The 54,836-nt window shown below is 64.2% G+C and carries 54 protein-coding genes, 1 tRNA gene and 1 pseudogene (1 of these 56 running past the window's edge); 31 read left to right on the forward strand and 25 right to left on the reverse strand.

The genetic code is table 11. The features are described from left to right. Positions 1-1,769, forward strand: a 1,769-nt coding sequence (locus ACYVHH_RS06595; protein WP_460564339.1) for a type I secretion C-terminal target domain-containing protein, incomplete at its 5' end; no start/stop codon positions are given. Between the two features lie 102 nt (positions 1,770-1,871). On the opposite strand, the gene ACYVHH_RS06600 is transcribed toward ACYVHH_RS06595, so the two are convergent. Further along, positions 1,872-3,788, reverse strand: coding sequence for a bifunctional diguanylate cyclase/phosphodiesterase (locus ACYVHH_RS06600; protein WP_460564340.1), 1,917 nt, complete (start codon positions 3,786-3,788; stop codon positions 1,872-1,874). A 36-nt stretch (positions 3,789-3,824) separates the two neighbouring features. Further along, a complete protein-coding gene (locus tag ACYVHH_RS06605) occupies positions 3,825-4,499 on the reverse strand; it encodes a transglutaminase-like cysteine peptidase (RefSeq protein WP_460564341.1) in 675 nt (224 codons plus the stop codon). A 271-nt stretch (positions 4,500-4,770) separates the two neighbouring features. Here ACYVHH_RS06605 and ACYVHH_RS06610 point away from each other — a divergent pair. Further along, positions 4,771-5,271 (forward strand): annotated as a pseudogene (locus ACYVHH_RS06610) (TolC family protein); the annotation flags it as partial. Between the two features lie 188 nt (positions 5,272-5,459). Further along, positions 5,460-6,530: an OmpA family protein gene (locus ACYVHH_RS06615; protein WP_460564342.1), complete on the forward strand. Its 1,071-nt coding sequence runs from the start codon at positions 5,460-5,462 to the stop codon at positions 6,528-6,530. Positions 6,531-6,611: 81 nt separating this feature from the next. On the opposite strand, the gene lipA is transcribed toward ACYVHH_RS06615, so the two are convergent. From lipA to ACYVHH_RS06630, 3 genes are read right to left on the reverse strand one after another with little or no spacing between them, the layout of a single operon-like run. Beyond that, on the reverse strand, positions 6,612-7,592 hold the full coding sequence (gene lipA, locus ACYVHH_RS06620; RefSeq protein ID WP_460564343.1) for a lipoyl synthase: 981 nt from the start codon (positions 7,590-7,592) through the stop codon (positions 6,612-6,614). A 51-nt stretch (positions 7,593-7,643) separates the two neighbouring features. Continuing rightward, positions 7,644-8,324 (reverse strand): lipoyl(octanoyl) transferase LipB, encoded by a 681-nt coding sequence (gene lipB, locus ACYVHH_RS06625; protein ID WP_460564344.1) that lies wholly within the window; start codon positions 8,322-8,324, stop codon positions 7,644-7,646. Further along, positions 8,321-8,605 carry an HP0495 family protein gene (locus tag ACYVHH_RS06630; RefSeq protein WP_460564407.1) on the reverse strand — a complete coding sequence of 95 codons (285 nt, stop codon included), beginning with the start codon at positions 8,603-8,605 and terminating at the stop codon, positions 8,321-8,323. The genes lipB and ACYVHH_RS06630 overlap by 4 nt, the downstream gene beginning before the upstream one ends. Before the next feature lie 198 nt (positions 8,606-8,803). On the opposite strand from ACYVHH_RS06630, the gene ACYVHH_RS06635 reads away from it, so the two are divergent. From ACYVHH_RS06635 to ACYVHH_RS06690, 12 genes are all read left to right on the forward strand, one after another. After that, positions 8,804-9,334 (forward strand): ATP synthase subunit I, encoded by a 531-nt coding sequence (locus ACYVHH_RS06635; RefSeq protein WP_460564345.1) that lies wholly within the window; start codon positions 8,804-8,806, stop codon positions 9,332-9,334. A gap of 36 nt (positions 9,335-9,370) precedes the next feature. Further along, a complete protein-coding gene (gene atpB / locus ACYVHH_RS06640; protein WP_460564346.1) occupies positions 9,371-10,240 on the forward strand; it encodes a F0F1 ATP synthase subunit A in 870 nt (289 codons plus the stop codon). Between the two features lie 77 nt (positions 10,241-10,317). After that, positions 10,318-10,566, forward strand: a complete 249-nt coding sequence (gene atpE / locus ACYVHH_RS06645; RefSeq protein WP_460564347.1) for a F0F1 ATP synthase subunit C — start codon at positions 10,318-10,320, stop codon at positions 10,564-10,566. A 102-nt stretch (positions 10,567-10,668) separates the two neighbouring features. Further along, positions 10,669-11,139 carry a F0F1 ATP synthase subunit B gene (locus tag ACYVHH_RS06650; protein ID WP_460564348.1) on the forward strand — a complete coding sequence of 157 codons (471 nt, stop codon included), beginning with the start codon at positions 10,669-10,671 and terminating at the stop codon, positions 11,137-11,139. Positions 11,140-11,160: 21 nt separating this feature from the next. Then, positions 11,161-11,691 carry a F0F1 ATP synthase subunit delta gene (locus ACYVHH_RS06655; protein ID WP_460564349.1) on the forward strand — a complete coding sequence of 177 codons (531 nt, stop codon included), beginning with the start codon at positions 11,161-11,163 and terminating at the stop codon, positions 11,689-11,691. 49 nt (positions 11,692-11,740) lie between these two features. After that, on the forward strand, positions 11,741-13,297 hold the full coding sequence (gene atpA / locus ACYVHH_RS06660; RefSeq protein ID WP_460564350.1) for a F0F1 ATP synthase subunit alpha: 1,557 nt from the start codon (positions 11,741-11,743) through the stop codon (positions 13,295-13,297). Between the two features lie 32 nt (positions 13,298-13,329). Beyond that, on the forward strand, positions 13,330-14,199 hold the full coding sequence (gene atpG / locus ACYVHH_RS06665; protein WP_460564351.1) for a F0F1 ATP synthase subunit gamma: 870 nt from the start codon (positions 13,330-13,332) through the stop codon (positions 14,197-14,199). Between the two features lie 43 nt (positions 14,200-14,242). Beyond that, a complete protein-coding gene (atpD, locus tag ACYVHH_RS06670; RefSeq protein WP_460564352.1) occupies positions 14,243-15,649 on the forward strand; it encodes a F0F1 ATP synthase subunit beta in 1,407 nt (468 codons plus the stop codon). A gap of 70 nt (positions 15,650-15,719) precedes the next feature. Then, positions 15,720-16,136 (forward strand): F0F1 ATP synthase subunit epsilon, encoded by a 417-nt coding sequence (locus tag ACYVHH_RS06675; protein ID WP_460564353.1) that lies wholly within the window; start codon positions 15,720-15,722, stop codon positions 16,134-16,136. A 97-nt stretch (positions 16,137-16,233) separates the two neighbouring features. Further along, the gene (locus ACYVHH_RS06680; protein WP_460564354.1) at positions 16,234-16,674 is read left to right on the forward strand and encodes a YybH family protein; all 441 of its coding nucleotides are present in this window, start codon (positions 16,234-16,236) and stop codon (positions 16,672-16,674) included. Between the two features lie 15 nt (positions 16,675-16,689). Further along, positions 16,690-17,775 (forward strand): YheT family hydrolase, encoded by a 1,086-nt coding sequence (locus tag ACYVHH_RS06685; protein ID WP_460564355.1) that lies wholly within the window; start codon positions 16,690-16,692, stop codon positions 17,773-17,775. Between the two features lie 3 nt (positions 17,776-17,778). Then, a complete protein-coding gene (locus ACYVHH_RS06690; protein ID WP_460564356.1) occupies positions 17,779-18,327 on the forward strand; it encodes a DUF2946 family protein in 549 nt (182 codons plus the stop codon). Positions 18,328-18,377: 50 nt separating this feature from the next. Here the strand turns inward: ACYVHH_RS06690 and ACYVHH_RS06695 are convergent, their stop codons facing one another. Then, positions 18,378-18,881 carry a c-type cytochrome gene (locus ACYVHH_RS06695; RefSeq protein ID WP_460564357.1) on the reverse strand — a complete coding sequence of 168 codons (504 nt, stop codon included), beginning with the start codon at positions 18,879-18,881 and terminating at the stop codon, positions 18,378-18,380. Between the two features lie 166 nt (positions 18,882-19,047). Here ACYVHH_RS06695 and ACYVHH_RS06700 point away from each other — a divergent pair. Beyond that, positions 19,048-19,123: transfer RNA gene (locus ACYVHH_RS06700), tRNA-Arg, on the forward strand. 50 nt (positions 19,124-19,173) lie between these two features. Here ACYVHH_RS06700 and ACYVHH_RS06705 read toward each other — a convergent pair. Beyond that, positions 19,174-20,109, reverse strand: coding sequence for a LysR family transcriptional regulator (locus ACYVHH_RS06705; protein WP_460564358.1), 936 nt, complete (start codon positions 20,107-20,109; stop codon positions 19,174-19,176). A gap of 154 nt (positions 20,110-20,263) precedes the next feature. Here ACYVHH_RS06705 and ACYVHH_RS06710 point away from each other — a divergent pair, with 154 nt between their 5' ends. Then, positions 20,264-20,866, forward strand: coding sequence for an FMN-dependent NADH-azoreductase (locus ACYVHH_RS06710; protein WP_460564359.1), 603 nt, complete (start codon positions 20,264-20,266; stop codon positions 20,864-20,866). 21 nt (positions 20,867-20,887) lie between these two features. Here ACYVHH_RS06710 and ACYVHH_RS06715 read toward each other — a convergent pair whose 3' ends face one another. The 6 genes from ACYVHH_RS06715 to ACYVHH_RS06740 all read right to left on the reverse strand — a co-directional run bounded on the left by ACYVHH_RS06715 (position 20,888) and on the right by ACYVHH_RS06740 (position 25,658). Beyond that, on the reverse strand, positions 20,888-21,772 hold the full coding sequence (locus tag ACYVHH_RS06715; RefSeq protein WP_460564360.1) for a ParB N-terminal domain-containing protein: 885 nt from the start codon (positions 21,770-21,772) through the stop codon (positions 20,888-20,890). A gap of 64 nt (positions 21,773-21,836) precedes the next feature. Further along, a complete protein-coding gene (locus ACYVHH_RS06720) occupies positions 21,837-23,096 on the reverse strand; it encodes an MFS transporter (RefSeq protein ID WP_460564361.1) in 1,260 nt (419 codons plus the stop codon). Between the two features lie 37 nt (positions 23,097-23,133). Next, positions 23,134-23,553, reverse strand: a complete 420-nt coding sequence (locus tag ACYVHH_RS06725) for a SirB2 family protein (protein WP_460564362.1) — start codon at positions 23,551-23,553, stop codon at positions 23,134-23,136. Further along, positions 23,553-24,092, reverse strand: coding sequence for a DUF924 family protein (locus tag ACYVHH_RS06730; protein ID WP_460564363.1), 540 nt, complete (start codon positions 24,090-24,092; stop codon positions 23,553-23,555). The genes ACYVHH_RS06725 and ACYVHH_RS06730 overlap by 1 nt, the downstream gene beginning before the upstream one ends. 78 nt (positions 24,093-24,170) lie before the next feature. Further along, positions 24,171-25,112, reverse strand: a complete 942-nt coding sequence (locus ACYVHH_RS06735; protein ID WP_460564364.1) for a pirin family protein — start codon at positions 25,110-25,112, stop codon at positions 24,171-24,173. A 69-nt stretch (positions 25,113-25,181) separates the two neighbouring features. Continuing rightward, positions 25,182-25,658 (reverse strand): DUF4148 domain-containing protein, encoded by a 477-nt coding sequence (locus ACYVHH_RS06740; RefSeq protein WP_460564365.1) that lies wholly within the window; start codon positions 25,656-25,658, stop codon positions 25,182-25,184. Positions 25,659-25,871: 213 nt separating this feature from the next. Here ACYVHH_RS06740 and ACYVHH_RS06745 point away from each other — a divergent pair, with 213 nt between their 5' ends. From ACYVHH_RS06745 to ACYVHH_RS06755, 3 genes are all read left to right on the forward strand, one after another. Further along, positions 25,872-26,816 carry a LysR family transcriptional regulator gene (locus ACYVHH_RS06745; protein ID WP_460564366.1) on the forward strand — a complete coding sequence of 315 codons (945 nt, stop codon included), beginning with the start codon at positions 25,872-25,874 and terminating at the stop codon, positions 26,814-26,816. A 113-nt stretch (positions 26,817-26,929) separates the two neighbouring features. Then, positions 26,930-27,334 (forward strand): hypothetical protein, encoded by a 405-nt coding sequence (locus ACYVHH_RS06750; RefSeq protein WP_460564367.1) that lies wholly within the window; start codon positions 26,930-26,932, stop codon positions 27,332-27,334. A gap of 152 nt (positions 27,335-27,486) precedes the next feature. After that, complete coding sequence (locus ACYVHH_RS06755; protein ID WP_460564368.1) at positions 27,487-28,566, forward strand: sensor domain-containing diguanylate cyclase; 1,080 nt, start codon at positions 27,487-27,489, stop codon at positions 28,564-28,566. 36 nt (positions 28,567-28,602) lie between these two features. Here ACYVHH_RS06755 and ACYVHH_RS06760 read toward each other — a convergent pair whose 3' ends face one another. The 3 genes from ACYVHH_RS06760 to ACYVHH_RS06770 all read right to left on the reverse strand — a co-directional run bounded on the left by ACYVHH_RS06760 (position 28,603) and on the right by ACYVHH_RS06770 (position 30,720). Further along, a complete protein-coding gene (locus ACYVHH_RS06760) occupies positions 28,603-29,130 on the reverse strand; it encodes a cyclic nucleotide-binding domain-containing protein (protein WP_460564369.1) in 528 nt (175 codons plus the stop codon). Between the two features lie 14 nt (positions 29,131-29,144). Then, on the reverse strand, positions 29,145-29,996 hold the full coding sequence (locus ACYVHH_RS06765; RefSeq protein ID WP_460564370.1) for a 3-hydroxybutyryl-CoA dehydrogenase: 852 nt from the start codon (positions 29,994-29,996) through the stop codon (positions 29,145-29,147). 172 nt (positions 29,997-30,168) lie between these two features. Beyond that, positions 30,169-30,720 carry a phasin family protein gene (locus ACYVHH_RS06770; RefSeq protein WP_460564371.1) on the reverse strand — a complete coding sequence of 184 codons (552 nt, stop codon included), beginning with the start codon at positions 30,718-30,720 and terminating at the stop codon, positions 30,169-30,171. Between the two features lie 261 nt (positions 30,721-30,981). Here ACYVHH_RS06770 and ACYVHH_RS06775 point away from each other — a divergent pair, with 261 nt between their 5' ends. Next, positions 30,982-31,449 carry a CopD family protein gene (locus ACYVHH_RS06775; protein WP_460564408.1) on the forward strand — a complete coding sequence of 156 codons (468 nt, stop codon included), beginning with the start codon at positions 30,982-30,984 and terminating at the stop codon, positions 31,447-31,449. On the opposite strand, the gene ACYVHH_RS06780 is transcribed toward ACYVHH_RS06775, so the two are convergent. Together ACYVHH_RS06780 and ACYVHH_RS06785 are read right to left on the reverse strand one after the other, a co-directional pair. Further along, positions 31,433-34,099, reverse strand: a complete 2,667-nt coding sequence (locus ACYVHH_RS06780) for a bifunctional acetate--CoA ligase family protein/GNAT family N-acetyltransferase (RefSeq protein ID WP_460564372.1) — start codon at positions 34,097-34,099, stop codon at positions 31,433-31,435. The genes ACYVHH_RS06775 and ACYVHH_RS06780 overlap by 17 nt on opposite strands. Next, positions 34,096-34,689 carry a DUF502 domain-containing protein gene (locus tag ACYVHH_RS06785; protein WP_460564373.1) on the reverse strand — a complete coding sequence of 198 codons (594 nt, stop codon included), beginning with the start codon at positions 34,687-34,689 and terminating at the stop codon, positions 34,096-34,098. Before ACYVHH_RS06785 ends, ACYVHH_RS06780 begins: the two co-directional genes overlap by 4 nt. 128 nt (positions 34,690-34,817) lie before the next feature. Here ACYVHH_RS06785 and ACYVHH_RS06790 point away from each other — a divergent pair, with 128 nt between their 5' ends. Beyond that, positions 34,818-35,177, forward strand: a complete 360-nt coding sequence (locus ACYVHH_RS06790; protein WP_460564374.1) for a hypothetical protein — start codon at positions 34,818-34,820, stop codon at positions 35,175-35,177. Between the two features lie 37 nt (positions 35,178-35,214). Here ACYVHH_RS06790 and rsmI read toward each other — a convergent pair whose 3' ends face one another. Next, positions 35,215-36,129, reverse strand: coding sequence for a 16S rRNA (cytidine(1402)-2'-O)-methyltransferase (gene rsmI / locus ACYVHH_RS06795; RefSeq protein WP_460564375.1), 915 nt, complete (start codon positions 36,127-36,129; stop codon positions 35,215-35,217). 7 nt (positions 36,130-36,136) lie between these two features. Here rsmI and ACYVHH_RS06800 point away from each other — a divergent pair, with 7 nt between their 5' ends. Genes ACYVHH_RS06800 through ACYVHH_RS06810 form a run of 3 tightly spaced genes read left to right on the forward strand, consistent with a single transcriptional unit; the run spans position 36,137 to position 37,868 of the window. Further along, positions 36,137-36,586 (forward strand): YraN family protein, encoded by a 450-nt coding sequence (locus tag ACYVHH_RS06800; RefSeq protein ID WP_460564409.1) that lies wholly within the window; start codon positions 36,137-36,139, stop codon positions 36,584-36,586. 41 nt (positions 36,587-36,627) lie between these two features. Further along, positions 36,628-37,236 (forward strand): SIS domain-containing protein, encoded by a 609-nt coding sequence (locus tag ACYVHH_RS06805; RefSeq protein WP_460564376.1) that lies wholly within the window; start codon positions 36,628-36,630, stop codon positions 37,234-37,236. Next, positions 37,233-37,868, forward strand: coding sequence for a BON domain-containing protein (locus ACYVHH_RS06810; protein ID WP_460564377.1), 636 nt, complete (start codon positions 37,233-37,235; stop codon positions 37,866-37,868). Before ACYVHH_RS06805 ends, ACYVHH_RS06810 begins: the two co-directional genes overlap by 4 nt. Before the next feature lie 39 nt (positions 37,869-37,907). Here ACYVHH_RS06810 and ACYVHH_RS06815 read toward each other — a convergent pair whose 3' ends face one another. Genes ACYVHH_RS06815 through ACYVHH_RS06825 form a run of 3 tightly spaced genes read right to left on the reverse strand, consistent with a single transcriptional unit; the run spans position 37,908 to position 41,027 of the window. Next, the gene (locus ACYVHH_RS06815; RefSeq protein WP_460564378.1) at positions 37,908-38,819 is read right to left on the reverse strand and encodes an NAD(P)-dependent oxidoreductase; all 912 of its coding nucleotides are present in this window, start codon (positions 38,817-38,819) and stop codon (positions 37,908-37,910) included. 10 nt (positions 38,820-38,829) lie between these two features. After that, positions 38,830-39,966 (reverse strand): PilT/PilU family type 4a pilus ATPase, encoded by a 1,137-nt coding sequence (locus ACYVHH_RS06820; RefSeq protein ID WP_460564379.1) that lies wholly within the window; start codon positions 39,964-39,966, stop codon positions 38,830-38,832. A gap of 17 nt (positions 39,967-39,983) precedes the next feature. After that, a complete protein-coding gene (locus ACYVHH_RS06825; protein ID WP_460564380.1) occupies positions 39,984-41,027 on the reverse strand; it encodes a type IV pilus twitching motility protein PilT in 1,044 nt (347 codons plus the stop codon). A 32-nt stretch (positions 41,028-41,059) separates the two neighbouring features. Here ACYVHH_RS06825 and ACYVHH_RS06830 point away from each other — a divergent pair, with 32 nt between their 5' ends. Next, entirely contained in the window at positions 41,060-41,764 is a 705-nt protein-coding gene (locus tag ACYVHH_RS06830; RefSeq protein WP_460564381.1) for a YggS family pyridoxal phosphate-dependent enzyme, read from the forward strand. A gap of 20 nt (positions 41,765-41,784) precedes the next feature. Here the strand turns inward: ACYVHH_RS06830 and ACYVHH_RS06835 are convergent, their stop codons facing one another. Beyond that, positions 41,785-42,924 carry an NAD(P)/FAD-dependent oxidoreductase gene (locus ACYVHH_RS06835; RefSeq protein WP_460564382.1) on the reverse strand — a complete coding sequence of 380 codons (1,140 nt, stop codon included), beginning with the start codon at positions 42,922-42,924 and terminating at the stop codon, positions 41,785-41,787. A gap of 49 nt (positions 42,925-42,973) precedes the next feature. Next, positions 42,974-46,759 (reverse strand): trifunctional transcriptional regulator/proline dehydrogenase/L-glutamate gamma-semialdehyde dehydrogenase, encoded by a 3,786-nt coding sequence (gene putA, locus ACYVHH_RS06840; protein WP_460564383.1) that lies wholly within the window; start codon positions 46,757-46,759, stop codon positions 42,974-42,976. 108 nt (positions 46,760-46,867) lie between these two features. Here putA and ACYVHH_RS06845 point away from each other — a divergent pair, with 108 nt between their 5' ends. Then, positions 46,868-47,335 carry an Lrp/AsnC ligand binding domain-containing protein gene (locus tag ACYVHH_RS06845; protein WP_460564384.1) on the forward strand — a complete coding sequence of 156 codons (468 nt, stop codon included), beginning with the start codon at positions 46,868-46,870 and terminating at the stop codon, positions 47,333-47,335. Here ACYVHH_RS06845 and ACYVHH_RS06850 read toward each other — a convergent pair. Further along, a complete protein-coding gene (locus ACYVHH_RS06850; RefSeq protein WP_460564385.1) occupies positions 47,309-49,009 on the reverse strand; it encodes a sensor histidine kinase in 1,701 nt (566 codons plus the stop codon). The two genes, ACYVHH_RS06845 and ACYVHH_RS06850, sit on opposite strands and share 27 nt — an antisense overlap. Before the next feature lie 291 nt (positions 49,010-49,300). Here ACYVHH_RS06850 and ACYVHH_RS06855 point away from each other — a divergent pair, with 291 nt between their 5' ends. The 4 genes from ACYVHH_RS06855 to ACYVHH_RS06870 all read left to right on the forward strand — a co-directional run. Then, positions 49,301-51,292, forward strand: coding sequence for a TonB-dependent receptor plug domain-containing protein (locus tag ACYVHH_RS06855; protein ID WP_460564386.1), 1,992 nt, complete (start codon positions 49,301-49,303; stop codon positions 51,290-51,292). Between the two features lie 200 nt (positions 51,293-51,492). Further along, the gene (locus tag ACYVHH_RS06860; RefSeq protein ID WP_460564387.1) at positions 51,493-53,436 is read left to right on the forward strand and encodes a TonB-dependent receptor plug domain-containing protein; all 1,944 of its coding nucleotides are present in this window, start codon (positions 51,493-51,495) and stop codon (positions 53,434-53,436) included. Then, entirely contained in the window at positions 53,433-54,005 is a 573-nt protein-coding gene (locus ACYVHH_RS06865; RefSeq protein ID WP_460564388.1) for a YfiR family protein, read from the forward strand. Before ACYVHH_RS06860 ends, ACYVHH_RS06865 begins: the two co-directional genes overlap by 4 nt. Then, on the forward strand, positions 54,002-54,836 hold the 5' end (the start) of the coding sequence (locus ACYVHH_RS06870) for a putative bifunctional diguanylate cyclase/phosphodiesterase (RefSeq protein ID WP_460564389.1). Its footprint extends 1,241 nt past the window's final position; the window shows 835 of its 2,076 coding nt (coding positions 1-835); the start codon lies at positions 54,002-54,004; its stop codon lies beyond the right edge, outside the window. Before ACYVHH_RS06865 ends, ACYVHH_RS06870 begins: the two co-directional genes overlap by 4 nt.

A 54,836-nucleotide genomic window follows, 5' to 3' on the forward strand; every position in this document is an offset into this window, starting at 1 on the left:
CCGGTGGTGCCGAGTTCGAGAACCTGGTGACGACCGACACGGCGACGGTGACGGTCAACGACACGATCGACAGCACGGTGGTGACGTTGGGCCAAGCTACCTATGTTGAAGGTACCGCTGGGGCGACGATCACTGCAACCATCAACAATGCCCCCAAAGATGCTCCGCTGGTGCTGACGCTGTCCAACGGTGCGACCATCACGTTCGCCGTGGGTGCGACTTCCGCGACTTCGACGGCGTTTGCCGTACCGGTCACCACACATGGCGCGCCGGGCAGCGCAACAGACGCGGCAATCACTCAGACGATTACCGCGACTGTCACCAGCGGTGGTGCTGAATTTGAGAGCCTGAGCGTTTCAAACGGCTCTCTGACGATCATCGATCAGACCCCCAGCATCACGGTGGCAAACGACGCCAACAGTGACGGCATGGTTACCGTTGCGGCCCCCAATACAGCGACGACCTACAACACCCAGCTCGTGGATTGGAAGATGGGCGCCGACGGATACGGCTCTTACAGTGTCTCCAACACCACCGGGGTTGTTGCTCTTAGCTCGCAATCCTCTGGCCAGGTGGTGATCGACCTGAAGTACCAAGACGCTGTTGTCGGTACGCTGACGCTGAACGCCGACGGCACCGATAGCATCCAGGTCTTCAACCGGCCGACGACGCTGGTCACTGACGAACTGCTGACTTCGGATGTGACGGCATCGGGGCCGTCGCTCACAAAGTACATCAACAGCTCCATCGGTGGTTTGAACATCACTGTCACTGGAAGCGACGGGAATAGCACGCCGAATCAGAGTTCGGATGAGGTCAACCCGAGTACCCAAGGTTGGGCTGTGAGCGACAACCAGATTGACAGAAACGAGGCTATCAAGTTCTCGTTCAATCAGTCTGTGGACCAGTTCAGCTTCCGTACCACGGGGTTCACGGGAAGCCCATCGAACAACCAGGTCGGCTTGAAGATCATCGTGACGTATGAGGGTGGGGTGAAGGAGACGTTCTATGTCAACTCGACCCAGAATGGCACGATCAAGGTGCAGGAGCTGACGGGTTTTGGTGAAATGATCAATGGCAACTACGTCACGAAGTTCGAGTCCGTTGAAGTGATCAGCAACACGGAGGCAGGAAAGGGTATCGACGTACAGGACCATAACGACGGTTTCCGCCTGAACAACGTTACGGTGGGCCAGTACCGCGAAATCGATCCTACCGATCTGAACTTCAAGTTCACCTTGAATGCCACGGACGCTGATGGGGATACCGTTTCCCAGAACTTCAATGTCACGTTGAACGGCAGTTCTTCTGGCTCGCTGGTGGTTGAGGCAACGGCTGGAACCGCCGGTGATGACACGTTGTCTGGCACTTCTGGCAACAACGTGCTGATCGGCGGTCCTGGCAACGACACCATGACCGGTGGTCTGGGCGCAGACGTCTTCAAGTGGACGCTGGGCGACCAAGGCACCTCGTCCACGCCGGCAGTGGATCACGTCACCGACTTCAGCAAGGTGCAAGGCGACTCCCTCGACCTGCGCGACCTGCTGCAGGGCGAAAGCGATGCAACCTTGTCGCAGTACCTCACCTTCGGTGAAGAGGGCGGCAAGGCTGTGCTCAACGTCAGCACCACCGCTGGTGGCGACGTGACGCAGAAGATCGTCTTCGACAACATGTCGCTGGCGCAGTTGCAGACCGCTTACGAGGCCGACAGCGCTGTGGATCTCATCGCCAAGATGCGTGCCGCAGGGGGCCTGAGCACCGACAACTGATAGCGCAGCAAGCTGCAAACTTGAAGGGGGCCAATGGCCCCCTTCTTTTTGGCAGTTGCCGTTGCGGTGCCGCCGTGTTGTCGGCTGGCACCGCTTTTGTGTTCAGTTGACCCCAGGCCCCGTGGCCCCATCGAACCCCAGCTGCGCCAGCAGTGGCAGGTCGTCCTTGCTTTCCACGCCCAGCGCAATCACCGTAATGCCCAGCGCATGCGCCATGTTGCACAGGCCCTTGAGGAATTCCTGGTTGCCTTCGTTGCTGCTGATGCCGCGCACGTAGCTGGGGTGCACCTTGATGTAATCCAGCCCCAGGCTGGCCAGCTTGTCGCTTTCGGCAAAGCGCTGGCCAAAGTACTCGATACCCACCCGGCACCCCAGCGTCTTGAGGCTGCGCGCCAGGTCGCGGAAGGCGTCGAACTGCCGGAACACCCCGTATTCAGGCACTTCGAACAGCAAGCGCGGGCACAGAGCCGGGTAACCCTGCAGCAGCTGGATCAGGCTGTTGCGGAAGCCAAAGTCTGCAATGGTCTCGGCCGACAGGTTGACCGCGACGTCGCCCGAACCTTTTTGCAGGTGTTCGATAGCCAGGCGCACCACGCCCAGGTCGATGGGGGCCGTGAGGTTGAGGTTGGCCGCCATGGGCATGAAGTCGCCCGCCGACAGCAGCTGCCCCGAGGCGTCCATCTGCAGGCGGATCACGCCCTCCTGGTGCATGGACTGGCTGGGGTCGCCACTCACCACCGGGAAGAACGCCAGGCTGAGCTGCCCGCCCTTGACGGCTTCGGTCAGCAGCGTGCGCCATTGTTCTGCGGGCAGGCTGATCTTCGAGGCGCCGCCGTCTTCCACGGCGTGCCAGCTGTTCGGGCCCTTGGCCTGTGCCTGCGCCAGGGCGGTGTCCATGCGCGTCAGCAGGTCGCCCATGCTCTGGCCGCGGTGGTAAGGCACGGCTGCCAGGTGGAAAAGGTCGGGCAGCTCCGCTTCCCAGTGTGCCAGCCAGTCGCGGCGCAGTCTTTCGTAGATGTCCTTGGCCGCTGCCGTGGGCGAATCGTAGGTTGGGCAGACCACGGCAAATTCGCCGCCCTTGACGCGGCCCGCGCGTTGACCGGGGTGTTCGTTGCCGCTGTTGTACAGCGCCTGGCCCAGCTCGCGCAGCAGCTGGTCGGCCCGCTGGCGGCCCAGTTGCGCGTTCAATTCGTTCAGGTGCGCCAGGCGAACCACCACCAGGCTGCCCACCGAGCCAAACTGCTCGCCACCCAGAATTTCGCGCAGGTGCGACAGGAAGTACTCCCGGTTCGCAATGCCGGTGACCGGGTCGCTGTTGACCTTTTTGCGCAGGCTTTCCAGGCGCGCCGCCTCTTCGGCGAACATCGTCTTCAGGCGCTCCACCATGTCATTCATCGCCCGTGTCACCGCGCGCAGTTCAGGCGTGCGGGGCTCGGTGATGGTAAGGAAGCGCCGTTCCGCGATGGATTTCGCCTGGGACACCACGTCGCCCAGCGGCCGGGTGATCACCCGGATGGCGAGGGTGCCCAGCAGCCCGGTGGCAATGCTGCCCAGAACGAACCACATGAGCAGTTCAACAGTTCCTTCCCACAGGCTCTTGTAGACGTACTGGTCGTGGCTGGCCAGTGTCAGGGTGCCGTATTGTTTCCAGCCGTCCTGGACAAGCGCCTGTCCTGGTTCTGCGTGGATGGGGATGAGGTTGGCAAACCACTGGGGTGCCCCCTCAAGCTGGCCCTGGTACACCTTCTCAACGATGGTTTCCCCGGTGGGGGACGTCACGCGGATGAAACGGTAGTGCCCCGCGTCGAACTGGGCGGAAACCTGCAGCTCCACCGTCACAGGGTCCTTGTCCAGCTGTGTGAGCGACAGTGCCAGAGATGTCGCGTTGTCGATGTTCTTCACCTGTAGCTGCTGCTCCAGGTAATGCCTGGCCGACAACACGCTGACGATCAGACTTCCGCCGAAGGCGGCCGTCATCACCAGCACGATGGCTATCCACAGTTGTTTGACGAGTGACATCTCAATACCCCTTGGGTTGTACGAGGCGGCTGCGCTTCACAGCCCCTCCTGTTTCATGCGATCGAGCACCTCGCGCCACTTGGACAGGCGCGCGGTCGGGTCGGCGGACGATGCTTGCTGTCCGGCCACCCACAATCCCTGGTTGTTGAAGCTGAAGATAGGTGTCAGGTCGCTGCGCCGTGAGGCGGGGCGTACGCTGGTGATAAGGTTGTCCAGAATCACGGGCTCGCCGAGCGGGTCGTCGTAGTAACCCAGCACCATGTGGGCCTCTGTCTTGGCGCCAGCGGTGCGTGCACGCACGTAGATCATGCGCAGCTTTTCGTTGGGCACGCCCAGCAGCAGCAGCGTCATGTATTTCGAGATGGAGTAGTCCTCGCAGTCGCCGGCTGCGCGCCCCATGAATTCCAGGGGCGTGGCCCAGTAATCGTTCTGCTGCCACACCACCGGGTCCAGTTCGTACAGGATGCGGCGGTTGAAGAAGTTGTTGACGTTGTTGAGTTTCTGGTCGATGGGCAGGTCCCGGGACTCTTCCATCATGCGCCGCCAGGAGGCGACCACTTCCGCTCCGCGCGCGCCGTACCGTTCCTGCGCCAGGGACTGCATCTTGTCCAGGTCTGGCGCAGCAATGGACAGCCCCAGGCCGAAAAGCGCGAGCAGACACGCCACCACCCAAAGCTCAACCCTGGCCATGCCACGCCGGACCAGCTTCATAGGATGGGCAGAACAAAATGAGGTGTCATTGCCACAGGTTATACCGAAAAAACCGCTACAGTGCTTGACGTTTCCGTGTGCGTGGAACAACAATAGTCGTGCAAACTGATGCGGATGATATGCCGCATCGTTTGCTATTGCGTGGCCGGAAGCCAGTCACGCCAACCTAAGAGGTAAAAAAATCATGAAGAAGAAAACAGTTACCGCGGTTTCCGCTGCGGTCATGCTCATGCTGGGGAGTGCAGCGACGGCGCAATCCTTGCCCGAGCCCATGCTGGAAGCGGTGCGCAAGGCGGTGGTGTCCAACCCCGAAGTCCAGGCGCGCTGGCACAACTTCACCGCTTCGGATGCCGAGCGCGACGTGGCCAAGGCCGGATGGCGCCCGCAGGTCGACCTGACGTATGGCGTGGGCCGCGAGTGGACCAAGGACCCTGGTCAGGCTGAAATCGAGTACACCCGCCAGAGCGGTGCCTTGACCCTGAACCAGATGCTGTTTGACGGCTTCTTCACCAAGAACGAGGTGAAGCGTCTGGGTTACGCCAAGCTGACCCGCTACTACGAGCTGGTCGAGGCGGCTGAAACCGTTGCACTGGAGGCCGTGCGTGCCTACGTCGACGTTTCCCGCTACTCTGCGCTGGTCGACGAGGCCAAGCAGAACTACGTCGAGCACAAGGTCACCAGCAAGCAGATTGAGGAGCGTTCCGATGCTGGCGTGAGCCGCCGCGTGGATCTGGAACAGGCGACCGGGCGCCTTGCGCTGGCCGAATCCAACCTGCTGACCGAAGTGTCCAACTTGCATGACGTCAGCGCTCGCTACCAACGCATCATGGGCAACCTGCCGCCCAAGCAGTTGCCGCCGCTGGCCGAAGGCCTGAAGCTGCAAGGCATCCCCGGCACCGCTGCCGAAACCATGAAGCTGGGTCTGGTAACAGCCCCACCATCAACGCAGCGTACGAGAACGTGCGTGCTTCCAAGGCCCAGGTGGAGTCCCGCAAGGCTGGGTACTGGCCGCGTGTCGATTTCCGCATCCGCCAGTCGTGGGGCCGCAACATCGACGGTGTCAGCGGCAACTCCCGTGACACGGTCGCAGAAGTCCTGCTGAACTACAACCTGTACCGTGGCGGCTCCGACATGGCCCGCGAGAAGCAGGCGGTGGAGCAGCAGTACCAGGCCCGCGACCTGCAGGAAAAGGCCTGCCGTGACGTGCGCCAGACGCTGGCGATTGCCTACAACGACGTCGTCCGTCTGAACGAGCAGCTGGGCTACCTTGACCAGCACCGCCTGTCCACGGAAAAGGCGCGCGAGGCCTACCGTCAGCAGTTCGACATCGGTCAGCGCACCCTGCTTGACCTGCTGGACACCCAGAACGAATATTTCGAAGCCAGCCGCGCCTACATCAATGCCCAGTACAACGAGTTCCAGGCCCAGGCCCAGGCCCGGACCTTGGCCAGCATGGGCAAGCTGATGGCAGCGCTGGGCGTTTCGCGCCCGGATCAGCCCACGCTGGAGCAGGTGGGCCAGGACCGTGGCGAGCTTCCGCCCGAGGAGCTGTGCCCGTTTGAGCAGCCTGAAGTGCTTGAAGTTGACAAGGCCAAGGCCGTGGCAGATGCCCCGCCGCGTGCACGTCCGACGGCCGGCCCCGCCGCTGCCGCTGCGCCCGCCGCACGGGCCGCCGCTCCGACCAAAGTCACCTATTCTTCCGACGCCCTGTTCGACTTCAACAAGTCGGTGCTCAAGGCTGAGGGCAAGAAAAACCTCGACGAACTCGTGACCAAGATCAAGGGTGTGAATCTGGATGTCGTGATCGCCGTGGGGCACACCGACAGCGTCGGTTCCGAGGCCTACAACCAGCGTCTGTCTGTGGCGCGCGCCGAATCGGTCAAGGCTTACCTGGTCAACCAGGGCATCCCGGCCGACCGTGTGCGCACCGAAGGGCGCGGCGAGAGCGAGCCCATCGCCAGCAACGACACTGCCGAAGGCCGTGCAAAGAACCGCCGCGTTGAAATCACGGTGAACGAGGCGGCAAAGTAAGTCTTTGCCCCCTGTGCAAGCAAAAAGGCCGCTGACTGCGGCCTTTTTGCTTTTGGTGTGCCCCGGGTTGGTGAACGCTGTTCAGACCCCGGCTGCGTGCGCCTGCTGGTCGGCGTGGTACGAACTGCGCACCATGGCGCCCACGGCCGCGTGGCTGAAGCCCATCTCATAGGCTTTCTCTTCGAACATCTTGAACGTGTCGGGGTGCACATAGCGGCGCACCGGCAGGTGGTGGCCGCTGGGTGCCAGGTACTGCCCAATCGTCAGCATGTCGATGTTGTGCGCTCGCATGTCGCGCATGACTTCCAGGATTTCGTCGTCGGTCTCGCCCAGGCCCACCATCAGGCCACTCTTGGTCGGGATGTCCGGGAACAGTGCCTTGAACTTCTTCAGCAGGTTGAGGCTGAACGCATAGTCGGAGCCAGGGCGGGCTTCCTTGTACAGGCGCGGCACCGTTTCCAGGTTGTGGTTCATCACGTCGGGCGGCGCCGCCTTCAGAATTTCCAGGGCGCGGTCGTCGCGCCCGCGGAAGTCGGGCACCAGCACTTCAATCTGGGTGGAGGGTGACAACTCACGAGTCTTCTCGATGCAAGCCACGAAGTGGCCCGCGCCACCGTCACGCAGGTCGTCGCGGTCCACGCTGGTGATCACCACGTACTTGAGCTTCAGTGCCGCGATGGTCTTGGCCAGGTTCTCGGGCTCGTTCGGGTCCAGCGGGTCGGGGCGGCCGTGGCCCACGTCGCAGAACGGGCAGCGGCGCGTGCACTTGTCGCCCATGATCATGAAGGTGGCCGTGCCCTTGCCAAAACACTCGCCAATGTTCGGGCAAGAGGCTTCTTCGCACACCGTCACCAGCTTGTTCTGCCGCAGGATGTCCTTGATCTCGTAGAAGCGTGTGCTGGGCGAGCCTGCCTTCACGCGAATCCACTCGGGTTTCTTCAGCACTTCGGCGGGCACCACCTTGATGGGGATGCGCGCTGTCTTGGCCTGGCTCTTCTGTTTGGCTGTGGGGTCGTAGTTCTCGGCGCTGGCGGCTTCGCGGACGACGGGCGGAGTGGTCATGTTGGGAATTCCGGTAAGAAACGGGGCAGGGGCCTGTGTGCTGGTGTTCCGTCAGGAGGCCAGCAGCGCTTCGAGCTTGTGGGCCAGTACTTCGGCCACCTCCGTCGGCTGGGCCTGGATGCCGATTGTAGAAAGATCCACCGTTTGCAGGCCCGCGTAGCCGCAGGGGTTGATGCGGGAAAAGGGTTCGAGGTCCATGGACACGTTCAGCGCCAGGCCATGGTATGTGCAGTGGCGGTGGACCTTGATGCCCAGCGCGCTGATCTTGCCCAGGCCTGCGAAGGGATCCGAGCCGGGGGCGGGGCCGGTCAGTGCCGAATGGTCGAAGGGGTTGGCCAGCCGGACGTAGATGCCAGGGGCGCTGGCCACCCGGTGTCCAGTGACTTGCCAGTGGGCCAGGGTGCGGATCACGGCCTCTTCGAGCCGGTAGACGTATTCCTTGACGAAATAGCCTTGGCGCTGCAGGTTGAGCAGCGGGTAGGCCACCACCTGGCCAGGGCCATGGTAGGTGACCTGGCCGCCCCGGTTGCTTTGCACCACTGGTATGCCCCCGGGGTTAAGCACGTGGTCGGCTTTGCCTGCGAGCCCTTGCGTGTAGGTGGGCGGGTGCTCGCACAGCCAAAGTTCGTCGGGGGCGTCAGGCCCGCGCTCGGCGGTGAAGCGCTGCATGGCCTCGAACGTGGGCAGGTAAGGCACCTGCCCAAGCTGGCGGACAACGAGCGGCGCCGTCACAGCACCACTTTCACCATCGGATGGGTCGTGAGCGTTCGGTAGAGTTCGTCCAGCTGTTCCCGGCTCGTCACTCGCACGGTGATGGTCAGGCCCAGGTAATTGCCGCCCTTGCTGGGGCGGTGCTCTATGGTCTGAGGGTCGAAGTCCGGGTCAAACTGCGTGGCCACGTGAGTGATCGCAGCGGCGAAACCCTCCACGTGCGCTCCCATCACCTTGATCGGGAAGTGGCACGGGTATTCGATGAGCGATTGCTCCGGGGGGATAGGGCGGGAGAAGTCCATGTCGTCAGTGGCGCGGCAGCGCTTGCCGCCTTTCGTCTGCAATAGTGAATTATCCCAAGGCACCAGTCCGGTGCCAACAGCTGCACCAGTCAGGGGTTATTGACTGATCCATGGGGTTTCTACGTATAATGAATGGCTTTGCCGAGCTTCGCAGTGCGGGCACGGCGTGTAACCTGTACGTAATTTCAAGGTCGGACAATGACGCACAAGCCATCGTCCCCCCCAGGCCCCAGGCCCCAGGAAAACACGCTGCATGACTGGGTAGATGAGGCGGGCGAAGAGGATTTCAAGCCCCTGACGCGCGAACAGGCGAAGCAGTGGCGAGCACGTCAGCCGGCAATGTCGGCCTGGCGTGTGGTGTGGTGGCAAGTGGTGCTGATGGCACTGGCCACGCTGGCGGGTGGGGTGTTCACGCAACGCCCCGAAGTCGCGTGGTCCGTGTTCTACGGCGGCTTGTGCATCACGCTGCCAACGGCACTCATGGCATACGGACTCACCTCGAGCGCCCTGTCCCGGGCGGTCGCCAGGATGTTTCCCGGTGTGGCCAAGGTGTCGCTGGCGGGAGTGTTGTTGTGGGAGGGAGTCAAGGTTCTGCTGGCACTGGCCCTGATGTGGTCTGCGCCGCGCCTGGTTCCCGATCTGAGCTGGCTTGGCCTGGTGGCCGGGCTGGTGGTGGTGCTCAAGGCCTATTGGCTTGCGTTCTGGTGGCAGAACCGCAGGCGGCCCTGAGACGGTGCAGTTTTGATATTTGATGGGCTGATAAACATGGCTACAGAAGGCGTAGGACCCACCCCGGGCGAGTACATTCGCCATCACCTCGTTCACCTGTCGAACAAGAAGCAGACGTCGATCATCGATTTCTCGGTGATCAACATTGACTCTGTCGTCATCAACATCCTGTTGGGCATGCTGGTCTGCTTCACCCTGTGGCTGGCCGCACGCAAGGCAACGTCTGGCGTTCCGGGCCGCTTCCAGGCCGCCGTCGAGATTCTGGTCGAGATGGTGGAGAACCAGGCCAAAGGGGTCATCCACAACGCCCAGAGCCGCAAGCTGATTGCTCCCATGGCGCTCACCGTGTTCTGCTGGATCTTCATGATGAACTTCATGGACCTGCTGCCGGTCGATCTGCTGCCCGCCATCTGGCACGTGGCCGGTCCTGCCATGGGTTACCCCGACTACCTCCGCGTCGTGCCGTCTGCCGACCTGTCCACTACCCTGGGCCTGTCCACTTCCGTTCTGGTCCTCTGCCTGGTTTACAACATCAAGATCAAGGGTCTGGGTGGCTGGGCTCACGAATTGGTCACCGCTCCGTTCGGTACCAGCAAGAACCCCATCGGGGCGCTGGTGCTGGGTGTGGTGAACTTCCTGATGCAAATGATCGAGTTCGTGGCGAAAACGGTTTCCCACGGCATGCGGTTGTTTGGCAACATGTTCGCGGGTGAACTGGTTTTCATGCTGATCGCGTTGCTGGGTGGTTACGCTGCCCTCTCGCTCGGCGGTGGCCTGTTCTTCGTCGGGCACCTGATAGCCGGCACCATCTGGGCTCTGTTCCACATCCTGGTGATCACGCTGCAGGCTTTCATCTTCATGACGCTGGCCTTGATCTATCTGGGTCAGGCGCATGATGCGCACTGAGTTCGCGTAACCCGCGCAGCACTGTGTTTCTTTTCTCTCTGTAACTTCAACCTTCCTCTCAAACCAAAGGAATCATCATGGAAAACATTCTGGGTCTCGTTGCTCTGGCTTGCGGCATCATCGTCGGTCTGGGTGCCATCGGCGCCTCTATCGGTATCGCCCTGATGGGTGGCAAGTTCCTCGAGTCGTCTGCTCGCCAGCCCGAGCTGATGAACGACCTGCAGACCAAGATGTTCATTCTGGCCGGCCTGATCGACGCTGCGTTCCTGATCGGCGTGGCTATCGCCCTGTTGTTCGCATTCGCCAACCCCTTCGTTCTGGCCTGATAGTCTTGCTGTGAGGAAGGGTGCGCCCCGGGCCTGGTGCCCGGGCGCATGTCTCCCGGCAAATGCGTTTCAACTCTTGTTAACACACAGAAAGGCGTTGCGATGAACATCAATGCAACCCTCTTTGCGCAAGCCATCGTCTTTGCGATTCTGGTGTGGTTCACGATGAAGTTCGTGTGGCCCCCCATCGCCAAGGCCCTGGATGAGCGCGCGCAGAAGATTTCCGAAGGTCTGGCTGCCTCCGAGAAGGCCAAGACCGAGCTGGCCGTGGCCAACAAGCGCGTCGAGGAAGAGTTGAGCAAGTCGCGCAACGAGTCCGCGACCCGTCTGGCTGACGCCGAGCGCCGTGCCCAGGCCCTCATCGAAGAGGCCAAGGCCCGCGCCAACGAAGAAGCCGCCAAGATCATCGAAGCTGCCAAGGCCGAGGCCGACCAGCAGATCGTCAAGGCACGTGAAGCCCTGCGCGAGCAAGTGGCTGGCCTGGCTGTCAAGGGCGCCGAGCAAATCCTCCAGCGCGAAGTCAACGCCGGCGTCCACGCCGAGCTGCTGAGCCGCCTGAAGACCGAACTCTGATCAGCGCACAAAGGTTGACCCATGGCCGAACTTGCCACCATTGCCCGACCCTACGCCGAAGCGCTGTTCAAGGCCGCCAAGGCTGATGCCGTTGCCGCAGCGCAGTGGCTCGAAGAGCTGGCCGCGATTGCCGGTAACGAGCAACTGCTGCAGTTTGCCGACAACCCCAAGGTCACTTCCGAACAAGTGTTCGACGTGATCACCGGTGTGGCCAAGCAGGCCCTGCCCGAGATGGCACGCAACTTCCTGCGCACCGTGATCGACAACGGCCGCGTTGCGGCCCTGCCCGAGATTGCCCAGCAGTACCGCGCGCTGATGACCGCGCAGCAGGGCACCTCGGATGCCGTGGTGTACAGCGCCTACGACATCGACAGCGCCGCCCTGGCGGATCTGGCCGGCGTTCTTGAAAAGCGTTTCGGACGCAAGCTCAACCTCAAGGTCGAGTTGCAGCCCGAACTCATCGGCGGCGTGCGCGTGGTGGTGGGTGACGAGGTGCTGGACACCTCCGTCAAAGCCCGTCTGGAACAAATGAGAGTGGCCCTGACGGCGTGAGCCGCGGTGTGTCCCGAAGCGTCACTATTTACGAAAGAAGGAAAGAGTCATGCAGCTCAATCCCGCAGAAATTTCTGAACTGATCAAGTCCCGCATCGAAGGCTTGGCTCCCGCTGGCGACGTGCGCAACCAGGGCACCGTGGTGTCCGTGACCGACGGTATCGTCCGCGTGCATGGCCTGAGCGACGTGATGCAGGGCGAGATGCTGGAATTCCCCGCAAACGCCGCCGGTCAGCCGACCTACGGCCTGGCGCTGAACCTGGAGCGCGACTCCGTGGGCGCCGTGGTGCTGGGTGAGTACGAGCACATCTCGGAAGGCGACACCGTCAAGTGCACGGGCCGCATTCTGGAAGTGCCCGTGGGTCCCGAGCTGGTTGGCCGCGTGGTCAACGCCCTGGGTCAGCCCATTGACGGCAAAGGTCCGGTCAACGCCAAGATGACCGACGTGATCGAAAAAGTGGCCCCCGGCGTGATCGCACGTCAGTCCGTGGACCAGCCGCTGCAGACCGGCCTGAAGTCCATTGACTCCATGGTGCCGATCGGCCGTGGTCAGCGCGAACTGATCATTGGCGACCGCCAGACCGGCAAGACCGCCGTGGCGATCGACGCGATCATCAACCAGAAGGGCCAGGGCGTGACGTGTATCTACGTCGCCATCGGCCAGAAGGCTTCTTCCATCAAGAACGTGGTGCGCGCGCTGGAGCAATCCGGTGCCATGGAGTACACCATCGTGGTGGCCGCTTCCGCTTCTGAATCCGCCGCCATGCAGTACCTGTCTGCCTACGCTGGCTGCACGATGGGCGAATACTTCCGCGACCGCGGTGAAGACGCACTGATCGTTTACGACGACCTGTCCAAGCAGGCCGTGGCCTACCGTCAGGTGTCCCTGCTGCTGCGCCGTCCCCCGGGCCGCGAAGCCTACCCTGGCGACGTGTTCTACCTGCACAGCCGCCTGCTGGAGCGTGCCGCTCGCGTGAACGCCGACTACGTCGAAGCCTTCACCAAGGGCGAAGTCAAGGGCAAGACCGGCTCGCTGACCGCACTGCCGATCATCGAAACCCAGGCTGGTGACGTGTCCGCCTTCGTGCCGACGAACGTGATTTCCATCACCGACGGCCAGATCTTCCTGGAAACCAGCCTGTTCAACGCCGGTATCCGCCCCGCCATCAACGCCGGTATCTCCGTGTCCCGCGTGGGTGGTGCAGCGCAGACCAAGCTGATCAAGAGCCTGTCCGGTGGTATCCGTACCGACCTGGCCCAGTACCGTGAACTGGCTGCGTTCGCGCAGTTCGCTTCCGACCTGGATGCCGCCACCCGCAAGCAGCTGGACCGCGGTGCCCGCGTGACCGAACTGCTGAAGCAGGCCCAGTACTCGCCCCAGTCCATCAGCCTGATGGGTGCAACCCTGTTCGCCGTGAACAAGGGCTTCCTGGACGACGTGGACGTGAAGAAGGTGCTGGCTTTCGAATCCGGCATGCACGCCTACCTGAAGGACAAGTACGCTGCCCTGCTGACCAAGCTGGAAAGCAACAAGGCCATGGACAAGGATGCCGAAGCTGAACTGAACGCGGCCATCGCCGAGTTCAAGAAGACCGGCACCTACTAAGCGGCGCGTTCGCGACCGATTAAGGAGCATCAATGGCAGCAGGCAAGGAAATACGCGGCAAGATCAAATCGGTGGAAAACACCAAGAAGATCACCAAAGCCATGGAAATGGTGGCCGCCTCCAAGATGCGCAAGGCGCAGGACCGCATGCGCATGGCCAGGCCCTACAGCGAGAAGGTGCGCCAGATCGCTTCCAACCTGAGCCAGGCGAACCCCGAGTACACCCACCCCTTCATGCAGTCCAACGACGACGCGAAGGTGGCGGGCATGATCGTGGTGACCACGGACAAGGGTCTGTGCGGTGGCCTGAACACCAACGTCCTGCGTGCGGCAACCAACCAGCTCAAGGCGGCGCAGGCCGAAGGCAGCTCCACCGAGGTGGTGGCCATCGGCAACAAGGGCCTGGGTTTCATGAACCGCATCGGCGCCAAGGTGGTGTCGCATGTCACCGGTCTGGGTGACACGCCCCACCTGGAAAAGCTGATCGGCCCGGTCAAGGTGCTGCTGGATGCTTACACCGAAGGTCGCATCAGTGCCGTGTACCTGTGCTACACCAAGTTCATCAACACGATGAAGCAGGAAGCCGTGGTGCAGCAGCTGCTGCCCCTGACGGCTGAGACGCTGCACAACGGGCAGCGTGGCCACGACTGGGATTACATCTATGAACCGGATGCCGCAACCGTCATCGACGAGCTGCTGGTCCGCTACATCGAATCCCAGGTGTACCAGGCGGTGGCCGAGAACATGGCGTCCGAGCAATCGGCCCGCATGGTGGCCATGAAGGCCGCGACCGACAACGCCGGCAACGTGATCAACGAGCTCAAGCTGGTCTACAACAAGACCCGTCAGGCCGGCATCACCAAAGAGCTGTCGGAAATTGTGGCAGGCGCCGCGGCCGTGTGAGGTCGAGGTCTCAAGAATCTAGAGAAATTTAAAGGTATCAATCATGGCTCAAGCTCAAGGCAAGATTGTTCAGTGTATCGGCGCCGTGGTGGACGTGGAGTTCCCGCGCGACCAGATGCCCCGCGTGTACGACGCGCTGAAAATGGAAGGTTCCGCACTGACCCTGGAAGTGCAGCAACAGCTGGGTGACGGCGTGGTGCGCACGATTGCGCTGGGTTCGTCCGACGGTCTGCGTCGCGGCATGGTCGTGTCCAACACCAACGCGCCCATCACCGTGCCCGTGGGCAAGGCGACCCTGGGCCGCATCATGGACGTGCTGGGCAACCCCATCGACGAGCGCGGCCCCGTGGACCAGGCGCTGACCGCCTCCATCCACCGCAAGGCTCCCGCTTACGACGAGCTGTCCCCCTCTCAGGAACTGCTGGAAACCGGCATCAAGGTGATCGACCTGGTGTGCCCGTTCGCCAAAGGCGGTAAAGTGGGTCTGTTCGGTGGCGCCGGCGTGGGCAAGACCGTGAACATGATGGAGCTCATCAACAACATCGCCAAGGCGCACTCCGGTCTGTCCGTGTTCGCTGGCGTGGGTGAGCGTACCCGTGAAGGTAACGACTTCTACCACGAGATGGCCGACTCCGGCGTGGTGAACCTGGAGAACCTGGGCGAGTCCAAGGTGTCCATGGTTTACGGCCAGATGAACGAGCCGCCGGGCAACCGTCTGCGCGTGGCCCTGACCGGCCTGACCATCGCCGAGTCCTTCCGTGACGAAGGCCGTGACGTGCTGTTCTTCGTGGACAACATCTACCGTTACACCCTGGCCGGTACCGAAGTGTCCGCTCTGCTGGGCCGTATGCCTTCCGCCGTGGGTTACCAGCCTACGCTGGCCGAGGAAATGGGCCGTCTGCAGGAGCGCATCACCTCCACCAAGGTGGGCTCGATCACTTCCATCCAGGCCGTGTACGTGCCTGCTGACGACTTGACCGACCCGTCGCCTGCCACCACCTTCGCCCACCTGGACTCCACCGTGGTGTTGTCGCGTGACATCGCTGCGCTGGGTATCTACCCCGCCGTGGACCCGCTGGACTCCACCAGCCGCCAGCTGGACCCGCTGGTCGTGGGCCAGGACCACTACGAAACCGCCCGTGCCGTGCAGGGTACCCTGCAGCGCTACAAGGAACTGCGCGACATCATCGCCATTCTGGGCATGGACGAACTGGCACCTGAGGACAAGCTGGCCGTGGCCCGCGCCCGTAAGATCCAGCGTTTCCTGTCCCAGCCGTTCCACGTGGCCGAAGTGTTCACCGGCGCGCCTGGCAAGTACGTGCCGCTGGCCGAGACGATCCGTGGCTTCAAGATGATCGTTGCCGGTGAGTGCGATCACCTGCCCGAGCAGGCCTTCTACATGGTCGGCACCATCGACGAAGCCTTCGAGAAGGCGAAGAAGCTGGCCTGATGCGTGTGGCCGGTGCCTGTCACCGGCCCCGTTGTGCCAACTTTTTGCCAACTTTTGACGAGGAAAAGCAATGAGCACCATTCAAGTCGAGGTGGTGAGCGCGGAAGAGTCGATCTTCAGCGGTCCGGCCAAGTTCGTGGCGCTGCCCGGTGAGGCCGGTGAGCTGGGCATTCTGCCCGGTCACGTGCCGCTGATCACCCGCATCAAGCCCGGCGCGGTGCGCATCGAGAAGGCCGATGGCGGCGAAGAGTTCGTCTTCGTGGCCGGTGGCATTCTGGAAGTGCAGCCCAAGGTCATCACCGTGTTGAGCGACACGGCCATCCGTGGCAAGGACCTGGACGAAGCCAAGGCCAACGACGCGCGCAAGGCCGCCGAGGAAGCCCTGAAGAACGCCAAGAGCGACGTGGACCTGGCCAAGGCCCAGTCGGAACTGGCCGTCATGGCAGCCCAGATCGCCGCTCTGCGCAAGTACCGCCAGAAGAAGTGAAGGCCTGCCGTTTGGCATGCATTCCGCAGAAACCGCCTTCGGGCGGTTTTTTGTTGCCTGGATACCCCGGGTGGCGCCATCGGGGCACAATCGTGGCATGCGCAGACGACTTCTTCCACCCGACACAAGTGTGAACGACCTGGAGCAGGCCTTTTATGACGCGTTGCAGCGGGCGGACGTGGAGGCGGTGATGGCGTGTTGGGCAGACGAGGACGACCCGGTTTGCGTGCACCCCGGCGGGGGTAGGGCCGTGGGCCTGTTGGCAATCCGCGAATCCTTCTCAAGGTTGCTGGCCGCGGGCGCCATACGGGTACAGCCTACCCACGTGAAGCAAACCATGGTTGGGCGCTGCTGTGTGCACAGTGTCCTGGAACAGGTGGATGGGGTCACGAACGACGGATCGCGCCGCGCCTATGTCACGGCAACGAACGTGTACGTGAAGACGGCACAGGGATGGCGGATGTTGGCGCACCACGCGAGCCCCGGGCATGCCGGAGAGGTGGCTGACCCGCTTGCCGAAGCCAAGGTCCTGCATTGAGCGCGGAGCATCGCGGTGGCCGATTTCTCATTCAATTCAACGCCCTGGTGGTTGCCCGGGGGCAATGCGCAGACGATCTGGCCAGCGCTGTTTGGCCTCCGTTTCGAAGGGCGGGCACCCGGCTTCCAGCGTGAGCGCTGGACAACGCCTGACGGCGACTTCATCGACGTGGACCATCTGGCGGGCGCGCATAACCCGTATGCGCCGAGGCTGATTCTGTTTCACGGGCTGGAGGGGAGTTCTGGCAGCCATTACGCGCAGGCGTTTGCAGCGCTTGCCGCACAGCGGGGCTGGGCATTCAGCGTGCCCCATTTCCGTGGCTGCTCCGGTGAGATCAACCTGGCCCCACGCGCGTACCACTCGGGGGACCATGCCGAGATCGATTGGTTGCTGCGGCGCCTTCACGCGCAGGCGCCTGGCCGCCCGCTGGTGGCGGTGGGGGTTTCCTTGGGGGGCAATGCGCTTTTGCGTTGGGCCGAAGAGTGGGGCACGGCGGCGGCCAGCTGGGTGAAGGCTGTGGCGGCGATTTCAGCGCCGGTCGACCTTGCCGCAGCCGGACGGGCGATTGACCGAGGTTTCAACCGTCTGATCTACGCGCGCATGTTCCTGCGCACGATGGTGCGCAAGGCAGAGCAGAAGTGGCAGCAGTTTCCGGGGCTTTTTGATCTGGAGAAAGTCCGGCGTGCGCGTACCCTCTACGAGTTTGATGACCTCTTCACGGCGCCATTGCATGGTTTTGCCGGTACTGAAGATTACTGGCTTCGCGCGGCGGCCAAACCCCGTCTGGCAGATATCCGTGTGCCAACGCTGGTGCTGAACGCACGTAACGACCCGTTTGTGCCCGGGAGCAGCCTGCCTGTTCAGCAGGATGTGGGTTCGTGGGTGACGCTGATGCAGCCCCGGCGTGGCGGCCATGTCGGTTTTCCCCGGCGACTGCAGGGTCAGCCTTGGGCCGTTGATGTGCAGGAGATGCCTGACCAGGTGATGGATTGGCTGGTGGACGTTGCCGGGCTGAGAGGGTGCAAAGATAGCCAGCCGTCAGCCGGGTTACCCGCACCGGTCTTGAATGGCGCGCTTTGCCAACCTGCGGAGAAAGGGTGAAGCATGGATGACATCGTCAAGGCCGCAATGGCGAAGTGGCCCAATGTGCCAGATTGCTATGGCTGGCTGGGGTTGGACGCCAGGGGCCGGTGGTGGATGCGCGACGACGCCGCGCAGCAGGCCGGTCCATTCTCTGGCCCAGGATCGAGCTTGCCAAGCAAAGGATCGATGCTCACGCACGACAAGCTGATTGCATTCATTGCGCGAAACTACGCGGCAGATGAGTCCGGTCAGTGGTTCTTTCAGAACGGGCCGCAGCGGGTCTATGTCGAACTGGAGGTGGCGCCCTGGGTGTGGCGCATCGATGGTGGCGGGCAGGTGATCAGCCACACCGGGCTGCCTGCATCGGTGCGTTCAACCTGGCTGGACGAGCACGGAAGGCTGTTCATCGAGACCGATCTGGGCATGGGTCTGGTGCACAGCCAGGACATGCTGCTGGCGGTGGCCTCGGTGGAGGCAGGTGTTTGGCGCCCCGAATCCTGCAGCTTTTCCGAGATGCCAAGCCGGTTCCACTTTGTTGTGAGCCCGCAGCGGCGCCATCAGCAGGCATGAAAAAGCCGGCCATAGGCCGGCTTGCATCAACGCCGCTCAAGCGGCATCTATCACTTGGCTTCTTCGGCTGCAGCAGGCGCCTTGGGCTCGGGCAGCGAGCCGCCAGCGCTGTTGGTCATGTACACCACGGCGCGGCCGATTTCCAGATCTTCAAATGCACCGCCACCCTGGGCACCCATGGCGCCTTTGCCTTTGAGGGCGGCTGTCAGCAGGGCATCGTAGCCTTGACCCAGGCGAGGCCCCCAGGCGCCAGCATCGCCAAACTTGGGTGCGCCAACCAGACCGGTCGCATGGCAGGCTGCGCACTGGGCGTTGTAGACGGCTTCGCCGGTCTGCAGCGGACGGTTAGCGTCGCGCAGTTCCACAGAACCCACGCGTTGGATGCGCTGCGCCAAAGCCAGTTCGGGGTTCACAGCACCTGCGGCGGGTTTTTCGTCCTTGGTCACGTAGTAGACGAGACCGATGATGAGGAATACCGGCAGTATGAACGCGAACATCGAAGTCCAGAACAGCTGTTTCGGCGTTTTGATGGGGCCGGTGTGGTTGTCGCTCATGTTTTCCTCGGTAGGGCGGGGCTGCAAAGGTCCGGCACGGTATGGGCAAGACCGGAGACAGTCTTAAATTATAGCCAACGGCCCCGGTGTCCTTCGTGTAAGCGGCACCCGTCGCGGGCTCAGGGTGAGCCGCACTGCTAGAATCGGGGCTGTTGATACAGGCAATGCGGCTGTAGCTCAGTGGATAGAGTATCGGCCTCCGAAGCCGAGGGTCGTGGGTTCGATCCCCGCCAGCCGCGCCACCCCGGGTAAGTCATGAGGCCGAGTCCATGGCCGCGCAGAGCACCGGGAATCAATCACAGCCATTGCAGGCAGCCAAGGCACGGTTCGTTTGCTGCCTGGCTTCTTCCACCAGATAGTCCAGAAACATGCGGGTACGCTGGGGGATGAACTTGCGGCTCGGCAGGGCCGCGTACATGGCCAGCCGACCGGTGATCCAAGGAGGCAGAACCCGGACCAGATCGCCGCGCGTGAGGTAGGGAGCCACCAAGTCCACCGACACCGAAGTGATGCCCGCGCCGTCCAGCGTGGCGCGCAGCAGCGTGTCGGTGTGGTTGGCCAGCAAGACAGGCTGGATGGCGATTTCCACCGGATGGTTCGGCTCCTGGGGTTGCCACATGCGCCAGATGCGTGCGCGCCCATCGGGCTTCTTCAGCCGCAGGCATTCGTGCTGGGCAAGGTCCTGCGGCGCGGCTGGCGCCCCTTTGCGGGCCAGGTACCCAGGGGATGCGACCAGGATGGCCTCCGACTCCACTATCTTGCGGGCGACGACGTCTGCGTCAAAGGTGTGGTCGGTGCCCATGAGGGTGATGTCGAAGTCTTCGATCGGCGCCTCTCGGGCGGATTCGACTTCGATGTCGATGTAGATCTTCGGGTGTCTGCGTCTGAACTCGGCAAGCAGTGGCGCAATCACGTAGCTGGCCAGCACCGGCGGCGCGTGCAGGCGCAGCAGGCCCGCCAACTCGGTGGTGTGAGCCGTTGCCACGGCGTCGGCTTCGTCAATGTCCTGCAGGATGTTGCGCACGCGGTTCAGGTAGAGCTGCCCGGCTTCGGTGAGCGATAGCCGCCGTGTGGTTCTTTGCAGCAGCCGTGTGCCCAGGTGTTCCTCAAGGTCGGCCACCAGCCGGGTCACGACTGGAGCAGACATCTCAAGGGCGCGGGCCGCTGCGGCAAAGCCCCCTTCGTCCACCACCCGCTCGAATACGCGCATTGAAAGCAATCGGTCCATGGTCGTTGTTGGAGTGCAAATACCGGCCTGAATTGTTTCTGTTTTAGAAATGTATTGTGACCGTTGTGGCTATTTATTCATATGAAGGGAAATTTTAAAGTTCTCCCATCGATTTCGGTCGTTGCAGACCGCCACACAACGAAAGGTCGTCATCATGAAGATTCTGCAGATCAATGCCAGCGCCCGCCGCGAAGGCGCAAACTCCACCAAGCTGGCCAACACCGTGGTCGAGCGCCTGCAGGCCGCGCATCCCGCTGCTGCCGTCACCTTGCGGGACCTGGGCGCAACGCCGGTGACCGTGCTGGACGAAGTGGCGCTGGGTGCGCTGTTCACACCTGTTGAGCAGCGCAGTGCCGGGCAGTCCGCCGTGGTGGCTGAATACGATGCCCTCATCGCGGAAGTGCAGGCGCACGACGTGATCGTGCTGGGCGTGCCGATGTACAACTTCGGCGTGCCGGTGCAACTGAAGGCTTGGATCGACGCGATCGCACGTGCCGGCGTCACCTTCCGCTACACAGAGAATGGCCCCGAAGGGCTGGTCAAGGGCAAGACGGTGTACGTGGCGCTGGCCCGTGGCGGCCTGTACCGCGACACGCCGAACGACAGCCAGGTGCCCTACCTGAAGACGGTGCTGGGCTTCCTGGGGCTGACGGATATCCGCTTCGTCTATGCCGAAGGCCTGAACATGGGGCCGGAAGCGGCCGCCAAAGGCTTCGCGCAAGCGGAGGCGGACATCGAGGCCGCCCTGACCGCCTGAGGCCCCCGGGCAACCGGAGGCTTACTCCGATGCCGCGCTGAAATGCGCAGGCAACTGTTTCGCCAGCAGGTTCGCCACCTGCTGACGAAGCTGCTGGTTTTCCGCTGTCAGCTGCGCCACTTGCTTGCGCAGCCGTGCCAGTTCGTCATCCGTTGCGCCTTCGATGGCCGTGGTGGTGTCGCCTTGTTCGGGGCCAGCCTGGTCCACCGCTGCACGCTGTTTGCGTTTGGCATCGCGCACCCGGCGGGCGGCCTGCTTCAGTTCGCCCAGGCCGCCACTGGCCGCAGCTTTTTGTTCCTCGGCCGGCAAGGTCGCGACCGCCGCCGCTGCATTGATGGACAGCGTTCCCGTCTTGACCGCGGCGATCACCTCCGGCTCGGCCTGTTTGTGAATCTTTTCGATCATCACCACCTGGTTGCTTGAGAGGCGTGCCGCCTTGGCGATGTCTTCGCGGCTTTTCAGGGGTTTGATCAGTGCCGCGATGGCGGGGGTGGCTTCACCTTCCCATGGGGCAGCTTCTGTCTCCGCCTGGGCATCGTCGTGCGGTGCTTTGGCGGCGGCTTCGGCCAGGAAGGCAGCCCGGCGCTTGTCGACGATCTCGCGTTTGCGAAGGGCCAGCACGCCCCGCTGGAAGTCGGAAACGCTGCGGCGGCCGAGATGCTGCTCGATCATCCACAGGTGCACGTCTTCGATGCTGTCGAAAAGTTTGCTCTGGGTTGTCTGGAACGGCAGGCCGTGTTTCTGGCAGATCTCGTAGCGGTTGTGCCCGTCCACCAGCAGGTCGCCCCACAGCACCAGCGCGTCACGGCAGCCCTCGGCCAGGAGGCTGCGTTCAAGGGCTTCGTATTCGTCGGGCGTGAGCGGATCGATGTAGGCTTTGAGCTCGGGGTCGACGACGATGTTCATTTATGGCTACCGGAATGTGCGAAGGGGCTGCATTGTATGAAGACAATGCGCCCGCCCGCCGCACTCAGGTGCGGGTTTCGGCCGCGTGCAGCGCGTTCGCACTGCCATGCGTGCGGATGCGCCAGTACAGCCAGCCTGCAATGGTGAGGTTGAGCAGGTTCCAGCCGATGCCGTTGAGGAACGCGGCGCGGTAACTGCCCGTCAGGTCGAACACCCAGCCGGACATCCAGCCCCCCAGCGCCATGCCCAGCAGCGTGGCCATGATGACTGCGCCGACGCGCACGCCCGCCTCTTGCACGGGAAAGTGTTCCCGCACGATGATGGCGTAGGAGGGCACGATGCCGCCCTGAAACAGGCCGAACATCGCGGAGATGACGTAAAGCGGAACCAGGCCGTCGAAGGGGAGGAACATCAGTAACGCCACCCCTTGCAGGGCAGAGCCAAGCAGCAGGGTGCGTATGCCGCCGATGCGGTCGCAGATGAAGCCTGAAACGAGGCGGCTCACGATGCCACAGGCCAGCATGAGCGAGAGCATTTCGGCCCCGCGCGCGGCGCCAAAACCCAGGTCTGTGCAATAAGCCACGATGTGGACTTGTGGCATGGACATGGCCACACAGCAGGCCACGCCCGCCACGCACAAGAGGAACTGCGCGTGGGCCGGTGGCAGCCCGAAGGGGCGGGTGCGGTCAACCACCGGTGCATTCGCGCTCGACAGGGGCATGACGGCCACCGGGGGCCTTTGCCGCATGCGCGTGGCGAGCAGCAACATGCCGGTGCCGCAGACGACGCCCAGCAGCACGTAGGTGTGGCGCCAGCCTATGGTTTCGATGCCGTGCTGCACCAGGGGCGGCCAGATGGCCCCTGCTATGTAGTTGCCGCTGGCGCAGATGGCCACGGCAATGCCTCGTCTGCGGTTCCACCACAGCGCGGTGTCGGCCAGAAGCGGCGCGAAGGTGGACGAGCTTCCGATGAGCCCCAGGAGGCCATGCGCCAGACCGAAGGTCCAGATGCTGTTCGAAGAGGCTGCCCAGACGAAGCCGCCACACACGGCCAGCGCGCCCATCCAGAGCACGGGCGCCAGACCATGTCTGTCAGCGAGCCGGCCGGTCCAGAGGCCCCCCAGGCCGAAGCAAACCATCATCAGCGTGTACGGCAGGGAGGCGTCGGCCCGGCCGACGGCAAATTCCTCCTGCACGGTCGGGAGCACCACCGAAACCACGTACATGCCGCTGTTGCCCAGGACCACCAGGCCAAGGGTGAAGAGCAGGCGCCATGCTGCGTGTCTCGAGTCGATGAGGGCCGGGTCTGTGGGGGCGTGCTGCATGGACGGGCGTGGGATGGTGGTGGCAGTGTCGTTCGGGTCAACCTAGCCAGGGACTGAGCCAACCCCAGGGGCTGCGTGTGAGCGCGATGGACACCATGGTGAGGGCGCAGGCCAGTGCCAGCACGAAGCAGACGAGCCTTTGCCGTTGAGTGGGGGCGCGGCCCAGCGCCAGGATCCCCAGGCCGATGTAGACCAGGAGCAGGGCCAGCTTGGCGCTCAGCCAGGGCTCCCGCAGGGGGTTGTGCGACACCAGGTGCCAAAGGCCTGCACCCGCCAGAAGCAACGTCGTGTCGATGACGACGCTGGCCCGCCGCCACGTCCGCCGTCTGGGCCAGGCATGGTGCAGCAGTACGCCGAACCCCCGAATGGTGAAAACGAGGAGGCTGGCGGTCACCGCCGTGCGGTGCAGATGCAGCAACGCCGCATAGAGCCAGGGGTAGGTTTCGAGCAACCCCATCAGAACGACGACCCCGGGGTCTTGAGAAAGGCCAACTCCTCGTCGGTGGACGGGCGACCAAGCACTGCGTTGCGGTGTGGGTAGCGGCCAAAGCGGTCGATGATCGCCTTGTGACGGATCTCGGCCGCGAGGTTGGATTCCAGTCCCGGTTCGCTGAACAGGACCATGGCCCGTTCATGTACCGCAGGCGATTCGCTGTGCATGAAGGGCAGGTACATGAACGCGCGTTGCTCTGGCGGCAACTGGGGCGGGTGTCCGGCAGCCACAGCCTGTTCTGCCAGCAGCAGGGCCATCGCGTCGTTGGCGAACGCCGCCGGCGTGCCACGGTGAACGTTTCGGGAAAACTGGTCGAGCACAATGATCTCGGCCAAGGCGCCATTCGCGGTGCCGCGCCAATGGGGCAGAGCCTCACGGCTGGCCGCTGCCAACAGGTCGCCAAAGCGCAGGCGGACGAGCGCGTCAAACCCGGCATCGGCTTTCCACCAGAGCTTGGGGCTGGTTTCTTCGAACCAGAAGGTGAGGACGTCGTCGGGTTCCATGGGGCGCTTCTTGGGAAGGACGGGGTTGAGCGTACCACCGCTGCCGCGCTGGCACATGCCTTGTGCCCCAGTTCGGTATCACCCGATGGGGCGCCCAGCTCCCGTGGCCGGATGTGACGCGTAACCGGCGGGCAGGGCCGGTGCCGCCAGACGCCTGCCCTCGCCGCCATCAACCGAGCCAAACCTGCTGGACCCAGATTCCCAGTCGGCCTGGGCCTGCGCCACGTGCGCCCGGGTCGGGCCAATGAAGTTCCACCACATGTTCATGGGTGACTGGAACGGTTCGCCGCCCAGAAGCAGGACGCGGCTGTTCGCCGCCAGTGTCAGTTCAAGTTCGGGCTCACCCATGCCCAAGTAGGCGAAGTGATCGGCGTCAAAGAGTTCTCCGGACACCAGGGCATTCCCGCTCAACACCAGCAGGCCGTACTCGAAATCAGGCTCCAGGGGCAGGGATATACGGGCACCGTCACCGCTGGCGATGTCGAGCCCGAGCAACCGGGAATACAGGCGAGCAGGGGCAACATGCTCACGCCACTGCCCCGCCAACAGGGTGAACTGTGCGCCGTCAGACTGCCAGCCAGGCAGGATGGGGTGGTGTTCGAAAGCAGGGGGGATGTCGGCGTGCTCGGCGGGAAGGGCAATCCACAGCTGGGCCGCATGCAGGTGTGTTTCACCTGGCAGCGAGTCCTCCGTGTGCGAGATGCCGTGGCCAGCGGTCATCAGGTTGACCTGACCGGGGCGGATCACCTGTTGCGTTCCCAGGCTGTCCTTGTGCAGGATCTGGCCTTCAATCATCCATGTGAAGGTCTGCAGACAGGTATGCGGGTGTGCACCCACGTGCATCCCGCCGGTGCCGTCCAGGCTGGCCGGGCCGATATGGTCAAGGAAGCACCACGCCCCCACCATCCGCCGTTCCCGCGTGGGCAGCGCCCGGCGGATGGCGAAATGCCCGCCCAGCTCGGCATGACGGACCTCAATCCGTTGGGGTGCGGGGGTGTCGGGTGTCTCCGGTGTATTCATCGCGAGCCCTCCAGCAGATGGCGTGATCTTCTCACAACGGGGCTCCGCGATGAATACCGGGGGCACCTGTCAGTTGACGCGGGGATACTGGTTCGGGAAGAGTTCGTTCAGCTTCACGCCGCGATCGCCGCCAGCAACGATGTCACCAGTGCGGATGGCCTCTGTCAGTTCGGCCTTGACCTGCTCGCGGGTCTTGCCTGCGACGGCGGTCTTGGCAGGGTACTGGCTGGGGTAGAGCTCGTTGAGCTTCTGGCCGTTGTCGTTGCCGATGATGTCGCCGGTGCGGATGGCCTCGGCCAGTTCGGCCTTGACCTGCTCCCGGGTCTTGCCTGCAACTGCTGCCTTGGCGGGGTACTGGCTGGGGAAGAGTTCGTTGAGCTTCTGACCGTTGTCATTGCCGACGATGTCACCGGTGCGGATGGCCTCGGCCAGCTCGGCCTTGACCTGTTCGCGTGTCTTGGCGGCGGCCGGATCGGCGGCCAAGGCATGGCCGGAGGTGAAGGCAGCGACGGTGAGAGCGACGATGGAAGCGTATGCGCGGTTCATGTTTGAGTCCTTTTCTTGCGGTATGGATAACAGTGACAACCGGGACAGCCTGTGATGGAACTGTTCCCTGTCGGCGAGGAGTGCATCGTTGACGTCCCGCCGATGGATGAACTTTAAAATTCCTTTTGAAATAGATAAATGGCTCAATTCGTCATGATTAATTCCTTTAAGTGAAATAATCTGGGTCAACAGGTGTCAGGAGGCCAAGCGACCATGGACAGATTGCTTTCGATGCGGGTGTTTGAACGGGTGGTGCAGGAGGGTGGGTTTGCTGCGGCGGCCCGGGCCCTCGACATGTCGGCCCCTGCGGTGACCCGTCTGGTGGCGGATCTGGAGCAGCACCTGGGCACGCGCCTGTTGCAGCGCACCACCCGCCGCCTCTCACTCACAGAGGCGGGGCAGACCTACCTGAGCCGGGTGCGCAACATCCTGCAGGACATTGACGAGGCGCATGCGGTGACCAGCGCCCACACGCGCGAGCTTTCCGGAACGTTGCGACTGCATGCGCCCCCGGTGCTGGCCAGCTACGTTGTGGCTCCGCTGCTGGCGGGTTTTCGCGAGTTGTACCCGTGTATCCAGATCGACATCGACGTGGGTGCGCCAGAGGACCCCGCGATTGAGGATTACGACATCAGCCTTCTGGCGACCGACGACCGTTTCGACGCCGACATCGTGGCACGCAAGGTGATCGAGTCGGCAGCGGTATTGGTGGCTTCACCGGACTACATACGCAGGAAAGGGGCGCCGAACAAGCCGGAGCAGCTCGCCGGGCATGACTGTCTGCGGCTGAAGAGGCTTCACGGCAACCCGAGGCTCTGGCGGATGTGGTGCCCCCACGGTCCGGATCAAGAGGTGGACGTGGCCGTGAACCCGGTCTTGTCGGCCAACCACACCGACACGCTGCTTCGTGCGGCCCTGGACGGCGCAGGCATTGTTTCCGTGGCTGTCGACGTGGTTGCGCCCTACTTGAACCGGGGGGAGCTGGTCCGGGTTCTCGACCCGTGGATCACCGGTAAGCTGGCCATGTACGCGGCACTGCCCAGCCGCAAGTTCATCCCTGAACGCACCAGGGTATTTCTCGATTACCTCATCGCGCAAACCCGGGAGCAGGCCAGCAAGGCGCTGGAGGCGTGCCTGGCCGCCAAGGGGCAGGGCTGAGGCGACGGTGTGACGGGCTAGCTCAGGTCCCGGAGGGCGTGGGGCTGTTCAACCACGCCCAGTCGGCCTACACTTTTCCCTCCGCAATGTCACAGGGGGTTTTCATGAAACACATGACCCAAGCAGCAGGCGCCGCCTTGACGGTGGTGTTGTCGATCTGGGCAACGGCGGCGTTGGCCCAGTCCAAGGTGCCCGCCGAGCGCAACGTTGCCGCCTCCCAGAAGTTCACGACCGACATTGCCCGTGCCGAGTTGTCCAAGGCTGGCACGACCGAGCCGACAGCCGAACAGCTTGCGGCTTCCTCGTCCAACGTCCAGGCCATGCGCGATGGTGGCATGGGGTGGGGGGCCATTGCCAATGCCCTGGGGTTGCGGTTCGGGGAGGTCGTGAGTGCGACCAACCGAGAGCGGCACAACGAAGTGGAGTCGACCAAGGCCCGTGGCGGTCAACGTGCAGGCGGCAAGGGCAATGGTGGCGGCCGAGGGGGTGGTGGTGGCAACGGCGGAGGGCGCCGCTGACCGTTGTGCCGGACGGGGGTGTCGCTGACATGGCTGTGCGCGGAGGCGGGCGGATGGTTCCTGGGTGACAATTGGCCATGCGTTGATCAAAGTCACCCATGCCGTCACCTTTGCCGCCCCCGTCGACACACGCCGTTCACTGGACGGTGCGGATGAACCACAAGAACCGCACGTTCGCGTTTGTCCTGCTGTTCTCGGTGCTGGGCGCACACATGTTTGAGCGCGGCGCGGGCGCTCTGGCCTGGGGCCTGCTGGCGCTACAGTTTCTGGTTTACCCGCAGCTGGCCTATCTGTTTGCCCGGCGCGCGCCCAACCAGTTGGCGGCCGAGATGTCGAACATGCGCATCGACGCCCTGTGCTTCGGCGCCTGGGCCGCAGCTCTGCACTTCCCAGTCTGGATCGCGTTCATCCTGTTCACTGGCGCCACGCAGAACCTGATGGCTTTCCGTGGCTCAAAAGGCGTTGGGCAGGCGGTGGCGCTGATCCTGGCTGGGGCGCTGCCTGTCGCGTGGGCCTCTGGGTGGGCGTTCGAGCCCGCTACCGGCCCCCTCGTCACGGCCTTGGCCATTCTCACCATCACACTCTATCTGGGCATCGTTGCCCTGGATGGCCACAGACGGTCGATGCGCCTGCATGAGGCCCGCTTGCAGGTCCGGTCCAGTGAGCAGGCCTTGCAACGCCAGTTGACGGAAATCCAGTCGTTGCACGGCATGCTGAGGGAACAGGCAAATCGCGATGGGCTCACCGGGCTTTACAACCGCCGTTACCTCGACACCACCATCGAGCGCGAGTTGGCCCGTTGTGTCCGCGAGGGGCAGCCCGCGGCCTTGCTGCTGATCGATATTGACCACTTCAAGCAGATAAACGACGTGCATGGCCACCAAGTGGGGGACGACATCTTGCGCCATACGGCGGGCTTGCTCAACGAACGGCTCCGATCCAGTGACATCGTGTGCCGTTACGGTGGAGAGGAGTTTCTCCTCTGGCTGCCGAATGCCGGCATGGCCACCGCCTGGGAGATTGCCGAAGAGCTTCGCCAGCGTTACGCCTCAAGCCCTTGGCTGGTTGACGGGCAGCCCGTGGCCGCGACGCTGTCCATCGGCGTGGCCGCCTACCCCGACCATGCCCAGCAGGCGGATCGGCTCATTGCCATGGCCGACCGCGCGCTTTACCAGGCCAAGCGCGAGGGCCGGAACCGGGTGTGTGCCGCGCCTGCTTCCGTGGTGGCGTGAGCGGACTGGCGGCGCAGCTCATCCCCCAAGGCGCGTTCAGGGCGAGGTGTCGCTGCCCTTGGTGTAGTTGGCCAGTTCCTCGCTGAGGACCTTGTTCATCTGCGAAAACAGCATGAGCTTGCGTGTGGAGTCACGCAGATGGTCTGCCATGCGCTTGGCGATGGCGAGCAGCAACCGGGCGCCTACCCGGGGCTCGTCGTCGAGCAGCCGCAGGAAGTCGCGCCGGTGCAGGACGGCGGCCTGGATGTCGGTGTCTGCCACGCAACTGGCCGACCGCGGCGCGCCATCCAGCAGCCCCAGCTCGCCGATCAGGCTGCCTGGCCCCATGATCCGCACCACGAGCTGGTTCTCGTCGTTGGGCATGGGGTGGTGCTCGACCGACAGGTCGCCATCCAGGACGAGCAGCATGTGATCGCTGTCCGTATCGTCCCCCTCGCGCATGAAAACGGTGCCCGCCGGTATGGTCTTGTGGTGCATGTAGTTCACCACCTTGGCGGCATCTTCCAGGCTGAGTTCCTGCAAGGCCGATGGGGTGATCAGCAATTGAGCGGCGAGCGAGCGCATGGGCGGGTGATGGATCAGTAGCGGTACACGCCGCGTCCGGTCTTGCGGCCCAGGTAGCCTGCAGCCACCATTTCCTTGAGCAGCGGGCAGGGGCGGTACTTGCTGTCGTTGAACTCGGCGAAGTACACGTTCATCACGGCCAGGCACACGTCCAGTCCGATCATGTCGGCCAGCGCCAGCGGCCCGATGGGGTGGTTGCAACCCAGCTTCATGCCCGCGTCAATGTCCTCGGGGGTGGCCAGGCCTTCGGCCAGCACAAAGAAGGCTTCGTTGATCATGGGCACCAGGATGCGGTTGACCACGAAGCCCGGCGCGTTCTTCACCGTGATCGGGGTCTTGCCCAGCGCCAGCGCCAGATTGCGTACCGCGTCGTGGGTCGCGTCGCTGGTCTGCAGGCCGCGGATGATTTCCACCAGCGCCATCATGGGCACGGGGTTGAAGAAATGCATGCCGATGAAGCGCTCGGCCCGCGACGTCACCGCCGCCAGCTGGGTGATGCTGATGGAGCTGGTGTTGGTGGCCACCAGGGTGTCGGCGGGCAGCAGGCCGTCGAGCTGGCGCAGGATCTTGATCTTGAGTTCCAGGTTTTCGGTGGCAGCCTCGATCACCAGCTGGGCGGCCTTCAGGTCGTCGTAGCTGGTGGAGCCCTTGATGCGCGCCAGCGCGGCGTCCTTGTCGGCCTGGGTGATCTTCTCTTTCTTGATCAGGCGGTCCAGGCTGCCGGCCACGGTGGCCAGGCCTTTTTGCACGGCGGCGTCGCTGATGTCCACCATCACCACGTTGATGCCGCTGACCGCGCAGGCCTGCGCGATGCCGTTGCCCATGGTGCCTGCGCCCACGATGCCGATGGTCTGGATGCTGTTCATGTCTCTGTCCTCTTGGGGGTTGTGTCGTTCAACGGAAATTATGCGACGTACCGTATCAAAGCCTTGTCGCCTGCCTCACAGCCGGGCTGAAACGGCAGCATCTGCACCGCTGCGGACACAAAAAAAGCCCCGAGGCGTTGCCACGGGGCTTTCAGTCACTTCAGCGGTTTGCTCAGGCAGCGGTCTTGGTTGCCTTGGCAGGCTTGGCTGCGCTCAGTGCGGACGAGGTGACAGCGTTGAAGTTGGCTTCGGCCAGGTCAGAGGCTTGCTTGACAGCCTTTTGCACCGACTCGATGGCGGCGGTGGCGGTGGACATGGCGTTCTTGACGGCGGCCACGGCAGACTCAGAGCCCTGGGGGGCGTTCTTCACAGCGGTGTCCACTGCGGCCACGAACTGCTTCTGTGCGTCGGCGGCCTGGGCTTCGGCAACCTTGCTGATCTCGGTGCCCATGCCAGTGGCGATGTCGTACAGGTGGCGGCTGTAGGAAGCGGCTTTTTCGGCCAGGGGCTGCAGCACGCCGCTTTGCAGGGCCGTCAGCTCTTGCACGTCCTTGACGCTCAGCAGGGCCTGGGCGTGGTTGGCGCCTTCGGTCAGGGATGCCTTGGAGGCTTGCAGGTTCAGTTCGGCCAGCTTCTCGACGCTGGACAGGGCTTTGCTGCTCAGGTCGAACAGGGTGGCGACTTGGGCTTTCTGGGCGGCAATGATTTGCTCGATGGTCAACATGGCGGTACTCCTTGAAGAGAGGTTGAAAACAGGTTCCAGATGGAACTGTGAAGCGCCGATGCGACAAAACCGTGTCAGTCCCTTCGGCTAATGCTGCACTGCAACATGACTCGAAGTATAGGGGTAATCCCGAGGATTGCAAGCACTTTTTTGCTGCGGTGCAACAAAAAAGTGACAGACGGTTACGGGAAACTGGCGCCACCAGGGCTGGTGGCTGGGCAAAAGCTGCTATGGTGCGGCTTTTTCCGCAAGGGGTTGTCCGTGCTGTATGCCGCGCTCAAAATGGTCCATGTGCTCGCCATCCTGATCTGGGTGGGGGGCATGGTGTTCGCCCACTTCTTCCTGCGCCCGGCCGTGGCCGTGCTGGAGCCGCCCGTGCGCCTGCGCCTGATGCACGAGGTGCTGCGCCGGTTCTTCACCGTGGTGCTGGTCGCTTCGCTGGTGGCGCTGTTCAGCGGCAGCTGGATGATCGGCCGTGTCGCCAAGGAAGTGGTGCAGTCCGGTGGTCAGTTCCACATGCCGCTGGACTGGATGGTGATGTCTGGCCTGGGCACGTTCATGGTCCTGATCTTCGGCCACATCCGTTTTGCGCTGTTCAAGCGGCTGCAACGTGGCGTGGCGGCTTCCGACTGGCCGGCCGCTGGCGCTGCGATGAACAGCATCCGCCAATGGGTGGCCGTGAACCTGGCGCTGGGCCTGTTCATCGTCGTTTTCACCCTGCTGGTCTGAGCGGCAGCTCCACTTCCCGCAGTTCCGGGTCTTCCGGGTGGGGTTGGACCGCGAAGCCCAGCTCGGCGGCCAGCACAAGCATGCCCTTGTTCTCGCGCAGGATGGTGCCCACCACACGCCGTGTACCGCGTGAGCGCAGGTAGGCGATGAGTTTGTCCATGAGCAGCCGGCCCAGGCCGTGGCCTTTCATGTCGGAGCGCACCATCACGCCGAACTCGGCGCTGTCGTTGTCAGGGTCGCAAATGCCGCGCACCACGCCCACCGTCTCTTCGCCGTCTGCGCCGGGCAAGGTGGCAACGAAGGCCATCTCGCGCTCGTAATCGATCTGTGTCAGCCGCGCCAGTTCGCTGTGCTCGATGCTGCGGCGGCTGTAGAAGATGCGCAGGCGGATGTCCTCCGGGTCCATGCGCTCCAGAAACGCCAGGTGCTGGGGCTCGTCCTCAGGGCGGATGGGGCGCACCGTGAGGGTGGCGCGTCCGTTGTCCCAGGGGTGGGTGTCGATCAGTTCCTGCGGATAGGGCCGGATGGCAAAGCGGTCTGCGCCGCTGGGCCGGCTGCGGCTCACCCGCACCCGGGCGTCCAGCGCCACGGCTTCCTGGTCGTTGACCAGCAGCGGGTTGATGTCCAGCTCAGCGATTTCGGGCACGTCGGCCAGCAGTTGTGAAATGGCTACCAGCGTGCCGGTGATGGCTTCCATGCGGGCGGGAGGCACGTCGCGGTAGCCGCGCAGAAGCTTGGCGATGCGGGTGCGTTCCACCAGCGCCTCGGCCAGCGAGGTGTTCAAGGGGGGCAGGGCGAGCGCGCGGTCGGCCACCACCTCGACCGAGGTGCCGCCTTGCCCGAACAGGATCACCGGACCGAACAGCGGGTCCACGCTGGCGCCGACGATCAGCTCGTGGGCGTTCTTCAGCCGCACCATGGGCTGTACGGTGAAGCCGTCGATCCGCGCGTGCGGCATGCGCTCGGCTACCCGGTCCAGCATGGCCTGGGCCGCCTGCTCGACCTCGGCGGCGTTGTGCAGGTTCAGGCGCACCCCGCCCACGTCGGACTTGTGGCTGATGTCGTGCGACAGGATCTTGATGACCACGGGGTAGCCCAGTGTCTCGGCGGCGTAGACCACTGCGGGCGGTTCGGGGGGCACCACACGTGTGGGGGTGACAGGCACGCCCGCCAGGCGCAGCAGTTCCTTGGCCTCGGGTTCGGTCAGGATCTCGCGGCCGTCAGCCAGCACGAACTGCACCAGCTCACGGATGGCCGGCAGGTCCACGTTGCCGTTGAGCGTATTGGCAGCGGGCGTCTCCATCAGCTCGGCCTGATGGCGGTGGTACTGGCGCAGGAAGGAAAAGGCGCGCACCGCTTCCTCGGGGGTGTCGTAGTCGGGTACACCCCCTGCGCGGAAGATGGCGCGGGCTTCGGCAACGGCGCTGTGGCCCAGCCAGCTGCCCAGCACGCGCGGCGGCTTTTCGTTCGCCAGTGGCAGCAGTGCCTGGGCGATATCGGTGCTGGGCACGATGGCCGTGGGTGCCTGCACGAAGAGGATGGCGCTGTCGCGGTCCTGGCGCAGCACCTTCAGTGCGTCCACATAGCGTTGTGCCGGGGCGTCGCCAATGATGTCCACCGGGTTGCCGCGCGACCAGTTGCCGGGCAGCACGGCATCGAGCTGTGCCACCAGGTCGGGGGCGAGTGTGGCCAGTTCCACGCCAGCGAACGCAGCGGCATCGGCGGCCATCACCCCTGCGCCGCCGCCGTTGGTCAGCACGATGAGTTTTTCGCTGCGGTTGTCGCGGAAGCGGGCCAGCAGCTCGGCGGCGATGAACAGGTGCTGCAGCGTGAACACGCGCAGCATGCCCGCGCGGGAGATGGCAGCGTCGAACACCTCGTCCGACCCGGCCAGCGCTCCGGTGTGCGACGCAGCCGCCTTTTGTCCCTGCGCGGACCGCCCGGCCTTGACCACGATCACCGGCTTGTTGCGCGCCGCCGCACGCGCTGCCGACATGAACTTGCGCGGCGATTCGATCGACTCGATGTACAGCAGGATGGCGCGGGTGCGGGGGTCGCTGCCCAGGAAGTCCAGCATGTCGCCAAAGTCCACGTCGGCATGTTCGCCCAGCGACACGAAGTGCGAAAAACCGATGCTGCGGGAGTTGGCCCAGTCGAGCATGGCCGTGACCAGTGCACCCGACTGCGAGACGAAGGCCAGTTGGCCCGGGGCCGCGTTGGCATGGGCGAAGCTGGCGTTCAGCCCAAGGTGTGGCACCAGCATGCCGATGCAGTTGGGCCCCAGGATGCGCAGCGTGTGGCGCCGGGCGGCGTCCAGCATGGCCTGCTTCTGGTGCCTGTCCAGTCCGGCCGTCACCACCACGGCTGCTTTCGTTCCCCGCTCGCCCAGTTCGGCAATCAGGCCGGGCACCGTTGACGGCGGCGTGCAGATCACCGCCAGCTGTGGCGCCTGGGGCAGCGCCGCAACACTTGGGAAAACCGTGTGTTCACCCAGGTGCCTGAGGCGCGGGTTGACCGGGTACAGCGTGCCCTTGAAACCCGCCGCCAGGTTGCGCCAGACCGTTCCCCCCACACTCGCGGGGCGGTCGGACGCCCCGAAAACCGCCACGCTGGCTGGTGCGAACAGGGATTCCAGGTTGCGTATGCTCATGTGGGTTTTCTTCCTGCCATCCAGGCGATGAGGGAAGAGCGCATGGCTTCTTCCACGGACATGTCGATGGGGGTGACCCACCCGCGCGGGACGAAGACGGTGTAGCCGCCGATCATGTAACCCATGGGCAGGTAGACGGCCACGCGGTCGCCGGGCAGGAAGCCCTCGGGCAGGCCTTCCATGTGGTTGCGTGTCACCAGCCCCACCACCTCGAGTTCATGGCCAGGCATGCGCAGCACCACCACCTGCTGTGCCGTCTCGTCCTTGTGGTGCGGTGAAAAGTAATCGGCGAAGCTTTTGAGCGACGAATAGATGCTCTTGACCACAGGAATGTTGGTGAAGGGCAGCTCGACCCACGAAAGCATCCGGGCCGTCACCTTCTGCGATATCAGCATGCCCAGCAGGACGATGCCCGCCGCTGTCAGCACCAGGCCCAGCCCCGGAATGTAGAAATCGCCCACCACCGGCCGGATCAAGCTCATGGCCACGGTTTCGGACCAGGCCACCAGGGCGTAGAACAGGTACACCGTCAACCCCAGTGGCAGGATCGTGATGAGACCCCGGAGAAAGTATTGCGACAGGCGTTTCATATGAGGACGGGAAGGACGCGTTGGTGCACACTAAGCAAGAAGCGTGAAAGTCGTGTGTATGGCACGATTGTGCTTGATCGTGCGCATGGCGCGCCGGAACTCACAGCCTTTGCCGGGCTCGACAACAGATGTCTGAAATTTTGCGGTTTTTCTCGGGCTTGCTGGCCGCCGTGCTGCGCGTATTCCTGTGGTTGGTGACGGCCGTGCTGGCCCTGGGCCTGCTGGCGTTGGCGCTGGTGTTGCTGCTGGCAGGCGTCATCTGGGCGCTCGTTCGAGGCCGCCGCCCTGAGGCCCCCGTTTTCGTCGGCCGGTTTCGTCAGTTCACCAGCGAGCGTGTCTGGCCTGGCGGGGCGCCCTGGCACACCCGGGGGCAGGGCGACGCCAGCGAGGTGGTTGACGTGGAGGTGAGGGAGGTGCCCCCGGAAGCCGGGCAGCGCGAGCCAGCCCCGCGTGCCACGCAAGTGCTGGACGACCAGCGCCGGGACTGATTTCAGCTACCAGCTGGTGCGTGGGCTGGAAGGTGTGTCACACCGCTTTCATGTCCAGGGCGGCCTGGTAAAGGCGGTTCTTCGCTTCGCCGGTGATGTCGGCGCAGAGCTTGGCAGCCGTTTTCACGGGCAGTTCTGCCAGTAGCAGCCCCAGCACCCGCAGCGCCTCGGGTGCAATGCCGTCCTGCCCATCATCACCACGGGTGGGCAAAGGGTGCAAGACCAGCGCAAACTCGCCTTTGACGCGGTGCGCGTCTGCCGCCAGCCAGGCGCCCAGGGCGTCGCACCGCAGCGTCACGATGTCTTCGAATTGCTTGGTGAGTTCACGCCCCAGTGTGACCTGGCGTTCGCCCAGGGCCGCCAGGTCTTGCGCCAGCGCGGTGATGCGGTGCGGCGCTTCGAGCAGCACACATGCCTGGTCTTGCTGCGCCAACCGGCGCAGGGCGAGGTTCCGTTCGCCGCCCTTGGATGGCAGAAAGCCGGTGAACTCAAAGGCCACGCCGTCGGACGGCGGCAGTCCCGCAACGCTGATCAAGGCGGTGATGCTGCTGGCGCCCGGCAAGGGAACGCAGCGCAGGCCGGCGGCGGTCACGGCCGCGCACAGGCGTGCACCAGGGTCGCTGATGCCTGGCGTGCCCGCGTCGCTCACGTAGGCCACGCGCTCGCCCTGCCGCAGCCGCTGCAGCACGCCTGAAGCCGCTTCGGCCTCGTTGTGCTGGTGCACCGCGATCAGCGGTTTCTGCAAGCCGTAGGCCTGCAGAAGGCTGGCCGTGTGGCGCGTGTCCTCGCAGGCCACGGTGTCGGCCAGCCCCAGCACGTGGAGTGCACGCAATGTGATGTCTGCCAGATTGCCGATGGGCGTTGCCACCACGTAGAGCGCCCCGGCCGGATAATGTTGCGGGCCGGCAGCCTCATGTGCCGCCGCCAGTGCCGTTTGAAAAGAAGGGTTCACGGTGACCATCCAGAAACAGGGAGCGCCCGCGAGGGCAAGGCCTGCCCCAGTCCGGGCAGATGCCGCGCGCATCACCACCAAGCAGCAGGGCGACGCCGCTGAGCAGGCCGCGCTGGAGCATCTGCAAGGCAGGGGCTTGCGCCTGTTGCAGCGCAACTTTCGCACACCCGGGCGCGGCGGCGGAGAGATAGACCTGATTATGCGGGACGCCGACGGCACACTGGTGTTTGTGGAGGTGCGCCAGCGCAGCGGGGCAGCGTATGGCGGTGCCGCAGGCAGCATCGGCGCGGTGAAGCAGCGCCGCATCGTGTTTGCCGCGCGCCACTTCCTGGCGCGCCTGCCCGTGACGCCGCCGTGCCGGTTCGACGTGGTGCTGGTGCAGGGGCGCGTTGGCGGCGCGTCCCCCGCGGCGATCGACTGGTTGCGCGGCGCTTTTGATGCATCTGGCTGGGCCTGAATGGCTGAATACGCCGCAGCGCGAAGGTATGATTTCGGCCCATGCTCCTGCAACGCATTCAACAGCATTTCATTGACAGCGCCGACCTCAAATACCAGTGCGCGCAAAGCGTCGCGCCTGCGGTGGAGTCCGCCGTTGGCGCGGTGTTGACATCGCTGACCAGCGGTGGCCGCATCCTGGCCTGCGGTGGCGGGGCGTCGGCCGGTCTGGTGCAGGCCTTCGTGGCGTACTTCGTCGGGCGTTTCGAGCGCGACCGGCCCGAGCTCGCCGCCTTTGCGCTGGGCTCCAACATGGCGGCGCTCACCGGGCTCTACAACACCTTCGAGGCGCGCGCCGTCTTTGGCCGCCAGGTGCGTGCACTGGGTCAGCCGGGCGACGTGTTACTCGTCGTTACAACGCAGCCCCAGTCGCCTGAGATACTGGGTGCCGTTGAAGCCGCGCATGAGCGTGAAATGGTGGTGGTCGCATTGTGCGGGGCCAAACCCGGACCGCTGGGCCAGATGGTCAAGGACACCGATGTCCTGATCAGCGTGCCCAGCGAACGGGCTCCGCTCGTCCAGGAGATCCACCAGTTGGCGCTGCATTGCATTTGTGACGGGGTTGACGTCCAGCTGCTGGGCGAAGATTCCGAACCGGAGATCGAACCATGAAATTCCAATTGCCGTCTTTTTCCCGCCCTGTCGCCGTGTTGATGGGCGCTGTGTGCCTTGCTGGTGCCTTGAGTGCCTGCGCGCCACTGGTGGTGGGAACAGCGATGGGCACGGGGGTGCTGGTGGCCACGGACCGGCGCACATCGGGCGCCCAGCTGGAGGACCAGGGTATCGAACTGCGTGCGGGATCGCGCCTGCGCGACCAGTTCGGCGACCGCGCGCGCGTGGTGGTCACCAGCTTCAACCGCCGCGTTCTGCTGACGGGCGAGGTGCCCAGCGAGGCCGACCGTGCTGCGGCCGTGCGCATCGTTGGCGGTGTGGAAAACGTGCGCGAGATCGTTGACGAACTCGCCGTCATGACTTCGCCTTCCTTCACGGCACGCTCGTCCGATGCGCTGGTCACCGCGCGTGTGAAGGCCGCCATGGTCGACGCGAGCGATCTGCAAGCCACCGCCGTGAAGGTGTTGACCGAGCGCGGCACCACCTACCTGATGGGCCGTGTCACCCAGCGCGAGGCCGACCGGGCCACCGAGATCACCCGCAGCATTCCGGGCGTGCAGGGCGTGGTCCGGGTGTTCGAGATCATCACCGACGACGAACTGCGGCGCCTGCAGGCCGCACCTGCCAAGTGAGTGTTTCCTTGGCCGCGTCCCTGTTCGGGGGCGCGCAGGTCAGCGCAGCCGCTTGATCAGGCTGGACGTGTCCCAGCGGCCGCCTTCCATGCGCTGCACGTCGGCGTAGAACTGGTCCACCAATGCGGTGACGGGCAGGCGCGAACCGTTGCGCTTGGCCTCGTCCAGCACCAGCCCCAGGTCCTTGCGCATCCAGTCCACGGCAAAGCCAAAGTTGAACTGGTCGGCCACCATGGTCTTGCCGCGGTTGTCCAGTTGCCAGCTCTGCGCCGCGCCTTTGCCGATCACATCCAGCACCAGGTTCATGTCCAGCCCGGCGTTCTGGCCGAAGGCGATGGCCTCGCTCAGGCCCTGCACGAGCCCGGCAATGCAAATCTGGTTGACCATCTTGGCGAGTTGGCCGGCACCAGCTTCGCCAATGTGGGTGAAGGCGCGCGAGAACGCCATGGCGGCGGGGCGCACGCGTTCGAAGATGGGGGCGTCACCACCGCACATGACAGTGAGCATGCCGTTTTGTGCGCCGGCCTGGCCGCCTGAGACGGGCGCATCGATGAAATGCAGGCCGTGTGCCCGGGCCTTGGCATACAGCTCGCGTGCCACGTTCGCCGACGCCGTGGTGTGGTCCACGAAAACCGTGTCGGGCCGCATGCCTGCAAAGGCGCCTTCGTCACCCAGCACCACGGAGCGAAGGTCTTCGTCGTTGCCCACGCAGCAGAACACGATGTCGGCGCTGGCGGCGGCCTGGCGTGGCGTAGCGGCCATGTCGACCGCGTGCTGGGCGAATTCCTGGGTGAAGGCCTGCGCCTTGCTGGCGCTGCGGTTGTAGACCGTGACCTGATGGCCTGCCAGCGCCAGGTGACCTGCCATGGGGTAACCCATGACGCCCAGGCCCAGGAAAGCGACGCGAATGGAGGGGGTGGCTTCGTATGTCTTCGGGTTCAGGCTGCTCATGCGTCGGTGTTCAGATGATGGTCAGGTGTTCGGTGCCGGCTGCCAGGTCGGTGGTGCGGGCGCGCTGGCTGTTGAGTTTGATGTTGAGCTTGAGGTCGTTCTGCGAGTCTGCGTTGCGGATGGCTTCCTCGTAGGAGACGAGGTTGGCCTCGAAAGCGTCGAAGAGCGCCTGGTCGAAGGTCTGCATGCCGACCTCGCGGCTGCGCTTCATCACTTCCTTGATCTCGTTGATCTCGCCCTTCATGATGAGGTCGGCGATCAGCCCGCTGTTGAGCAGAATCTCGACCACCGCGTAACGGCCCTTGCCGTCCTGCCGTGGCAGCAGGCGCTGCGCAACCATGCCGCGCAGGTTCAGCGACACGTCCTTGAGCAGCTGCGCGTGGCGCTCCTCGGGGAAGAAGTTGATGATGCGCTCCATGGCCTGGTTGGCGCTGTTGGCGTGCAGCGTGGCCAGGCAAAGGTGGCCGGTCTCCGAGAAGGAGATGGCGTGCTCCATGGTTTCGCGGTCGCGGATCTCGCCCATCAGAATGACGTTGGGGGCCTGACGCAGGGAGTTTTTCAGCGCGTTTTCCCAGTTGTCGGTGTCCAGGCCCACTTCCCGTTGGGTGATGATGCAGTTCTTGTGCTGGTGCACGAACTCCACCGGGTCTTCCACGGTGACGATGTGGTCGTGGGTGTTCTCGTTGCGCCAGTCCACCATGGCGGCCAGCGAGGTGGACTTGCCCGAACCCGTTCCCCCCACCAGCAGGCAGATGCCGCGCTTGGCCAGGGCGAGGTTCTTGAGCTGCTGTGGCAGCCCCAGTTCGTCCACCGTGGGGATCTTGGCCGGAATGGTCCGCATCACCAGGCCGACCTTGCCCATCTGCACGAAGGCGTTCACGCGGAAGCGCCCGATGCCCGCCGGCGCGATGGCGAAGTTGCACTCGCGCGTGCGCTCGAACTCCGCAGCCTGCTTGTCGTTCATGATGGCTCGCGCCAGGGCCTGGGTGTGCTGGCCCGTCAGGGGTTGCGGCGAAACCTTGTTGATCTTGCCGTCCACCTTGATGGCGGGCGGAAACTCGGCCGTGAGGAACAGGTCACTGCCATTGCGGCTGACCATGAGTTTGAGCAGGTCGTTGACGAAATTGCTCGCTTGATCGCGTTCCATCTGCGCTCTCCTTGCGTTCAGCCAGGGAAGTTGTCGGGGATCTTGGCCTTGGCGCGGGCCTCGGCGGGCGTGATGATGTTGCGGCGGACCAGTTCGATGAGGCTCTGGTCGAGCGTCTGCATGCCGAAGCTGTTGCCCGTCTGGATCGCCGAATACATCTGCGCGACCTTGTTTTCGCGGATGAGGTTGCGGATGGCGGGTGTGCCGATCATGATCTCGTGCGCGGCGACGCGGCCGTTGCCGTCGGCGGTCTTGAGCAGTGTCTGCGAGATCACCGCTACCAGCGACTCGGACAGCATGGCGCGCACCATCTCTTTTTCCTCGGGGGGGAATACGTCCACGATACGGTCGATGGTCTTGGCCGCGCTGGAGGTGTGCAGCGTGCCGAAGACCAGGTGGCCGGTTTCGGCGGCGGTCATGGCCAGGCGGATGGTTTCCAGGTCGCGCATCTCGCCCACCAGCACCGCGTCCGGGTCTTCGCGCAGGGCCGAGCGCAGGGCGTTGGCGAAGCTGTGCGTCATCGGCCCCACTTCACGCTGGTTGACCAGGCACTTCTTGGAGTCGTGCACGAATTCGATCGGGTCCTCGATGGTGAGGATGTGGCCGTATTCGTTTTCGTTGAGGTGGTTGACCATGGCCGCCAAGGTGGTGGACTTGCCGGAGCCGGTGGGGCCCGTGACCAGCACCAGGCCGCGCGGCTTGAGCGCCAGCTCGGCGAAGATCTTGGGGCAGTTGAGCTGGTCCAGCGTCATGATCTTGGACGGAATCGTCCGGAACACGGCGGCGGCGCCCCGGTTCTGGTTGAAGGCGTTCACACGGAAGCGCGCCAGGCCTTCGATCTCGAACGAGAAGTCCACCTCCAGGTGTTCTTCGTAGGCCTTGCGCTGGGCGTCGTTCATGATGTCATACACCATGGCGTGGACCTGTTTGTGGTCCAGCGGCTCCACGTTGATGCGTCGCACGTCGCCATGCACCCGTATCATCGGCGGCAGGCCCGCAGAGAGGTGAAGGTCCGAAGCCTTGTTCTTCGTGCTGAAGGCCAACAGTTGAGTGATATCCATCCCGATTCCCGTAAGGCGTGGTTTCTCCCATTATGGCAACGATTTCAGACAATCTCCAGCGAGTTCGCGAGCGCATCACACAGGCTTGCGAGCGCGCCGGCCGCGACCCCGCCACGGTGCGCCTGCTGGCGGTATCCAAGACGTTCGACGCGGATGCCGTGGCCGAGGCCCTGGCGGCGGGCCAGCAAGCGTTCGGTGAAAACTATGTACAGGAGGGGGTAGACAAGATCCTCCGGCTGCGCGAGCAGGGCGCGGACGGGCTGGAGTGGCATTGCATCGGGCCGCTGCAGAGCAACAAGACGCGACCGGTGGCGGAGCATTTCGGCTGGGTGCAGTCGGTGGACCGCCTGAAGATCGCGCAGCGGCTGAGCGAGCAGCGGCCGCCCGGGCTTCCTCCCTTGCAGGTGTGCGTGCAGGTGAACGTGGATGGCGGACCGACCAAGGCGGGCGTCACGCCGGAGGAGGCGCTGGCGCTGGCGCGCGCGGTGGCAGCCTTGCCTCGCCTGCGGCTGCGCGGCCTGATGTGCATTCCCGAGCCCGCGCCCGACTTTGCTTCGGCCTGTGCTGTGTTTGCCCGTGCGAGGGCCTTGTTTGACGCCCTGAACGCCGAGGGTTTGGGGTTGGATACCCTGTCCATGGGCATGAGCGATGACCTGGAGGCCGCCGTGGCCAGCGGCAGCACGATGGTGCGCGTGGGCAGTGCGATCTTCGGGCGGCGGTCGTACGCCCAGGTTTGAGGCTGGGTGTCCGCAGGCTTTCAGCCCAGGCGCCGGGGGCTGAGGGCGTCGGCGCTGAGTCCAAAGTCCGTCAGGCGCTGTGGCAGCGGCAGGCCGCGCGCCAGGCTGGCGCAGGCCTCGCCCATGGCAGGCGCAGTCTGGATACCGTACCCTCCTTGCCCGGCCACCCAGAAGAAGCCCGGTGCCTGCGCGTCGAAGCCGCCCACCAGGCTTTTGTCGGCCACGAACGAGCGCAAGCCTGCCCAGGTGTGGGCCGGGCGGCGGATGGTGAGGGTGGTGGCTTCTTCGATACGGTGGATGCCGAGCGCGATGTCCAGTTCTTCGGGCTGCACGTCTTGCGGTTCGGTGGGGTCGGCGTTGGCGGGAGAAGCCAGCAGCAGCCCGGCGTCGGGCTTGAAGTACCAGTCCTCGCCCGCGCTGTAGGTCATGGGCCAGCCGCTCGCGTCCACCCCGGCGGGCAGGGCGAAGGTGAAGGCGGCGCGGCGGTAGGGGACCAGGCCAATGGATTGGCCCCCGGCCATCTGCCCGATGCGCTCGGCCCACGCGCCTGCGGCGTTGAGCACCACTGGCGCCTGCCAGGTGCCTGCGGTGGTCTGTACCGTCCAGCGGCCCGCCTCATGCCGCAGGGCCTGCACATCTGCCTGGCAGGCCAGCTGGCCGCCGTGCTGGCGCATGCCCTTGAGGAAGCCCTGATGGATGGCGTGCACGTCCAGGTCGCAGGCGTCGGGCTCCAGCAGCGCGGCGGTCACCATCTGTGGCCGCAGCACGGGGACGCGCTGGCACGCCTGTTCGGCCGTCAAACGCTCGTGGCGCAGGCCAAGCCCCGCCAGTACCTGGGCGTGGGCTTCGAGTTCGGCCTCCTGGCCGGGCGCGGCCACCATCATGGCGCCGCGCCTTGTCATCAGCGGGTGTTCGCCGAACACAGAGGGCGGGCGCAGGAAGAAGTCGCGGCTGGCCAGCGTCAGCGCGCGCACCTGGGCGCTGCCGTAGGCCTCAAGGTACACGGCGGCGGAGCGGCCGGTCGTGTGGTAGCCGGGCTGGGACTCACGTTCCAGCAGCACCACGCGGCCATGCGGCGCCAGCCAGTATGCGGCAGACGCGCCTGCCATGCCAGCGCCTATGATGATGAAGTCCGCTTCTGTAGGGGTGTCTGTCAGCATGCTTTCTCCAGGGTATCCCCTGGATTATGTCGGCGGGCGCAGTGGCATTTCAGTCCAGCGTCATCAGGCTGGCGTTCCCACCTGCCGCGGCTGTATTGACGCTCAGCGACCGTTCCACCACCAGGCGCTCCAGGGCCACGCCGGTGTCACCGGGGGCGAGTCCTTGCACGCCAACGATGGCGCCAGGCCGTTGGGCGAGCGTCAGGCTCAGCTGGCGCAACTCGTCGGGGGTGCCGTGGTGCAGCACCGCGTCGAACAGGGCCGCTGGTGCGTGCCAATCTGCCACCAGGTCTATCCGTTCCTGAACAGCCTCGGGCAGCTGCTCGCGCAAGGCGGCGTGTTCGGCAGGCCAGATGGCGCGACCATCCACGGCCAACACGGCAGCCAGTTGCACGAGCCGGTCGTCATCTCCCGTGGCCAGGCACAGAACGGCGTCCCGCGGGTGCAGGCTGTAGTCGTTGCGCTCGCCGGTGGGGCCGGTCAGTGTGGTGATGGCGCGGGGCCAGGCGTGCTCCGCGAAGCGCTTGCAGACAGCGGGCAGAGCCGTGTTCCCCCGCTGAGCGGCCCAGTCCACCAGCGCCCGAAGGGCTGTAGTGGTCTGGGGTGAATGGACTTCGTCGGGCGACGCGGCCGGGGTGTTCTGGCACCACCCCAGGGCGCGATTCAGCACGTTGGCCGGGCGTAGGGCCAGCAGGCGGTACAGGTAGATGGGGCCACCCGCCTTGGGGCCGGTGCCCGAAAGGCCTTCGCCCCCAAAAGGCTGCACCCCCACCACTGCGCCCACCATGTTGCGGTTGACGTAGCGGTTGCCCGCGTGGGCGCAGGCAACTACCTGGGCAATGGTCTCGTCTATGCGTGTGTGCACGCCCAGCGTGAGGCCGTAGCCCGTTGCGTTGATCTGCTCGATCAGCGCGCCCAGGTCGCGCCGGGCGTAGCGCACCACGTGCAGTACCGGGCCAAAGACCTCACGCTCTAGCTCCCCGATGTGAGACAGCTCGATCAGTGTGGGGGGGACGAAGGTGCCGTGGCGTGCCGCGTCATGGCCTGGCTGGTGCGCCTGGAACACGGTGTGGCCGCGTGAACGCATGGTGGCAATGTGCCGTTCGATGTTGTCGCGCGCCTCGACGTCGATCACCGGGCCGACATCCACGGCCAGCTCGCCGGGGTTGCCCAGGCGCAGTTCGGCCATGGCGCCACGCAGCATGGCGAGCACGCGCTCGGCCACGTCGTGTTGCAGGCACAGCACGCGCAGGGCCGAGCAGCGCTGGCCCGCGCTGTCGAAGGCGGAGGCCACCACGTCGTTCACCACCTGTTCAGGCAGGGCCGAGGCGTCCACGATCATGGCGTTTTGCCCGCCGGTTTCGGCGATGAGAGGCACCGGCTGGCCGGTGGCGCCCAGGCGCAGGGCCAGGGTGCGTTGCAGCAGGCGGGCCACCTCGGTGGAGCCGGTGAACATGACGCCTTGCACGCGCTCGTCGGCCACCAGGGGGGCGCCCACCGTTTCACCGCGCCCGGGCAGCAGTTGCAGCGCACCGGGCGGTACGCCCGCATCCCACAAGAGCCGTACGGCTGCGGCGGCCACCAGCGGGGTCTGCTCGGCAGGTTTGGCCAGCACCGCGTTGCCAGCGGCCAGGGCGGCCGCCACCTGGCCGGTGAAGATGGCCAGCGGGAAGTTCCAGGGGCTGATGCACACCACGGGGCCCAACGGCACGTGGTTGGTGTTGTCGAAGCCGTGGCGGACCTGGGCAGCGTAGTAGCGCAGGAAGTCGATGGCCTCGCGCACCTCGGCGATGGCGTTGGCGGCGGTTTTGCCCGCTTCGCGCATCAGCAGGCCCATCAGGCGCGGCATGTCTGACTGCATCGCGTCAGCGGCACGGTCCAGTGCGGCGGCACGCTCCACAGGGGGCATGGCCGCCCAGGCGGGTGCGAAGTCCGAGGCCGCTTGCAATGCAAGCTCTACGTCGGTTGCACTGGCTTCGCGGACGTGCCCCACGGTGTCGCGTGCATCGGCCGGGTTGTGCACGGGCTGGAAAGGGTTCTGGCCTTCTGCGCGCGTGTCTCGGGCAAGCATCGGCTGGGCTTGCCAAGGCACGTTGGCGCTGGTCAGCAGAGCCTCCTGCAGGGAATGCAGCGCCGCTTCGTTGGCCAGGTCCAGACCGGCGGAGTTGGCGCGCTGATCACCATACAGCCCAGCGGGCAGGGCAATGGCGGGATGGGGCAGGCCAACGCGCCCTTCGTTTTGTCCGGCCGCCTCCACGGCGTCCACCGGGTCTTGCACCAGTTGCTCGATGGGCAGGCTGGGGTCGGCCATCTGGTGCACGAAGGACGTGTTGGCGCCGTTTTCCAGCAGGCGCCGCACCAGGTAGGCCAGCAGCGTTTCGTGTGTGCCCACGGGGGCGTAGATGCGGCAGGGGCGCTTCAGCTCGCTCACCACTTGCTCGTACAGCGGCTCGCCCATGCCGTGCAGGCATTGGAATTCGTACTGGCCGGGTTGGTAACGCTCTGGGTCCGCCAGGTGGTAGATGGCCGCAAGCGTGTGAGCGTTGTGTGTGGCGAACTGCGGGTACACGGCGTCCGGCGCGGCCAGCAGGCGGCGTGCGCAGGCCAGGTAGGCCACGTCGGTGTGGGCCTTGCGGGTGTAGACCGGGTAGCCGCTCATGCCGTCGAGCTGGGCGCGCTTGATCTCGCTGTCCCAGTAGGCACCTTTGACCAGGCGCACCATCAGCCGGTGGCCGCTGCGCCGTGCCACGTCGATGACGAAGTCGATCACGTACGGGCAGCGCTTCTGGTAGGCCTGCACGACGAAGCCGATGCCGTCGAAGCCCGCCAGTTCAGGTGCAAAGCAGAGCTTTTCCAGCAGATCCAGTGAGAGTTCCAGCCGGTCGGCCTCTTCGGCGTCGATGTTCAGGCCGATGTTGTAGCTTCTGGCCAGTTGCGCGAGGCGCAGCAGCACGGGGTAGAGTTCGTCCATCACGCGCTGGTACTGTGCGCGGCTGTAACGCGGGTGCAGGGCCGACAGCTTGATGGAGATGCCCGGCCCCGCATGCACACCCGCCCCGTTCGCCGCCCGGCCGATGGCGTGGATGGCGGCTTCGTAAGCGGCCAGGTAGCGTTGTGCGTCTTCGGCGGTGAGGGCCGCTTCGCCCAGCATGTCGTAGGAGTAGCGGAAGCCCTGCGCTTCCCGCACCCGTGCGTGCTCCAGCGCCTCTTCGATGGTTTCGCCGGTGACGAACTGCTCGCCCATCAGGCGCATGGCCATGTCCACGCCCTTACGGATCAGCGGCTCGCCGCCCTTGCGCACCAGTGCGCCCAGGGTGGCGCTCAGGCCCGCTTCGCTGTGCGTGGCCACCAGCTTGCCCGTGAGCAGCAGGCCCCAGGTGGCGGCGTTGACGAACAACGACGGGCTGCGGCCAAGGTGGGCCGTCCACTCCCCGCGGCCTACCTTGTCGCGGATCAGCGCGTCGCGCGTTTCGGCGTCGGGGATGCGCAGCAGCGCCTCGGCCAGGCACATCAGGGCCACGCCCTCCTGCGACGACAGGGCGTATTCCTGTAGCAGGCCTTGCACCAGCCCGGCGCGGCCCACGGCGGGTTTGCGCTCGCGCAGCTGGCGTGCCAGCCGCTGGGCCAGGGCTTGCGTTGCGGTGTGGATGTGCGGGTCCAGGCGGGCCTGCTCCAGCAGCCCCGGCAGCAGCTCCGGCTCGGGGCGGCGCCAGGCGGCGGTGATGGCCTGTCTCAACGGGGTGCGTTGCAGCGGCCCGTCCACGAAGCGGGCGAATGGTGCCGTCCGGGTTATGGCGGCGGCTTGCAGCTGTTCAGGCGTGGCAGGGGCATTCATGGCAGGTCATCCATTCGGTTGGTGAATACGTGGATGATCTGCGTTTCTTTGTTGAGTTTTTGTTCGAAATTTGGCTATATTGACGAATCTTTCACTATTGATTTGCCCATGGACGAGTTGGACCGCATCGACCTGCGCATCCTTGACGTTTTGCAGCGTGACGGCCGGATCAGCAACCTCAAACTGGCAGAGGCGGTGGCGCTGTCACCCACGGCGGTCCTGGCGCGGGTGCAACGCCTCACGCGAGAGGGCTACATCCTGGGCTACGAGGCGCGGCTCAACCCGTTGAAGCTGGGTGCCGGCATGCTGGTGTTCGTGGAGGTGCTGCTGGACCGTACCACCCCCAACGTGTTCGACGAGTTCAAGGCCGCCGTGCAGGTGCAGCCTGAAGTCCTGGAATGTCACATGGTGGCCGGGGGGTTCGACTACCTGCTCAAGACCCGCGCCGCCGACATGAACGCCTACCGCAACTTTGCTGGTGCCGTGCTGTGGCAACTGCCCGGCGTGCGTGAGACACGCACTTACGCGGTGATGGAGGAGGTCAAGAACTCAACCCACCTGCACTTGCTGCGCTGACCCTGCTGTGCCGGGGGTTGGCAACGCGAAGAAGAAGGTGCTGCCCTTGCCGGGTTCGCTCTCGGCCCAGATGCGCCCACCGTGGCGTTCCACAATGCGGCGGCACAGTGCCAGGCCAATGCTGGTACCTTCAAATTCGTTGGCCCGGTGGAGGCGCTGGAACACCCCGAACAGCTTGTCTGCCCGGCGCGGATCAAAGCCCACGCCGTTGTCGCGCACCCAGAACACCTGCTCACCCCCGCCACTGGCGTGCCAGCCCACGGTGATCTCGGCCACCTCGCGCGGGCGGCTGTACTTCAGCGCGTTGGCCAGCAGGTTGTCCCATACCTGGCTCAGCAGCAGGCCGTCCCCTTGCGCCGTGGGCAGGTCGGCGGCGACTTGCCAGCACACGCTCTCAGGCGGGCGGCGCAAGGCCGGGTCGTGCTGCACCCGGTTCTGGCTGGATTGCAGCAGCGCGGCCATCGCCACGCTCTTGCGCTGGAGCGGGGCGCGTCCCAGGCGCGAGAACGCCAGCAGCCCTTCGATGAGCTGACCCATGTGCTCGGCAGCCTGGGCGATGGTGCCCAGGTGGCGCTGGACGTCCGGGTCGGCGTCCGGGCCCAGTTCTTCGCGCAGGATGCCGACGAAACTGCCGATGTGCCGTAGCGGCGCACGCAGGTCGTGCGAGACGGAGTAGGAAAACGCTTCCAGATCCTGGTTGATGTCCTGCAGCTGGCGCGTGCGCTCTTCCACCCGCGCCTCCAGGTCTTGGTTGAGCTGGCGCAGCAGGTCTTCCAGGCGCTTGACCTCGGTCATGTCACGCATCAGGCAGGAGTAGCCAGAGGTCTCGCCGGTCCGGGCGTCGTTCAATGCCGTGAAAACCGTTTGGGCCCAGAAGCGCGACCCGTCACGCCGAACCTTCCACCCGGTGGATTCACACTGCCCGAGCAGCGTGGCGCGCTCCAGTGCCAGGAGCGTGTCGTTTTCCTCGCCAGGGCTGTCGTGTGGATCGAACAGGTTCGCCGCTTGCCCCAGCGCCTCTGCCGCCGAGTGCCCAAGCAGGCGCTGGGCGCTCAGGGGCCATTCGGAAACGAGTCCTTCAGCGTCCAGGAAGAAGATTCCGGCATCCCGGATACCTTCGGCCATCAGCCGCAGCCGGGCTTCGCTGGCGCCCAGTTGCTCGGCATGCCTCAGAACCTGGGCCTGCAACCGGCGGTTGTCGTCATGCATGCCCTGTGCGCGCAGCCGCTGCTCGGTCTGGTCTGTCATGTGCAGGAACAGGCCTTGCACGACTCCCTCGGCATGATCCGGCTGAACCCGGACGTTCAGCCAGCGCATCCCCTGGGTCGGGTGAGGAAACTCACCTTCAAGCGTCTGCTCAAGACCGCGCAGCGCACTGGACAGGCAGGGCACGAGCGCATGCATCAGTCCTTCGTCCAGCAACTCGTGCAACGGGGTGCTGCGGGACATCTCAACTGGCCGGGTGCTCCAGCCGCGGGCCTCACGGTTGGCCGACAGGCAATGCAGGCGAGTGTCCAGGCAGAAGACAGCGTTCGGCCAGAGTTCCACCAGCCGCGTCAGCCGGGTCGAGATTTCATCTGTGCCGGAACGGGACGGGGCAGGCGCTTCCAACTCTGGGTACAGGTTGGAAAAAAAAGACTCTGGCAGGTAGTCGTCAGCGGGTGACAGGCTCATGCGAGAACTTTACCGCATGACATGCGGGTTGTTGCCAGGACGGTCCTGGCCGCAGCATTGGCGGTAACTGGAGCACAGGTTCCGATGAAAAGGTTCTTGGCGTTGGCACAGGTACCCCGCAGGAGATTCTGAGCCGGCGTAGGGGGTGGACGACAAGCAAATCAGCCTTGCCTGATGGCGCTTGCAAGGTTCGCGAGGCATCCTTCGGCCGGTTGAATGATGGCGGCGCCATATCGCCTGCCCATCTCTTGCCCATGGCGTTTTGAATCCACCACCTCCCCCCACCTGGTCATGCCCGGCCCCGATGTTTCGACGGATTTGCACCTGCTGTGCCCAAAGGGCCGCGGCATGGATGTGCCGAATCTGTTTCCTGCCTGGTGCAAGGCTTTTCGCCAAGTCGGTTTGGCGGTATGGCTGGCCTGCGCGGGGCAGGCCTGTGTGGCGGCGGACCCTCCGGATGGATTGGTTGCGTTGTCTTTCGAGGAGCTGCTGGAAACCGATGTGTCGGGGGCGGCAAGTTTCGTGCGCGAGGTCACCGATGCGCCGTCTGCCGTCTCGGTGGTCACGGCAGAGGAAATTCAGCAGTTCGGCTACCGCACGCTGGCCGAGATCCTCAACAGCATGCGCGGGGTCCATGTCAGCTTCGACGGCGCCTACCACAACCTGAGCGGGCGTGGATACGGCAATGCCTTGGAGTCTGCCGGCCGCATTGCGCTGCTGGTGGATGGTTACCCGGTGGCCGACCCCATGCACTACCAAATCTTCATGGGCGACGAGAGTTTGCTGGACCCTTCCATTATCGACCGAGTGGAATACGCACCCGGGCCAGGCGCCGCGGTTTACGGTAACAACGCTTTCCTGGGGGTGTTCAACGTCATCACGCGCAAGGGGCGTGATCTGGATGGCGCCCGGCTTGCCCGTCTGCACGGGTCACATGGCGACCGCAAGACCCGTTTGAACTTCGGGAAGCGGCTCGACAGCAGTACCGATATCCTGCTGTCACTGTCAACCCATGCGGTGTCCCTGCCAGATCACATGAGGGTGGATGATCTCACCGCTCCAAGGTCTGAGGACGAGCGTTTCTTTCTGAAGGTCCGGCACAGGGGGTGGTGGCTGGAGACGGCCAGAGCCAAACGCGATCAGCAACATGTAGCTGAGTTTCGGACATGGTCTGGGCAAGACCTGAGCACGTTTACGCAAGTCGGTTACGACGCCGAGTGGGATGGTTTGAAGGCGTCTTTCAAGCTGTACGACGGTTCGTTCGCGTTCCACAATGAAGAGAAGGGCAAGGAAGGTGCTCCCGATGCTGAACGGCGGTTGACCAGGGCCGCGTCGGGCGCGCATGCGCAACTGGCGGGAACGGTGTCGGACTGGCGCCGCTGGACCTTGGGGGCAGAGTACCGCAAGGAGCGGGACATTGGCCTGCAGCAACGAGTGAACTTTGGTCCTGTCGTGCTTTTCTCTCAGACCTTGCATGGTGATGACGTTCGGTTCTGGTCCATTTATGCGCAGGAAGAGGTGCATCTGCATCCAGATGTTGACGTGAACCTTGGGCTGCGTTACGACCAGCGCCAGCTTTCGGGGCAGTACAACGACGTGCTTAACCCCAGGCTGGGCCTGGTCTACCGCCTGACGCCCGATACGCAATTCAAGCTTGCACATGGGCGAGCCGCCAGATGGATGGGGTGGATGGACCGCAACATGGGGTTTGATACCGTTGAGCGCGTGCGGACCACCGAGGCTTCCGCAGAAAGCCGCTGGCCGCGCCAAGGCCTCAGGCTGCTCGGATCCCTCTACAGCTACCGGATCGACCCACGCAAGGAAACGGTCCTGAATCCGACGATGACCTACATCGCTTCTCGTGGTGCCGAAGTGGAGCTGGAGTGGCGCTGGCAAGGGGTGTTCCTGCGCGCCAGCCATGCGGTGCAGACGTCGCGCGATAACCTGGGCGAGCCCCTGAAGAACGTGCCGAGCAGGGTCAGCAAGCTCCAGGTGTCTGTTCCGCTGGCCAACGACCGCTGGCGTGTCAGCTTGGCCCTGCGTGCGCTGGCCAGGCGTGACGGGGACAACAACCCCGGTGCCGGTGCGATTGCCAAATCGTATGCCGCGACCGATGTGACCTTGCTGGGCCGCAACCTGGTCAAGGGGCTGGACCTGACGTTTGCTGTCCGCGACCTGTTTGACAAGCAAAGCGGGGTGGAGTCTCGTTTTTCCAACAAGGGGCAGGCTCTGCCGTGGGGCGGCCGTACGTACTGGCTGCAGCTTGAGTACAAGTTTCTGTGACATGGCCTTGCGGTGAGGCTCCGCCGCTAGGGTCATCCTGACGCCGTGTAGGGAAGCGCTGATGGATAAATCAGTCTTGGCTGATGGTTCTGGCGAGGCTGACCGGGCATCCTTGGCGTTATTGGATAGCGTGGGTTGTCGTGGCAACCACTGACGCCCTGTGCCCCTCCTGTCGAATCTGCTTCCCACACCCATTGGTCATGTTTGGCCCCACCGTCGTGATGGCATGCCGCATGCCGCTTCGCAAGTGCCTGAGCCAGGTCAGCCTGGCTGCGGCACTGGTGTGCGCCTGGCAAACGGGCCTGGCGGCGGGGGCTGCTGACGACCTGGTGGAGCTGCCCTTCGAGGAGCTGCTGGAGACCGAGGTCACAGGCGCTGCGGGTTTTGTGCGCGAAGTCACCGACGCGCCATCCGCTGTGTCGGTGGTCACGGCCGAGGAAATCCGGCAATTCGGCTACCGCACGTTGGCCGAAGTCCTGGAGAACCTGCTAGGGCTGGTGCTGGACTTCGACGGGGCGTATTACTACACCAGTGCTCGAGGATATGGTTTGCCCGGTGAGTACTTCGGACGCTACGTGCTGGTGATCGACGGGTACCCCGTCGCCGACAACGTATACAACCAGATATTTTTTGGCGATGACGGGTTACTGGATGTATCGGTCATCGACCGAGTGGAATACGTGCCCGGGCCTGGCGCCGCCATTTATGGCAATAACGCTTTTCTTGGGGCGATCCATGTCTTTACCCGTAAGGGGCGCGACATGGCCGGGGGCGAGCTGGCCACGAGCTGGGGGTCGCACAACAATCACAAGACCCGACTGAACTTGGGTGGGCGCACCGAAGATGGTACCGATTGGCTGTTGTCTGCGGCGGTACACGGAAACGACGTGAACGCCTGGATCAGCGCCGCTCCGGTCAGGTTTGCGTCCACAGACCGGAAGTTGTTTTTTAAAGCTCGACGCGGCGGGTGGTGGGCGGAAACGGCACTCGCCCAGCGCGAGATGCGCGAAGGTGTTGCCGAAAAATCAACCGATACCTATGCCTTCTGGCAATTGGGGCGCGACGTGGACTGGAACGACTGGAAGGCATCTTTCCGGTTGTACCAGGGCGGGTACGACTATGCCTACAGGGCGTCTGACGGCGGCACGCTCTATCGTGACAAGGTGGGCGGTGCATGGTGGGGTGGTCAGACGCAACTGGCCACCTCGATCTGGGCAGGGCATCGTGTGGTTTTCGGTTTGGAGTACCGTGCCGACCAGCGTCTGCGTTCCAAGCACGAGGAAATCAACGAAAGTGACGGCGAATTCCAGGATTACGCTCTGCAGCGCGGAGACCGTGTGCGCAATCTGGGGGTCTATTTGCAGGACGAGATTCAGCTCGCGCCGACCCTTGATCTGAGTCTTGCGCTACGCCATGACCGGCGCACCTCGGCGCATAAGATGGTACGCCGCACCAATCCGCGTTTGGCGCTGGTTTATAGACCCGGCGGTGACACATCGGTCAAGGTGTCGCATGGCACGGCTTCCCGGTGGTCCAGCTGGGACGAAATTCGATACGGGTTGGGCGACAAAGCAGAGAAGTTCCGGACAACGGAGGTTGTGCTGGATCACCAGTGGCCAGCGCTAGGCCTTAGGTCCGTAGGTTCGTTGTATCGCTATCGCATGTCGAACTTGCTGGCCAGTAGCTGGATGCCTGATTTGACCTATCTCCACTTCCAGGGAGGAGAGCTGGCGCTGGAGTGGCGTTGGAGCGGGACCACCATCAAGACCAGTTACGCCCATCAGCATGCGCGAGCCAACGATGGCAAAGGGTTGATCAACTCTCCGAGCGATGTAGGCAAAGTACAGGTGTCGGTGCCGTTGGTCACTGATCGTTGGCGCGTCAGTTTGGCTTGGCGTGTTGTCGCGTCGCGAGTCAGTCGCAACTTGGATGAGGAGCAGTTCACTATTCCCGGGTATGCGGTCACTGACCTAACCTTTCATGGGCGTAACGTCGCCATTGGGCTGGACGTCACGTTCGGTGTACGCAACCTGTTCGACCGCAGGTACGGAAGCATTGTCAATCCCTATCTTGGCGATGAGAGGGGGGCATTCGTTCGCGACGGCCGCACGTACTGGCTGCAGCTGGAGTACAGGTTCCGATGAAAAGGCTCCTGGTACTTGCGTTCGCGCTGGCTGGCTTGTGGGCGGTATTCCCCGCGCACGCGCAACTCGTGGCCTCCGCGGCACAGCCTCCTTCGTCATCCGAGCGCGCGCCGGTGGACGAGCGTGCGATGAAGGCGGCCTACCTCTACAACTTCGCGGTGTTCACGCAATGGCCCAAGCTGTCAGCGCAGTCCTTCCAGTTCTGCGTGCTGGGCACGTCTGCCGTGGGAGATGAGCTGAGGCGGTTGCAGGGGCGTCCGGTCCAGGAGGGGTTGCCGCTGGTGGTTCGCAACGTCATGCCCGGCGATGACCTGGAGCCCTGCCAGTTGCTCTATGTCGATGAAGGCCAGAGAAGGCTGTTTCCCGCCGCATTGAACCGCTTGAACGGTTACCCCGTGCTGACCGTCAGCGATGCGGAGGGGCTGGTGGAGCAGGGGGTGATGATCGAAGTCCGGCGCCAGGGCGGCAGGCTGGCATTCGACGTGAACCTGCCTGCGGCCCGCCGCGTCAAGCTGGACTTCAGTGCACGCCTGCTCAAGCTGGCCAGTTTTGTGGTCAACAAATCGTGACACAGTCCAACGCCTCCATTCGTTTCGAAGACCGCCCTTTGCGTGACAAACTCATGTGGGCTGTGGTTTGGATGACCTCGGTGGCCATGCTGGCGTTGTTGCTGTTCGTCTTGCTGTACCAGTTTGCGGTTCGTCGAGACATGCTCGCCGATGCCATGGCCGCCCATGCCAAGGTGGTGGGAAGCAACGGGGCTGCCTCCATCATGTTCGGCAACGAGGCGGAGGCGGGCGAAGTGCTGGCCTCGCTGGCTGCCGTCCCTGACATCACTCGCGCAGAACTCATGGACGATGGCGGGAGCCCGATGGCACGTTACGAGCGGCCTGGCACGCAGCGTGCCTGTTGGCTTGTGGCCTGGCGGCATGAATGGTGCTTTCTGGGTGTTCAGCAGCCTATCGTTTTGCGGGGCCAGATCATCGGTTCCGTGACCATCGAGGCCAGCCTGGATTCCGTTTACCGAGGGCTCTTGCTTCAGGCGGGTTTCGGGGCGGCAGCGGCGGCCCTCGTGCTTGCCGTGGCGTTCATCTGGACGAGGCGCATTGCAAAGGGCATTGTCAAGCCGTTGCACAGGCTGGTGCGTCTCACGAACAAGGTGCGCGCCGAGCAGGACTTTTCTTTGCGCGCCGAGGTGGGCGCGCAGGATGAGGTGGGTGCACTCGCCCTCAGCTTCAACGCGATGATGGAGAAGCTGGAATGGCATGACGCCAGGTTGAACGCGGAGCTGGTCCAGCGGCGCAAGGTGGAGAACCAGCTCAACAGAATGGCGTACTACGACAACGTCACCGACTTGCACAACCGGCACTATTTCAAGGAGAAGCTCGAGGTCGCGGTGA

Source organism: Hydrogenophaga aquatica (assembly GCF_054780915.1).

Coding starts and splice junctions, on each gene's coding strand:
- ACYVHH_RS06680 (WP_460564354.1), top strand. CDS start 16,234: ATGCGCAGACGACTTCTTCCACCCGACACAAGTGTGAACGACCTGGAG.
- ACYVHH_RS06805 (WP_460564376.1), top strand. CDS start 36,628: ATGCTCCTGCAACGCATTCAACAGCATTTCATTGACAGCGCCGACCTC.
- ACYVHH_RS06755 (WP_460564368.1), top strand. CDS start 27,487: ATGAACCACAAGAACCGCACGTTCGCGTTTGTCCTGCTGTTCTCGGTG.
- ACYVHH_RS06650 (WP_460564348.1), top strand. CDS start 10,669: ATGAACATCAATGCAACCCTCTTTGCGCAAGCCATCGTCTTTGCGATT.
- ACYVHH_RS06605 (WP_460564341.1), bottom strand. CDS start 4,499: ATGAAGCTGGTCCGGCGTGGCATGGCCAGGGTTGAGCTTTGGGTGGTG.
- atpA (WP_460564350.1), top strand. CDS start 11,741: ATGCAGCTCAATCCCGCAGAAATTTCTGAACTGATCAAGTCCCGCATC.
- ACYVHH_RS06855 (WP_460564386.1), top strand. CDS start 49,301: ATGCCCGGCCCCGATGTTTCGACGGATTTGCACCTGCTGTGCCCAAAG.
- ACYVHH_RS06850 (WP_460564385.1), bottom strand. CDS start 49,009: ATGAGCCTGTCACCCGCTGACGACTACCTGCCAGAGTCTTTTTTTTCC.
- ACYVHH_RS06770 (WP_460564371.1), bottom strand. CDS start 30,720: ATGTTGACCATCGAGCAAATCATTGCCGCCCAGAAAGCCCAAGTCGCC.
- ACYVHH_RS06740 (WP_460564365.1), bottom strand. CDS start 25,658: ATGAACCGCGCATACGCTTCCATCGTCGCTCTCACCGTCGCTGCCTTC.
- ACYVHH_RS06745 (WP_460564366.1), top strand. CDS start 25,872: ATGGACAGATTGCTTTCGATGCGGGTGTTTGAACGGGTGGTGCAGGAG.
- ACYVHH_RS06720 (WP_460564361.1), bottom strand. CDS start 23,096: ATGCAGCACGCCCCCACAGACCCGGCCCTCATCGACTCGAGACACGCA.
- lipA (WP_460564343.1), bottom strand. CDS start 7,592: ATGACCACTCCGCCCGTCGTCCGCGAAGCCGCCAGCGCCGAGAACTAC.
- ACYVHH_RS06765 (WP_460564370.1), bottom strand. CDS start 29,996: ATGAACAGCATCCAGACCATCGGCATCGTGGGCGCAGGCACCATGGGC.
- ACYVHH_RS06830 (WP_460564381.1), top strand. CDS start 41,060: ATGGCAACGATTTCAGACAATCTCCAGCGAGTTCGCGAGCGCATCACA.
- ACYVHH_RS06695 (WP_460564357.1), bottom strand. CDS start 18,881: ATGAGCGACAACCACACCGGCCCCATCAAAACGCCGAAACAGCTGTTC.
- ACYVHH_RS06860 (WP_460564387.1), top strand. CDS start 51,493: ATGTTTGGCCCCACCGTCGTGATGGCATGCCGCATGCCGCTTCGCAAG.
- ACYVHH_RS06730 (WP_460564363.1), bottom strand. CDS start 24,092: ATGGAACCCGACGACGTCCTCACCTTCTGGTTCGAAGAAACCAGCCCC.
- atpE (WP_460564347.1), top strand. CDS start 10,318: ATGGAAAACATTCTGGGTCTCGTTGCTCTGGCTTGCGGCATCATCGTC.
- ACYVHH_RS06780 (WP_460564372.1), bottom strand. CDS start 34,099: ATGAGCATACGCAACCTGGAATCCCTGTTCGCACCAGCCAGCGTGGCG.
- ACYVHH_RS06750 (WP_460564367.1), top strand. CDS start 26,930: ATGACCCAAGCAGCAGGCGCCGCCTTGACGGTGGTGTTGTCGATCTGG.
- ACYVHH_RS06835 (WP_460564382.1), bottom strand. CDS start 42,924: ATGCTGACAGACACCCCTACAGAAGCGGACTTCATCATCATAGGCGCT.
- ACYVHH_RS06710 (WP_460564359.1), top strand. CDS start 20,264: ATGAAGATTCTGCAGATCAATGCCAGCGCCCGCCGCGAAGGCGCAAAC.
- ACYVHH_RS06600 (WP_460564340.1), bottom strand. CDS start 3,788: ATGTCACTCGTCAAACAACTGTGGATAGCCATCGTGCTGGTGATGACG.
- ACYVHH_RS06705 (WP_460564358.1), bottom strand. CDS start 20,109: ATGGACCGATTGCTTTCAATGCGCGTATTCGAGCGGGTGGTGGACGAA.
- ACYVHH_RS06655 (WP_460564349.1), top strand. CDS start 11,161: ATGGCCGAACTTGCCACCATTGCCCGACCCTACGCCGAAGCGCTGTTC.
- ACYVHH_RS06865 (WP_460564388.1), top strand. CDS start 53,433: ATGAAAAGGCTCCTGGTACTTGCGTTCGCGCTGGCTGGCTTGTGGGCG.
- ACYVHH_RS06690 (WP_460564356.1), top strand. CDS start 17,779: ATGGATGACATCGTCAAGGCCGCAATGGCGAAGTGGCCCAATGTGCCA.
- ACYVHH_RS06735 (WP_460564364.1), bottom strand. CDS start 25,112: ATGAATACACCGGAGACACCCGACACCCCCGCACCCCAACGGATTGAG.
- ACYVHH_RS06760 (WP_460564369.1), bottom strand. CDS start 29,130: ATGCGCTCGCTCGCCGCTCAATTGCTGATCACCCCATCGGCCTTGCAG.
- ACYVHH_RS06820 (WP_460564379.1), bottom strand. CDS start 39,966: ATGGAACGCGATCAAGCGAGCAATTTCGTCAACGACCTGCTCAAACTC.
- atpB (WP_460564346.1), top strand. CDS start 9,371: ATGGCTACAGAAGGCGTAGGACCCACCCCGGGCGAGTACATTCGCCAT.
- ACYVHH_RS06630 (WP_460564407.1), bottom strand. CDS start 8,605: ATGGACTTCTCCCGCCCTATCCCCCCGGAGCAATCGCTCATCGAATAC.
- ACYVHH_RS06825 (WP_460564380.1), bottom strand. CDS start 41,027: ATGGATATCACTCAACTGTTGGCCTTCAGCACGAAGAACAAGGCTTCG.
- ACYVHH_RS06785 (WP_460564373.1), bottom strand. CDS start 34,689: ATGAAACGCCTGTCGCAATACTTTCTCCGGGGTCTCATCACGATCCTG.
- ACYVHH_RS06715 (WP_460564360.1), bottom strand. CDS start 21,772: ATGAACATCGTCGTCGACCCCGAGCTCAAAGCCTACATCGATCCGCTC.
- ACYVHH_RS06675 (WP_460564353.1), top strand. CDS start 15,720: ATGAGCACCATTCAAGTCGAGGTGGTGAGCGCGGAAGAGTCGATCTTC.
- ACYVHH_RS06790 (WP_460564374.1), top strand. CDS start 34,818: ATGTCTGAAATTTTGCGGTTTTTCTCGGGCTTGCTGGCCGCCGTGCTG.
- ACYVHH_RS06815 (WP_460564378.1), bottom strand. CDS start 38,819: ATGAGCAGCCTGAACCCGAAGACATACGAAGCCACCCCCTCCATTCGC.
- ACYVHH_RS06845 (WP_460564384.1), top strand. CDS start 46,868: ATGGACGAGTTGGACCGCATCGACCTGCGCATCCTTGACGTTTTGCAG.
- ACYVHH_RS06810 (WP_460564377.1), top strand. CDS start 37,233: ATGAAATTCCAATTGCCGTCTTTTTCCCGCCCTGTCGCCGTGTTGATG.
- putA (WP_460564383.1), bottom strand. CDS start 46,759: ATGAATGCCCCTGCCACGCCTGAACAGCTGCAAGCCGCCGCCATAACC.
- atpD (WP_460564352.1), top strand. CDS start 14,243: ATGGCTCAAGCTCAAGGCAAGATTGTTCAGTGTATCGGCGCCGTGGTG.
- ACYVHH_RS06725 (WP_460564362.1), bottom strand. CDS start 23,553: ATGGGGTTGCTCGAAACCTACCCCTGGCTCTATGCGGCGTTGCTGCAT.
- ACYVHH_RS06635 (WP_460564345.1), top strand. CDS start 8,804: ATGACGCACAAGCCATCGTCCCCCCCAGGCCCCAGGCCCCAGGAAAAC.
- atpG (WP_460564351.1), top strand. CDS start 13,330: ATGGCAGCAGGCAAGGAAATACGCGGCAAGATCAAATCGGTGGAAAAC.